Raw genomic sequence first — 44,913 nt, 5'->3', positions numbered from 1 at the left:
GAATGAAATATATCATAAAGAGACATTGGTAACCCAGTATTTTCTGGAGACGCTTCAATCGTCTTAGCTCCGAGATCGCGGGTGGTGGTGCAATTCATGGAAAAGCATCCACCGCCTGCAAAACGACATATTTTTTGTCATTGCCTTATTGATAAAGATATCCATAGTGTGATACACTCATCCCTACTTATTAAATTAGTTTAATAAGTAGGGATGAGAGGTGAATCCATGCACGAAGGAACGAATAGACCCAAAGCCGTACAAACGATGATTTTGCGAAAGATCCGAACAGCTCTGCTGAAAGCTGGCAGTTCGACCAAAGCGGAATTAAGTCGGCAGTTAGGGATCAGCTTCCCGACGGTCGGAAAGTTTCTGTCCCTCATGGAAAAAGAAGGAGAGATCTTTCAGGCCGGTCTGGATGAATCCAGCGGAGGCCGCAGGGCGTTAAGGTATGCCTACAATCCGGAGCATATGCTGGGATTGGCCCTGTTTCTGGAAAGAAAGGAAACGGGATACACGGTTGTTAACAGCTTGGGCGAAGTGAAAGAGCGGGGGAACACTCCAGGTGTCCTGAATGCCGGGATAGAGAGCCTTGACCTGCACATTCAAAGCTTTCTGGACCGGTACCCCCGGATTGGGGTGATCTCCATCGGCATTCCCGGAGCGGTCGATGGCACCGGCAAAATCATCCATATCCCCGATTATCCACAATTCCACTACTTTGACCTCAAACAATACTGTGAATCGCGTTACTCCATCCCGGCCGTAGTGGAGAACGATATGAATGCGGCTGTGCTCGGTTACTACGACCGGATGACCGCTAGGGACAGGTCTTCGCTGGTCTATCTCTATTTCGGCCAGAACGGGCCTGGCGCAGGCATCCTCGTTAACGGCGAAATCGTCCGGGGTAAAAGCTGCTTCTCCGGCGAGGTGTCTTTCGTCCCGCAGTATGACAACCGTAACTTTGGGCAGGCACTCGGCCGAGGAGAGGAAGCCAATAACGGCGTCAGCGCGGCGGTTGATCCGGCGGCCCGTCTTGTCGCCTCGCTGGCCGCTATCCTCAATCCGGACGGGGTCATCTTCAACCGGGAAGAGGTGAGCGGCGACATGCTGAAGGCGATTGCTTCGGCAAGCGCGGCCTACATTCCGGCGGAGCATCTGCCAGAGCTTAAGGCGAGCGATTGGCGCCAGGATTATCTCTATGGGCTGCAGCGTCTCGGGCTTGATCTGCTGATCAGTGAGACTGCGCCGTACTTGGAAATTAGGGAATAGGAGAACGACATATGGCTACTTTCTTTTTAATTATTATTTATCTGGCTTTTATCAGTCTGGGGCTGCCGGATTCCCTGTTGGGTGCATCCTGGCCGGTTATGCAAAAGGATCTGGGAGCGCCGCTCGATATGGCCGGCTGGCTGTTCATGCTCATAGCGTCGGGCACGATTGTCTCCAGCCTCGCAAGCGGGCGCGTCATCTCCCGGTTCGGAACGGGCAAGGTGACGCTTGTAAGCTGCCTCATGACCGCCGTCGCCCTGTTGGGCTACGCGGAATCGGCATCGGTTATCTGGATGGTGCTGTTCGCCATACCGCTCGGTCTTGGAGCAGGCTCTGTAGATGCGGGCCTCAATAATTATGTAGCTGCCCATTACAAGGCCCATCATATGAGCTGGCTGCACTGCTTCTGGGGTGTCGGAGCAACCCTTGGCCCCATTATTATGGCCCGCTTCATTGACGGGAGCGGTTCCTGGAGAAACGGCTATCTGACGATTTCCGCCATCCAGTTCGGGCTGGTGCTGATTCTGTTCTTCTCGTTGCCTCTTTGGAACAAGGTTGCGGGAATTCGAACGGCCGAGAACGGTATGGCGGAAGAAGGGGCGTCCAATGGGCCGGTGGAGAATGCGGCTGGCGCTTCCGCTTCCGCCAAGCCGCTGCGCATCCGGGGCGTGAAGCAGGGCCTGCTGTCCTTTCTGCTGTACTGCGGCGTGGAGGCAACGCTGGGACTGTGGGGAAGCAGCTATCTGGTGCATGTCAAAGAAGTATCGGCCGCATTCGCGGCGCAGGGCGTGTCGCTCTACTATGCAGGCATTACGGTCGGCCGGTTCATCTCCGGCTTCATTACCTTCCGGGTGAGCAACCGGAAGCTCATCCGCACGGGACAGATTACCGCGCTCACCGGCGCCGTTCTGCTATGTCTGCCTCTGCCCGGCGGCTGGGCGGTCGCGGGCTTCATGATCGTGGGCCTGGGGCTTGCGCCGATATATCCCTGCATGCTGCACGAGACGCCGGTACGTTTCGGAAGGGAGAACTCGCAGACCATTATGGGCTACCAGATGGCTGTGGCGTATGTAGGAAGCACCCTGCTGCCGCCTCTGCTCGGCTTCCTGGCTTCCTTCTCGTCGCTCGGTGTGTTCCCGGTGTATCTGGGATTGATGGCCACAGCGATGCTTCTGTTCTCGGAGCGGCTGAACCGTATCCTTATGGTGCGGACCGGCGGCGGAGAAATCGGCGGGCAGAGCAAGGTTCAATAAGCCGCAGGCTTCTCCGGTTCATTACAACATCCAAACCTGGTTAAGCGGAGAGCTTGACGAGGCTCTGATCTTTCCCGGCAACGCCAGTTGGACCCCGAGCGGTAGCGGTGCATGTCTTAAGGCAATGCCTGTAGCTGTTCGCACAGATGTGTATTTTGTTTGCCGTTCGCACAAATGGTATCTTTTAACCGTTCGTGTTGGGGTGCCCCCTTGGCAGCCCGTTTGTTAGCTCAAACAGAGGTTGCCTTTTTTCACTACAACTATTATCATTATTGATAATGATAATAGTTTAAGTTCAAGTTGAGGTGATAACCATGAGCGAATCCAGAGCCGATCTGCTGCTTCATCCCGTACGCATGCGGATCGTCCAGGCGCTGCTGAACGGAAGAAGACGCACGACACGCCAGCTCGTCGCGGAACTGGAGGACATTCCCCAGGCGACGATGTACCGGCAGCTGAACAAGCTGTTGAAGGCCGGTATGCTGCAGGTGGCGGAGGAGATCAAAGTCAGAGGCGCGGTGGAGAAAGTGTACTATCTGGCTGCGGGAGCCGAGGATGCCACCCCTTCGGATACGACGGAGCGGGCTGCAGGCGAGCATATGGCCTTGTTCCAGAAATTCATATCCTCTCTTGTCGGCGACTTTAGCGCCTACCTGAAGCAGGAACAATACGACCTGGCCCGGGACGGCGTATCCATGCGTCAGGCCCAGCTATATCTAACGGATGAAGAATACGCGCAGCTGCTGTCGGAAATCAGGGGAGCCATGCAGAAATACGCCGGGAACGAGGGAGATGGCGGCCGTAGACAGCGAGTCATTTCGACAGTCGTTATTCCGAGACCGATACTGGGCCAAAGACTCGGCCCTGGAGAGGATGAGAATCATGGAGAATAAAGAGCAGGTATGGAACGGCAACATGCCGGAAATCACCACTGAGATCACCACCGAAATCACCGTGCCCGGAGGCAATGATCCGTTCGAGGGCTTAACCGGCCGGACCGTGAAATTCCTTCCGGTCTACCTGCTGGTGCCGATCCTGTTCGGCCTGGCTTTCGATCTCGCGGGCTATCCAATGAACTGGAGCGCCTTCGGTCTTGGCGCGCTGGGCTGGGCCGTCGCGCTCTTCCTGCGCGGGCCGATTGCAGCGCTTGTGCGCTCGCGGCCGGAGAAGCAGGCGAAGCTGATCGTCGTCAGCAGCTCCGGTCTGCTGGAGGAAGGCGTCCGGTTCGCGCTGCTCGCCTTCCTGGCAGCCTCCTTTCCGGAGGCGCTGTCGCTCGGCCAGGGCTGGGCCGCGGTTGAGGTGGTGTTCGTCATCGTCAACACCAGCCTGATCCTCTCGCTGGTGAAGCGTACGGATGAGAAGGCGATGCAGGCGAAGGAGATTTTGAAGGCGCAGGGCAACCTGCAGACCAGCCCGATGTGGGGCATTCTGGAGCGGATCTGGGCTTCCGCCTTCCACATCGGCGCGGCGCTGATCATCGCCCATACCCCGCCAGTCGCGCTGCTGATGATGCCGCTGCACAGCGCGCTGAATCTTGGCGCCGTCCGGTTATCGAGGACCTCCTCCGTTCCGGTGGTCAGCCTCTTCGTCGCAGCGGTCGGTCTCTTGACGCTGGCCCTGGGACTGCTCCTCTGGTAGAAGTATCCGGGTCCGGTTTGTACTTCAGGGCAGGGGAGGCCCAAGCTTTTTCAGGGGAATCTTCATACGCTAACATAAATTGAAAAGTGGAGATGAAGTCATGTCCCCTGCCCTGAAAGGACCCGCCATTGATGTGCTGATTCCGGCGATCGAGAAGGATCTGGCGACTCTGCCGCATGTGGTGGATGCGGTTCGTACCCATGTCCGGCATCCCATCCGCCGCATCCTGATCGTAGCTCCCCGCAAGCCCCGGATTCTTGAATTTTGCCGAAAAAAAGGCTGCGCCTTCGTTGATGAGAATACGGTGCTGCCTATTACCAAAAAGGATATTCATTACCGCTCCCGAACGTTCGAGCGCTCCGGCTGGCTGTTCCAGCAGCTGCTTAAGCTGGGCGGCGACAAGCTGTGTTCAAGCGATTATTTTCTCGTGATCGACGCGGATACGGTGCTGATCGCACCCCACCGGTTCCGCCATGGGGATCGGACTGTTTTTTACTGCCGGAATTGGAGCCAGCCTGAATACTTCAGAACCTACCGCAAGCTGATGGGCCGAAAGGCACCGTCCCCTTCCTCTTTCGTCACTCACTATATGCTGTTTGAATGCCGGCGTCTGGCCCGCATGAAGCGGGAAATCGAGGCCATCCACGGCGTTCCCTGGTACACCGCTATCATCCGCAGTATGAACCGCTCGAAGCCGTTCGCTTTTTCCGAATACGAAACATATGCCAATTATTTATACACGACCGATCCCGGTGGAATGCAGCTGAAAAAAGCACGCAACCGAAGCCTGCACACTCCCTTCTCGAAGCTTGCAGGCCCGGCAGTTGCCAGATATGCCCGATCGCATCGGTCGCTTTCCTTTCACCAGCGCAAGGCTTACAGCCGGAAGACGGGAGCGAAGTGAGGCGGATGCCGGAACCGGCAGCAAGGGACTTGAAAGCCCGCTACCCGGGGCCGGTCCCCGTCATACGGAAGGAAGGAGTGGATGATTATGCAGGTGGTGCTTCTGTCCGGGGGATCGGGCAAAAGGCTGTGGCCGCTGTCGAATGAAGTCCGGTCCAAGGCGTTCCTGCGCCTGCTTCCGGCGGCATCGGGCGGTCTGGAATCCATGATCGAGCGGGTCTGCAGCGGGCTGGCGGCGGCCGGTCTGCTCAGCTCCTGCTGTGTTGTGACCCATCGTACTCAAGTGGAGATTACGCGCAGGTCTATCGGAGAGAGCATCCCCGTGCTGGCAGAGCCGCATAAAAGAGGGACGTTCACGGCCATTTCACTGGCCGCCGCCTACCTGCGGGAGACGCGCGGCATCGACCCGGAGGAAGTCGTGACGATCCTTCCGGTCGATTCCTATGTGGAACCGGCTTTTTTCAGCCTGATCGCGCGCTTCCCGCAGGTGTTGGCCGAGTCCGGGGCGGATGTCGCGCTGATCGGTGCGGCGCCGAGGTCTCCGTCCACACAGTTCGGCTATATTGTGCCCCGTCCGCGGCCGGAGGGCGTTCCTGAGCCGGAAGCAGGGGAGACGGAGAAATATTTCGAGGTGGCCCGGTTTGCGGAGAAGCCTGATGAGGCTGGGGCAAAGACGTTCATCGGCGAAGGCGCGCTGTGGAATTGCGGTGTGTTCTCCTGCAAGCTCGGTTATTTGCTGTCGCAGGCGCAGGCTGGGGGACTGCACACGGACTACCGGGAGCTGCTGGACTGCTACGGACAACTGTCCGAGCGGAGCTTTGATGTCGAGGTGATCGAACGGTCGCAGCGGGCCGTAGTCATTCCGTACGAAGGGCTCTGGGAGGATATCGGAAGCTGGGATGCGCTGACTCCCCATCTGGGGAAGCAGGTAACGGGAGCAGGCACGCTCTCTCCTGATTCGGAAGGCTCATTCCTGATCAATGAGCTGTCCTGCCCGATTCATGTGATAGGCGTTAAGGATACCGTCGTGGCGGCCGGACCGGACGGCATTCTCGTTGCGGGCAAAGACCGGGCCAAAGAGATCAAGAATGCCCTGACAGGCGAGCCGAAGAAGCCGATGGTCGAGGAGCGGCGATGGGGCATTTCGCGGGTGCTTGATTGGAGCCGGATCGGGGAGCAGGGGGAGACAATTGTCTCCAAGGTCACCCTGCTGCCGGGAGGGCATTCGAGTTATCATCTTCACCGGCATACCCGGGAGATGTGGACGGTGCTGTCCGGCTCGGGGGAATACCGGCTGGAGAGCGGGCCCCGTCCCATGCGTGCGGGCGACGTGATTGCTGTGCCTCCGGGAGCCGGACATGCGTTGAAGGCGGGAGCGGAGGCTCTGGAGCTCATTGTCACGGAGATCCGGGAGGCCGGCGCCCCCGCAGAGGATATTGTGCGGATCACCTACGACTGGACAGCTCCTGCCGATTAGACAAAGCGCCGCGATGCGCTTTTATAGTAAGGATACAATCGGACAGAGGAGTAGAGAACCATGGGGAAAGCGACAATCGGGGATGTGCACAGCAACGTAGAATAGCGGCGGCCCGTACTTCCGCCGCCGCTCCAGAGTCAAGTTGCCCCGGCCCGAGACAGCCTGGGCGGCTTGTTGTGTGTTCGGCTTCGTCCCGAACGCCGAACGGGTAGAACCTGAGCCCCCCTGCGCAGGGGGGCTTTTCGTACTGTCAGGCCAACCAGAAACTTCTAATTTCTGGTTGGCCTATTTCGGGTTAAGCAGACTCATGCTTTCTGCGAGCGCAGCTTCCGCCATCCGGGTATGCTGCTTTCCCCCTTTTTACAAGCTTGCTGCCCACCTCCTGCATTTCCGCCGCCCGCCTCCTGCATTCATAATCCCCGTCTCAGGTCTGTTTCGAAAACAGGTAGGGTTCGTGGTACAATGTGTGTTACGTAAGACCGCCGGGCTATTATCCCGGCCGATTTCGGTCTTATGTCCGGCATTATCATTCGGAAAAGGTACTGAAGGCAGGGGGCAATCAATGAAATCCAGAAATTTGGCTACGATATCGCTGGCGGTCATGGCGATCGGGTTCCTGATCACGCTGTTCCTCCCCGACAATACGGCGGTGGAGCTGCTGCGCGGCGGCTTCGAGGCAGGGCTCGTCGGCGGCATCGCCGACTGGTTCGCAGTGACGGCGCTGTTCCGCCATCCGCTCGGACTGAAGATTCCGCATACATCTCTGCTGCTGAAGAACCGGGACAAAATCATCCAGTCGCTGATCTCGGCCATGGAGAACGAGCTGCTGAATAAAGAGAGCATTGAGAATAAGCTGCGCAGCATCCGGTTCCTGTCGCTGGCCTCCGCGATGCTGACACGGTTTCTCGGCCGGAAGAAGGCGAGAATGGAAATTCTGGAGCGGGCGGCTGAGCTGGCCGGCCGGATTCCCGTGGAGAAGGCGCTGCCGTACCTTCAGTCGGCGCTGGCCGACTATGTGGGCAGAGCCGATCTCAAGGACATCGCCGACAAGGCCGTGATGCGGCTGCTGCAGGACGGCAAGGACATAGAGGCGCTGGATTACGGGCTCACGCAGGCTGATGCGTGGATCGCGCGGCCTGAGACGCAGACAATGCTGGGCCGCCTCGCAGCCTCCAAGCTGTCCGAGGTGAAGCTCGGCGGGCTGAAGGGCATGGCCTTCCAGGCTTTCGTCGGCTTCGTCGACGAGGACATGCTCGGCGATCTGCTGCAGAACATGCTGCGATCCGCCATCCGCGACGTGCAGGCCGAGGACAGCGCCTACCGGGAAGGGATTGTCCGCGAGATCCGGGTAGCGCTGTTCCAGCTTGTGAACGATGAGGAGAAGATGAAATCGCTGGGCGATTGGGCTGTCCGCGCTCTTCAGGCAGAGGAGACAGGCGCGTTTCTGCTTGCCCGGATGGAGGAAATCCGCGCCATGGGCATCCGGCTGCTGGAGGAAGATCGGGCGGCTGGCGGGCGGAAGCTGTTCGCCGCCTATGCCATGCTGCTCCGGCGGGTAGCCGGCGAGCGGGAGTGGATAGACGAATACGAAGGAAGAATCCGCTCTTCGCTGATTGGCTTTGTGGGCGCGAACCATTACCGCCTCGGCGTGCTGGTGAAGGAGAATCTCGACAAGATGGACGATGCGAGTCTCGTCGCCATGCTGGAGGAGAAGGTCGGAAAGGACCTGCAGTGGATTCGCGTCAACGGCGCTGTGTGCGGCTTTATCGTGGGACTGGTGCTCACCGTCATCGGGCTGCTGTTCTAATCGCCGCATGAATCAGGCGAAGACGGCATAGAAAAGGGCGGCTCCTCCGAAGCTTTCAGTAGCTTTCGGGGAGCCGCCCTCTTTTTATATTTATATTTATCGGCAAACATCCGTTGTCCCACGGAGATCCGGCAGGATATTCATCCTTGGGAGAGAAACGGCGTTTGCCCTGCTGCCGACATCGCCAACGCCCATGCGGAATTGGGGTCCGTCAGGGTTCCGCCAGGCACTCCGCCACCTGATGATTACAGTTCTTTTTTGCCTGTGCTTATTGTATACGCTTCCAGAACCGGGAGGACAAAGATCTTTCCATCGCCGAAGGAGCCGTTATCGCCTGTTCTGGCGGTCCGCTTCACGATATCGACAACCTCTTCCTTGTCGTCCTCATGAATGACCATCATCAGCATCTTCTTGGAGATCTGATTGTAATGGTTCGTGCCCACCTGGATGCCTTTCTGCTTGCCGCGCCCCAATATATCCATTTTACTGATGGATGGGAAGCCTGCGAGCAGCAGTTCCTCCATCACTTCATCCGCTTTCTCCGGTCTTACAACGATTTCGAGCATTAACATAACAATCCACCCTTTCTGGACATGAAGAATATGCAGGGTGTTGCCGACTCAGGCGCTGTATGGTTGTTCGTAATGGCAACGCTTACAAATCGATTATACATCGTATTAGACTAGATATAAGCGAATAAAGTCACAGCATTTCTGAAAGCGTATGGCTGATCTGATGAGACCGGTATGGCAGGCTGTCCCGGCTTCCGGATGAGGCGTCGTTCTCCTTGCGCGCAGGGGAATGCTCCCGGGCGCGGCAGAGCCCGGCATAGAGCATCTCCAGCCTGGACGCCGTGCGCTCCCAGTCGAACGTCTGAAGGGCGGTACGCCGACCTTCAAGCCCCATGGCGGCGGCGGTCTTCGGAGTGCGCGCAAGACTCTCGATCGCCCGGGCGAAGGCGGAGGCTTCCCGGAAGCGGTCCACGAGAAGGCCGGTCCGGCCGTGCTCGATGACTTCCCCGATGCCTCCAATCCGGGAAGCGACGACCGGAAGGCCAGCTGCCATAGCCTCTACATTGACGAGGCCGAACGACTCATGCCGCTGCGAGGGGCAGACGAAGCAGTCGGCGGCCTGATAGAGCTGGTGAATATCGCTGTGGGGAATGCCGCCGGCAAAAGTCACGGGCAGGCGCAGCCGCTTCGCCAGCCTTCTCAGCTTGCGCTCATAGGATGGGTCTCCCGATCCGGCAATGAGCAGCTGGACAGACCGGCGTCTGTTCAGGAGCGCCGCCGCCCGGATCAGGACGGCCGCCCCCTTGCGGGGAATCAGCCTGCCCGTGAAGAGAATCGTGAAGCGGCGGGGCAGCCGCATTTCCCGGCGCATCTGCTGGCGCTGCTGCGGGGAGAGCGGCGCGAAGCGGGCGAGGTCGGCCCCCAGCGGCACGACCCGAAGCGGCGGGAGCAGACTGGGGAAGCGGCGCAGCAGGCGGTCTGCCAGGGACCGGCTGTTGACGGCGATCAGATCGGCGAAGCCAAGGCTTCTTCGCACCTTCGCTTCCTGCGGAACGAACGTCAGCGAGTGCAGGAACAGGACGACCGGTGTGCGGGGCAGGGCTTGTTTGACGGTGGCCGCGACATGCGGCCGGTTGTCGACCTGGACAAGCCCGAAGTTCCCGCTCCGAAGGATGTTCAGCGTCTCGGCGAGATAGAGGCCGGGCATATCGGCGGGCAGGCGGAGCAGCCTTACGCCCTCCCGCTTCTCCTGGTGGGAGAGCCCCGGGCAGCGGCGGCTGATGACGGTGACGTCATGGCGGGCCGCAAGCCGCCTGGCCGTCTCCCATATGCAAATTTCCACGGACCCGCTGCCCGGAAGCGGAAATCTGGCCGGCGCGATCATGCAAATCTTCACAGCTATCCCTCCATTCCGCTTCGGATGCCAATTCTTCTGCATGATATGCCGCCGGTCCCGCAAAGGATACCCAACTTTAGGGCGCCAGAGGCGTATAACCAATGCCAAAGCCGGTGCTAACGCATAGCTTACCTTGGGGAAAAATTTTGGCAGGAGCACAAGGAGTGTGGCAGAGGGGAATGAAAGCGAAATCCACGTTAACGAGCAAATGGATCAAGACGAAGGTTCTGCTGCGAAGCCCGGAGATCGCGGCGGTGATTCCGGAGACGGTCAAGCTTACCCGGGACAGCGCCAAGCGGATGCTGGACAAATACGGCATGGTTTATGTGAAGCCTGAAGTCGGAACTTACGGCAGCGGAGTTATGCGGGTGGAGCGGCGGGTCGAATCCTGGGGAGTCACGTACCAGTATCAGCAAGGAACAAAGGCCCGGACCTTCAGCACCTATGAAGCTTTTTACCGGTCGCTCAAGGCGGCGACCCGGGGCCGGCGTTATTTGATTCAGAAAGGAATCAATCTGCTGAAGGCGGACGGCCGCCGTTTCGACATCCGCGTTATGGTACAGTTCAGCCCCAAGGGCAAATGGGAGACGACGGGGCTTATCGGCAGGGTCGCGGCCAAAGGGAAGATCGTGACCAACTATCATGCCGGAGGCAAGCCGACAGCGGTCGGGAAGCTTCTCTCCCCGCATATGAGCGCCGCCCAGCAGGCGACGGTGCTGAAGCGGTTGCGGCGGCTGGGAGAGGACATCGGTCGCAATCTTCATCGGCAGTATCCGGGCTTCAAGCAGATTGGTGTCGATATCGGGCTGGATCATACACTGACACCCTGGATCATTGAGGTCAACACCAATCCCGACCCGTATATCTTTAACCAGCTCTCCGACAAATCGATGTACCGGAAAGTGATGGCTTACCGGCGGGCGCAGCAAGGAAAGTCGGCTGGTTCCCGCAAGCTTGGCACGAAACGCAGAAAGTGATAAAAATCATTAATAACTTGATTTTTATGTTTAGACCTGCACAATAAAGGGTAAATACAAAAAAATTGCGCGTAAACCGGAAATATAACGGCGGAGGATTTTGCTGTGCGAAATCCATACGCCGTTTGGCTTGTGATTCATGGAGCTGTGTCATCCGCAGTATTCATCCAGGGCCGATGCCGGTGCGCAGATTGCCTCTGCAGTTGATTTCCTTAAGAAAGGGTGGGGAGTTTGAGCGATTCTATGACGCTGTCGGTAGCTATTTGTACCCGAAACCGGCATGAGGACCTGCGCATATGCCTGAGTTCAATTTTTAGACAGCGGGATATGGAAGGTTCGCCGGTTGAAATTATGATTGTCGACGACGGCGATACGGAAGAGTCTTGGCTGGACGAGATCAGGCGGGAACTTCCCTCCGGCATGGAGCTGGTCTACTACCGGAAGAAACGGGAAGAGGCGGGGCTGTTAAGATCCCGGATTTTTGCAGTGGAGAATGCCCGTTATGAAACACTCCTGTTCCTGGATGACGATGTGGAGCTGGATGAAGGTTACCTGTCCGGTCTTCTGAGGACCTTTAAGCAGTATCCGGACGTCGTCGCTATTGGCGGAGTCGACCAGAAGTTCTCTTGTTCCCGGAAAGGAAGACTGTTGATGCTGGCCAGCGGCCGTAGCCGTCTGGCGCCCGGCAAGCTGTCGTACAGCGGATTTGCCTCTGCGATGAATCTGTGGAACCGTCAGAAGAAGGTGTTCCGGACGGAATTCCTTCACGGCTGCAATATGTGCTTTAAGAAGGCTTCGCTTCGCGACGTGCAGCTGGTGGATTGGCTGAACGGTTACAGCCTGGGCGAGGATTTGTATCTGTCGTATCTGGCCGGTCTTCATGGTCCGATGATTGTGAACCCGGATCTGAAGCTGCTGCATCATGGCTCGCCGGCTTCCCGGGACAAGGAAGAGATCGTAGCCTATACCAAAGTCATCAATCATTATGAGCTGCTGAGGCTCCGCACCCGCATCACGCCCTTCCGCTACGCCATGCTGCTGTGGACGATCGGATTCCTCTATATGGAGACTGTTCTGCAGCGTCGGAAAGAAGCAAGCAGCGGCTATCGGAGAGGCATACGGGATCTTAAGGGCGTTCAGGGTCGGAGAGGCTCTCTTGGCGTCTGATCATAAAATCATCATACCGAAGATCGTTAAGCACCCGGAGTCCTGGCGGCAGCCACGAATCCGGGTGCTTCCGCTGTCAACAGCCGCCGGGATCTCCGCTCCTTTCCTTTGCGCCTGTATACGACTGAATCATGTCCTGATCTGCTTCAACCTGCATAGTCTTGCTCTGGATAAATGACCGAATCACGGGTTGCAAGAGAAAGGAGTCCTGATAAATGGACCACTTGGCGGATAAAGATTCGATATATGAACGCGCTTTGATGAAAGCTCCGATCGGGATGGCGCTCTTCATCGAAGAGGGAGAGCGGCTGAAAGCGAACGAAGCGTTCCGCCGTCTTCTGGAATGCCCGGAGGTTCCGGGGGAGAGCCGCTTCGCCGAGCTTCCCCGGTATGCGGAAATCCGGGCGTATCTCCCTTCTCCGGACAGCGTATACGAAAGGAATCTTCCGCTGCTCTGCGGCAAGGAGCGCAGCCGTGTGCTGTCTCTCCGATACATGTGGGCCGAACCGGGCAATCCCGGAGCCGGTATCCTGCTGTATGCCCAGGATATCAGCGGCTGGCTGGCAGATGAGCAGGCGGCGGTCGACAGCCGGGACCTGTACCAGCTTATTACCAAGAGTCCGAAGAACATTGTCTCTATCAGCACGCCCGATGGCACCCTTACCTTCGTGTCGCCCTCATGCAAGCCGCTGATGGGCTTTGAGCCGGAAGAGTTGGTCGGCACGAGCCGGCTCAGCTATTATTTTCCCGAAGATATTGAAGAGATGAATGCACTGTCCCGGGAAGAGATGGGCCGAAGCACGCGCATCAGGCGGGTGCGCCATAAGAACGGCCATTTTGTCTGGTTTGAGATTTCCTTTCAGAACATCGCCGGACCGGATGGCAGGCTGTCCCGGGTACTGAGCATTGCGAGCAGCGTGAATGAACGCATGGAGAGCGAGTTCGCGCTTGCGGTCGCGCAGAAGGTGGCCAAGGTCGGTTCCTGGATGTGGGATATGAACAAGCAGAAGCTGCAGTTCTCAGAGGCGGCTCGCCGTCTGTACGGCTACTCCCTGCCCGGGGGCGACATGACCTATGGTGAATTCAGGCAGTATGTCGATCCGGAGGATCTTCCCGAGCTGGATCGAAGAGCCGGCGAAGCGTTTAGTCAGGGTATTGCAGGGGAGGTCTCCTTCCGCCTGCTGCTATCGGCCGGCCGTATGATCTACGTGCACCTGCAGTGGGAACCCATTCCCGGCCCCGGCGGGCAGCCCGGCCGGCTGGTAGGCATGATGCAGGATATTTCCGAGCGGATGGAGATCGAGCGCCAGCTTAGGCAGAGCGAGCGGAACAATCGGTTGACTCTGGAGAACTCCCTGGATTTGATTGTCCGTACAGACCCGTCGGGAAACACCATTCTGTACTGTTCGCCGGCCAGCCGGACGCTGCTTGGCTACGAGCCTGAGGAAATGGTGGGGATGAACGCCTATGCCTATCTTCATCCCGACGATCTGCTGAGGGTGAAGCAGGCTGAGGAGAATACTCCGCATTCCGGTGTCAATCCTCCCATCACCTACCGGAACCGATGCAAGGACGGAGGGTATGTCTGGTTTGAGACGAACAGCCGCTATATCACAGGAGAGGACGGCTCTGTGGAGATTCTCGCCGTCTCCCGGGACATTACCGAGCGAAAGCATTTCGAATCGATGATTCAGGAGAGCGAGCAGCGCTACAAGTCCTTGTTCGAATATAACCCTTCCGCCGTGTACTCGATGAATCTGGAGGGCGATTATTTAACGGCCAATGCCAATCTGGAGGCTCTGACCGGTTATGCGCAGGGTGAGTTGATCGGCATGTATTTCGGCCCCATTATTGCGGAAAAAGACATCAATAAGACGCTCTATCACTTCAATCTTGCGGCACAGGGCTATCCTCAAAACTACGACCTGACCATCATTCATAAAGACGGCCGCGAGATTGAAATCAATACCACGAATATCCCGATGATCGTGGGCGGCCGGGTCGTAGGCGTCTACGGCATTTCACGGGACATCACGGAACGCACCCGCTATGTGGAGCAGATCGAGAAGCTTGGCAACGAATACACGCTAATTCTGAATGCGGTCTCCGAAGGCATTTTCGGCCTTGACCGCGAAGGCAAGGTGACGTTCATTAACCCGGCCGGGGCGTATATGCTTGATTTTGAGTACGACGATATTCTCGGGCTCTCCTACCGGGATATCATCCACCAGACCGCGCTGGACGGCACCTCGTATTTGCCTGAGGAGGCTCCGCTATTAAAGGCGATCGGAAGAGGCGTCTCCCATCAGGGGAAGGAAGCTGTGCTGTGGCGAAGAGACGGCACGAGCTTTCTGGCCTCTTACCAGCTGACGCCGCTGTTTGACAAGGGCGAGTATGTGGGCGCAGTCATTGTCTTCCGCGACATTACGGACGAGCGGGAAATTCTCCAGGCGAAGGAATCGGCGGAGAAGGCGGACCAGGCCAAGTCGGAGTTCCTGGCGATCATGAGCCATGAGCTGCGCACGCCGATGAACGGCATCATGGGCATGACCGAGCTGCTGTCGCAGACGGGACTGAACGAGGAGCAGCGCGCTTATGTGGATATTATCGGAGACAGCAGCGACTCGCTGCTGAATATCCTGAATGAAGTGCTGGATTTCAGCAAGATCGAAGCCGGCAAGATGGCTATCGCCCGGGAGCCTTTCGCTCCGGGAGAGGTGCTGGAGAGCGTGATCGAGCTCTTCCGGGCCAAAGCCAAGGAGAAGAATCTCGACTTCTCCGGAAGCATGGGGCCGGGGGTTCCTGAGGTGATCGTAGGGGATGCCGCCCGGCTGCGGCAGATTCTGGTGAACCTGATCAGCAACGCGGTGAAGTTCACGGAAATCGGGTCGATCCTGATCGATATCGGTGCGGAGTACGGAGGCTCGCCAGGCCAATATGCGCTGACGGTGCATGTCCGGGATACTGGAATCGGGATCGCGCCGGAGAAGGCGCCGCTCCTGTTCCAGTCGTTCTCCCAGCTGCATCCGTCCATCAACCGCAAGTACGGCGGAACGGGCCTCGGGCTTGCCATATGCAGGAAGCTCGTCGAACTTATGGGCGGCATGATCGGTGTGGAGAGCGTCCCGGAACAGGGCTCTGATTTCTACTTCACCTTGCCGGTCGATACCCCGGAGTGGGAAGAAAATGGAGATCATGCGGAGAATGAGTATGACGACGCTTCCGCAGACCGGGAAGAGTCCGTTGGACAATTGCCCGGCAGGCCGAAGTTCGGGCCGCTCCGTATCCTGATTGCGGAGGATCAGCCCGTCAACCAGAAGCTGCTAAGTACCATGTTGCAGAAAAGAGGGTACGAGGCCGATCTCGCGGAGAACGGTGAGGAGACCATTCGTGCCGCCATGGAAGATCACTATGACGTGATCTTCATGGATGTCCAGATGCCGGTCATGAGCGGACTTACGGCGGCTGCCCGCCTTCGGGACATGCTGCCCGCGGACCGGCTGCCCTACATTGTGGCCGTCACGGCCTATGCCGGCAAGGAGGACCGGGAGCGTTGCATAGCTGTTGGCATGCGGGATTTCATCAGCAAGCCCTTTCTTTCCTCCGAGATTGAAAGGGTGCTTCGCGCCCGAATGGAAGCGATGACGAGATGACCGCCTTCCATAGCCGCAGACTTGCGGTAGAACCTTATACCCAGTGGGCTCCCGGTGTTCAATCCGCTTCCTCGGCCTGCGGTCCGGCGACGATGGCTGCAATCGCGGAGTACTGGGGCCGCCGCCTTGGGGTGTCCGGAAGGATCGGGCTGGAACATTTCGGTTCGAAAGTGAATCAAATGAACCATTTATACCGAAAATATGGAGGCCGACCCTGGGGAATGAGCGCGACTGCTCTTGCCAGGGGAATGAAGGCGTTTCTTCGAAGTTCGCTCGGGCAATCCCGGGCTATTGAGATCAGGCGTTTGAGCGATTTCGAGCAGTATAAAGCCGAGATTGACGCGGACCGGCCGGTTGCCGTCAAGTTCGATAAATGGTTGTCCTTCCGCTGGAGGGGGAATTATGACTTCGACTATCACTGGACAGTCGGGATCGGGTACGAGCTGACGGAACAGGGGCCGATGCTGCTTGTTCAGGATAACGGCCTAAGGTGCGGGGACGGCGTCTTTGACCCGAGCCGGGAGCGGAGGATCAGCTATACGCGGAACGCGGACGTGCTGTCCATGGTAGCTCTTCGGATCGAATAAGAGCCGATAGATGATGGTTTGAAAATAGAATGACACTTTTTGCAGAAAACGTAGGGGGAAGTTGGTTTGACAGCCAACTTCCCCCATTGTATAATCCCGGTTGAAAGTTGTAGAAACGTTTGCACTGGGGAAGGTGTGCCTCCTGAAGTGCTATGGGATAAAGGAGAGGTGTCTGGATTGTCGGTACAAAGAGAGATGGATGAACCGATTCGCTACGGCGATTCTGCGGTAACCGGCGGAGTTTCGGTCTTCGATGAACGTTTTGATGAGCTGTTCGGTTATGACGGAGAGGATTTGGGGCTGAGCTATGCCCCGGAGCAATCGTCTTTTCGATTGTGGGCCCCGACCTCGGAGCAGGCTGAGCTTGTTCTGTATGCATCCTGGCAGGGAGAACCCGAAAGGGTGATCTCCATGGACCGGGGGACCGGCGGTACGTGGACCGCAAGCGTAACGGGTGACCTGGAAGGCAAGTACTATACTTACCGTGTGATGATTGAAGGCCAGTGGAATGAAGCGGCGGACCCTTATGCCAGAGCTGTCGGCGTCAACGGCGACCGCGGCGCCATTCTGGATCTGCGGAAGACGGACCCGGAGGGATGGTCTGCCAGGATGCCGGCCTTTGGGGACCCGGTTGATGCCGTCATTTACGAGCTGCATGTGATGGATTATTCGATTCATCCTGAAAGCGGCATCCGGCACAAAGGTCTGTTCGCCGGACTTGCGGAGAACGGGACGCGGGGCCCGGGAGGGATTCTGACCGGACTCGATCATATCGCGGACCTGGGCGTTACTCATGTGCAGCTGCTGCCGGTGTATGATTACGCCACGGAAAGTGTGGATGAGACGAAGCTCGACCTCCCCCACTTCAATTGGGGATATGACCCGAAGAACTATAACGCTCCGGAGGGCTCCTATGCCACCGATCCTTATGAACCGGCGTCCCGAATCCGGGAGCTCAAGGAGCTGATCCAAAGTCTTCATGACCGTGGAGTGCGCGTTATTATGGATGTCGTTTACAATCATGTCTACGACGGCTACCGCGTCAATTTCACGAAGCTTGTACCCGGCTACTATTTGCGGTATAAGCCGGATGGCAGCCTCGCCAACGGCTCGGGCTGCGGCAATGACTGCGCCACCGAGCGGAAGATGATGTCCCGCTTCATTGCGGACTCCGTTCTGTACTGGGCGAAGGAGTACAAGTTCGACGGGTTCCGGTTCGACCTGATGGGGCTCATGGACGTGGATACGATCAATGAAATCCGGCGGCGGCTCTCGGCGGAGATCGATCCGTCCATCCTGATGATCGGCGAAGGCTGGGACCTAGACACGGAGCTTGCGCCGGAGCGCCAGGCGAGCCAGCATAACAGCGAAGCGATTCCGCTCATCGGCCAGTTTAACGACAGATTCCGCGATGTGGTGAAGGGCGACATCTTCCTGCATGACGTCAAAGGGTTTGTCAGCGGTGGACCCGTGCCCAAGCAAGAGGTGATGGCGGGCATCGCCGGGGGGATTCCCTATGCGCCGGGCATCCATCAGTTCGTGCAGGAGCCGCAGCAGAGCGTCAATTACGTGGAATGCCACGACAATCATACCCTCTGGGATAAGCTGGTGCTGTCGGCGGGGGAAGTTGAGGAGGCAGAGCTTCGCGCCATGCACCGGCTTGCGACGGCAATGATCCTGATGAGCCAGGGCATTCCGTTCCTGCATGCCGGCCAGGAATTTATGCGGACGAAGAACGGCGTGGAGAACAGCTATAAGAGTCCTGTCGAGATCAACCGGATCGACTGGGAGCGCTGTGCCGCGCTTCAGGATGAGGTCGCCTATGTCAAGAAGCTGATCGGGCTGCGCAAAGCTCATCCGGCGTTCCGCATGCGGAGCGCGGAAGAGATCCGCGCGAAGCTGGTCTTCGAGGCATCGCCAGCAGACGTCATCGCGTACACGCTTCGTGGTCATGCCGGAGGCGACCAGGCAGAGCATTTGCTGGTCATCTACAGCGCTGTGCCGGGCGAAGTGGCGCTTCCGATTCCGAAGCTCGGCTCGTGGCAGCCGCTGCTTGGCGCGGAGTCCATTTCCGCGCTGGAAGACGGCAAGATAACCGTCAGCGGCATCGGAATGACGGTGCTGGCCGTTCTCTGATTCCGGATTGGCAGCTGCGTTCCAGCTTCGTGGACATAGAGAGGCGGCCTGTCCGGCAGCCGGACTATTCCCGCTGCTAGACCATAAGCAAGCACTTCCGCCGCAGGCGGGAGTGCTTTTTTGACATGAAAATGGATGGCGGCGCGTTCGGAACTTTATTCGGGTACGCTTAAAAAAGTCCGGGTTTTTCCACTAAAAGGTACAGTATGCAGACATGAAGCAATAAAATATAATAGTTTAGATATTCATTTAAGGCATCTTTACCTAATTACATAAGAAAGGTTGTTGCCGTGCATGAGCTTGATTGAAGTAAGCGGTCTGAACAAGGTGTTCAGGCAGGCGGTTAAAGAGCCGGGACTGGCCGGCGCGGTGAAGCATCTGTTCACACAGCGATACGTTGACAAACATGCGGTGCAGGGAATCGATCTGACGATCTGGGAGGGAGAAACCGTAGCTTATGTCGGCCCCAACGGGGCGGGCAAGTCAACGACAATCAAGATGATGTGCGGCGTGCTTGTTCCGACCTCTGGCGAGATCAGGGTGGACGGATTAAATCCGTATAAGCAGCGGATGGCGAACGCACAGCGTATTGGAGCAGTATTCGGCCAGCGCACGCAGCTGTGGTGGGATATTCCGGTCCGGGAATCTCTGAATCTGCTAAAAGACATCTACCAGGTGCCCTCTGGCATCTTCAAACGAAATTTGGAAGCGTTCTCTGAACTGCTCGGAATGGATGAGTTTCTGCATTTGTCGGCACGCAAGCTGTCCCTTGGCCAGCGCATGCGCGCAGATCTCGCAGCCGCCCTGCTGCATGATCCCAAGATCGTCTATCTGGACGAACCGACGATTGGATTGGACGTATCGGTCAAAATGCGCATCCGGGCCTTCATCAAGCAAATGAACCGGGAGAAGGGCACGACGATGCTGCTGACGACTCATGATCTCGGCGATATCGAGGATCTGTGTGAACGGCTCGTGATTATAGATCACGGACGGATTATTTTTGACGGGAGACTGGCTGCGGTCAAGGACGCTTTTGCACGAGAACGGACGATCCATCTGGAGATGGGAGCGCCAATTGCGGAACCGGACAGGCTATTCACGGACTTGCCGGAGATCGGCATACAGCAGACCGGCGACTTGAACCTCGCAATCACCTTCGACCGGTTCCGGATCACGGCAAGCGAGATTGTGAAGCGGATTATCGGCGAGGGGGAAGTAATTGATTTTCATATCGACGAACCAGGCATCGAGCAGATTATCCGCAGGGTGTATGAGGGCAGCCTGGATTTGAAAGCGCATACGCCGGTGGCCGCGGCAAGGGAGGCATAGCTCTGACATGGCGCTGAAAAAGTATTGGTCGCTCGCCGTCTGCTCCATGCAGAATACGTTGTCCTACAGGCTGGCGTTTGTCCTCAGCTTCCTTGGAAACTTCGTGACGCTGGTTGCGATGTACTATTTGTGGCAGTCGATCTATGCCGGGCAGACAGAAATTGCCGGGTTTCAGTGGAACCAGATGAAGGCTTACCTGCTGGTCACCTTTTTCGTCAACTCCATGCTGTCGTACTACTCGGAATCGGGCATTACCGGCAAGGTTATCGATGGGACGGTCGCCATGGATCTCCTGAAGCCGCTCGACTTTCAAAAAGCCCGCCTGGCGGAGTCGCTGGGCTCCTGTGTGCTGGAAGGGCTGCTCAGTGCTGTGCTGACTGGCATTCTGGCGGTCACTGCGCTCGGCGTCCCACTTCCGCAAGGCGGAGTGACTGCTCTGCTGTTCACGGTGAGTCTGCTCTCTTCCATTCTCGTCAAATTCGGTATCGTCTACTGCGCCGCCCTTGTCTGCTTCTATACGACCAGCGGGATCGGCGTCATCTGGGCCCGGATGGCCGTGACGAACCTGCTGTCGGGGGCGCTGGTGCCGCTCGCCTTTTTTCCGGGCTGGCTCCGGTCCGTCGCTATGGTGCTGCCCTTTCAGGGCATCGTCAACACGCCGTCGACGATTTTTCTCGGCATGCATACTGCAAGCGAGGCTCTGGGTCTGATCGCGCTGCAGTGGTTCTGGATCGTGGCGCTTTGGCTGCTCGGCAAATGGATGTGGGGCTGGGCGGTTCGGCAAATCACCATACATGGAGGATAAAAGCTAGACATGGAGGATAAATGGCAGATATGAAGGATAGATGGCAGATGCGGGGGATAGAGATGGCGCGGCAAGCAACCGGATGGACCGTATCCGCGAAGGCTGCGACAAATTGCAAGGGCGTACAGTTGACGCCTGAGATTCGTTGCTTGGAGAGTGCGGGATTGATGGCATCTGAGACATATTGCAAGGAGGTGATACAAGGATGAACAAGACAGTGCCCGTACGAATGTCTCCAAGGCGTGTGCTGTTTCTGTATCGGCGGCTGTTCGTGCAGCAATTGAAGGCGATTCTGGAGTATTCCTCCGACTTCTACGTCATGATATTCTCGGCAGCCCTGACCCAGATCGTCGGCTTCCTGTTCCTGTGGGTGGTGTTCTCCCGGATTCCCGTCATTCAGGGCTGGACGATGTGGGAAGTGGCGTTCATGTACGCCGCGATTTATGTCTCCGAAGGCGTCGGATCGCTGTTCTTCGAGGGGACCTGGCGCATGCTGCGGCTGGTGAACATGGGAGAGCTGGACCGCTATCTCGTCCGGCCCATGCCGGTGGTGCTTCAAATCTTCTGCACGGGCATCGGAATGAACGGGATCGGAAACATCCTGATCGGCGGTTCGATCATCGCCATCTCGCTTGCGCATGTTGGGATTGACTGGAGCATCGGAACGGTTCTAACCGCACTGGTGATGCTTGTGCCAGCGATGACAATCCGTGTCGGCATCAACCTGGCGGCCAATTGCTCCGCGTTCTGGATCAAGGCGAGCGGCAATGCTTTTCCGATTATGGTGCATAACATGGGCGAATTCGCCAAATATCCGATTACGATCTTCTCCCTCGGGCTGCAGCTGTTCATTTCACTGGCGGTTCCATTCGCCTTCGTCAGCTTCTTCCCTGCCGCCGTTCTGTTCGGGAAGGAAGAGTGGGTCGGCTACGGCTGGCTGAGTCCACTTGTGGCGGTCTATGTTGTCTCCGTGGCGCTGCTTCTGCTGAGGACCGGACTGAAGCGGTATGAGAGCACAGGCAATTAGCCCTTCGGCGTCGGCAAGCTTAAACGTTGTCCAGCCTGACAAGACCCTGTTATCCGGCCGCAACCGCCCTAATGGACATGTTTTTAAAGATTCAAATTTGAAATTTGTGTGAGAATGCTAAAATGATGTTCTCAGTTTGGGGAAAAGGTGACATTGCTCACGTTCGGAACGTGAAAGCGGATGTTAATATGGATTCACTTCTTACTTACTTCTAATTTTAAATGTGGCGGACAACCATGAGCCGGGGCAGTAGACCGGCTGCAGCCTGCCGCTTCGCTGCTTTACTGCGTCATACAACAGACGCCCGGAGGGACTGAAGTCCTTGGTGTAAGCGGCATCTAGAAGGAATCGCGGCCGACGATGGCGGCCAATCTACCTAACACGGAGGATGACAGGGATGGGTAAAGCTACGGGATTTCTGGAATATGCGCGGGTAGCCCCCGGCGAATGCGACGCGCTTGAGCGTATCAAGAATTGGGATGAATTTTCGGTGCCGCTGAGCGAAGAGAAGCTGCGCGAGCAGAGCGCGCGCTGTATGGACTGCGGAACGCCGTTCTGCCATGTAGGGCGTATGCTGTCCGGTATGGCTGCGGGCTGTCCGATTCATAATTTGATTCCGGAATGGAATGATATGGTTTACAAGGGCAACTGGGAAGTGGCCCTGAAACGGCTGCACAAGACGAACAACTTTCCTGAATTCACCAGCCGAGTCTGCCCTGCGCCTTGCGAAGGCTCCTGCACCGTGGGCATGAACGGTCAGCCGGTTGCCATTCGCTCGATTGAGAAGGCGATTGTTGACAAGGGCTTTGAGATGGGCTGGATCAAGCCCGAGCCGCCGCTTGCCCGTACCGGCAAGAAGGTAGCTGTGGTCGGCTCCGGTCCGGCAGGTATGGCCTGCGCAGCGCAGCTCAACAAAGCGGGGCATTTCGTGACCGTGTATGAGCGGGCCGACCGGATCGGCGGGCTGCTGACATACGGCATCCCGAACATGAAGCTGGACAAGAAGAAAGTACAGCGGCGCGTCGATCTGCTTGCGGCAGAAGGCGTTGAGTTCATTACCGGAACCGAAGTTGGCAGAGACATTTCGGCAGATGAGCTGAAAGCCGGCTATGACGCAGTCGTTCTCTGCGGCGGATCGACCAAGGGACGCGATCTGCAGATTGAAGGCCGCGAGCTGTCCGGCGTCTATCAGGCGATGGAGTTCCTGACGCTGAACACGAAGAGCTTGCTTGACTCCGGTCTGAAGGACGGCGAGTATCTGTCCGCCGCCGGGAAGGATGTCGTCGTAATCGGCGGCGGCGACACTGGCACTGACTGTGTGGCCACTTCGCTGCGCCACGGCTGCAAGAGCGTGATCCAGCTGGAAATCATGCCTCAGGCTCCGCTTAACCGCCAGCCGAGCAACCCGTGGCCGGAATTCCCGAAGGTGCTGAAGGTTGACTACGGCCAGGTCGAGGCGAAGGCCGTGTACCATGAGGACCCGCGCCGGTATCTCGTATCGACGAAGGGCTTCGTCGGCGACGGGAACGGCCATGTGAAGGAGCTGCGCACGGTCCAGATCGAGTGGGCCCGCAATGAGGATGGCCGCATGATCCCGAGAGAGGTGCCGGGCAGCGAAGAAGTGATTCCGGCGCAGCTCGTGCTGTTGGCGCTGGGCTTCACCGGCCCGGAAGATACGGCAGCGGCACAGTTCGGCGTAGAACGCGATGAGCGCACGAACGTCAAGGCCGAATACGGCGTGCATACGACCAATGTCGAGGGCGTCTTCGCCGCCGGCGATATGCGCCGTGGTCAGAGCCTTGTAGTATGGGCAATCGGCGAAGGCCGTCAGGCCGCCCGCGAAGTTGACCGTTACTTGATGGGCTCGTCTAATCTGCCGTAAATCCCTATCATAGAGCCCGAACATGAGGCGCCCCAAGCGGGCGCCTTTTTGCCGGAAAATCTGCCCGGCAGCCGTCAACCCAGCAGGCCAGCTCTTTACCGTTCGCTGTCTTTGGCGGAGAGCGTGGAGACGACAGGCTCCCCGCAGAGCCTCCGGCCGCGCCTTCGATGGAACTCTCCGCCGCTGCCGGACGCCCTTGATGGAACTGCCCGCCCGGTCCAGCCGGAGGCCAGGAATAAGGCCGGGAAACGCCGCTGCCGGGGCACGTCCCCTTCGTCCGGTGGATTGGTGTATGATGGTATACGGATATTTATATGGGGCATCTACAGGATGCCGCCAGACGTTTATTTTTGACGAAAGGAATGATTTCGATGAAACTGATGTTCATCTCCGACATTCACGGATCGCTCCACTGGCTGAAGCTTGCGCTGGAGAAGGTTAATGAGGAAGCACCGGACGGGCTCGTATTCCTCGGTGATTTCATGTATCATGGCCCCCGCAATCCGCTTCCTGAAGGGTATGACCCTCAGGGTGTCGCGAAGGAGCTGAATGCCATCAAAGGACGGATTACAGCGGCTGTCCGGGGCAACTGCGACGCCGAGGTGGACCAGATGCTGCTGGCGTTCCCGATGATGGGTGACTACGCGCAGCTGTGGGCAGATGGAAGACGCATTTACGCCACCCACGGACACGGGTTCAGCATGGAGAACCTGCCGGAGCTGCAGCCGGGGGATATCTTTATCCAGGGCCATACCCATGTGCCGGTGGCGGACAAGAAGGATGGCATCTATGTGCTGAATCCGGGCTCGATCTCCCTGCCGAAGGAGAATTATCCGAATTCCTATGCGGTGCTGGAGGGCGGAAAATATACCGTTAAGAGCTTCTCGGGCGACACGATCAAGGAAATCGAGATCGTCTGATGCTCGGCTAGCATGCAAGGCGGTGTTAGGAAGTCAGGCAGCCAGACGGGTGATACGCAGAAAGAGCCGGCAGACGGCTTTCGGCGGGTCGCCCGTTTTTGAGTTGTTCGCAAGTGCAAGCTGCCCGCTTGTTCATGCGTTTCAATTTCCCGGTAACCGCATGGCGCGGCATGGGAGGCCATCAGGCCGGTTATCCCTGGTTTCGGTGCTGTTCCTTGGGCCTTGAGCTTACCCGGCCGGCCCGTGCCGGAGCTAAGCCGGGCCTGAGCCACATCTGAACCGGAGTTGAGCCGGAGCTGAACCGGGAGCTGACCCGGCCCTAAGTCCGTGTGATATTGCCCCGGAATTGAGTTTGAGTGCGGATTGATATTATTGTATGATGGGTGAGGAATGCGCAGGTGAGCGCGTTTCCTATCCTAATTGCAAGGCGGGCTAACTACATGAATCCTAACGATTTCTACTATAAAATGCCGCCCGAATGGGCGCCGCATGAGCGCACCTTCATTTCGTGGCCGGTACAAGATTCCATGTGCTATCCGGAGCAGCATGAATCCGTATGCCAGGGCTATGCCGAAATCATCCGGGCGATCGTCGAGTTCGAGCCGGTGACTGTCATTGTGAATCCGGGGGAGCAGGATCAAGTGATGCGCGTTGTGGGCCGACCGGGAGTTGCCTATGAGCCGATCAGTCACAGTGATGCCTGGATTCGCGACAACGGGCCGACCTTCCTGCTTAACCCGGACGGCCAGCTGGCCGGCGTGAACTGGAAGTTCAACGCCTGGGGCGGGAAGTATTCGCCGTGGGATCTGGACGATAAGGTTGCACCTCAGATCCTGGACTCGGTCAAGGCCACGCGCTTCGATGCGCCGCTGGTCATGGAAGGCGGCTCGTTCCATACGGACGGCGAAGGCACGCTGATTACGACCGAGGAATGCCTGCTGAATCCGAATCGCAATCCGGGACTCGGACGCGGCGATATCGAAGAGTATTTGCGCCAGTACACCGGCGTGGAGAAGATCATCTGGCTGAAGCAGGGCCTGAGCGGCGACGAGACGGACGGGCATGTCGACAATATCGCCTGCTTCGCGGCTCCCGGCAAGGTCATCCTGCAAGTATCGGACGACCCGCAGGATGAGAACTATGCCATCACGCAGGAGAATCTGCGGATTCTGGAGGAAGCGACAGATGCGCAGGGACGGAAGCTGGAGGTCGTCACCATCCAGCAGCCGCCGCGCGCTGATTATGAAGACAGCCGCCTGACGCTGAGCTATCTCAATTTCTATTTCGTCAACGGCGGCATCATCCTGCCGGTCTTCGGCGCACCGGAGACCGACGCGGCGGCGGAGCAGACGCTTACGCGCTTGTTCCCGGATCGCAAGATCAAGACGGTGAACGGACTCGCGGTTATCCGCGAGGGCGGCAATGTGCACTGCCTCACCCAGCAAATGCCGACATCAAGCGGCAATAGGGTGTAACGACGGCCGGAAGACGGCCGAATGATCATATGTACCCGATTCAGACAGCAAGGAGGCTGACCACTTGAGAAAAGTAACCGTAGCGGCGACGCAAATGAGCTGCTCCAGCAATATAGAAGAGAACATCGCGAAGGCTGACCGGCTCGTCCGGGAAGCGGCCGCGCAGGGTGCCCAGATCATCCTGCTGCAGGAGCTGTTCGAGACCCCGTACTTCTGCCAGAAGGAGAAGTCGGATTACTATGTATATGCGACGGAGCTGGAGCAGAACAAGGCTGTGAACCACTTCAAGGAAGTGGCGAAAGAGCTGAAGGTGGTTCTGCCGATCAGCTTCTACGAGAAGAAGAACTATGCCCGCTACAACTCCCTCGCCGTCATCGACGCGGACGGAACCGTGCTGGGCAAGTACCGCAAGAGCCATATCCCGGACGGCCCGGGCTATGAGGAGAAATTCTACTTCAACCCCGGCGATACCGGGTTCAAGGTATGGAACACGCGCTACGCCAAGATCGGCGTCGGCGTCTGCTGGGATCAGTGGTATCCCGAAGCGGCGCGCGTCATGGCGCTGATGGGCGCGGAGCTGTTGTTCTACCCGACGGCCATCGGCTCGGAGCCGCAGGACAGCGGCATTGATTCCAAGGACCATTGGCAGATGTGCATGCTCGGCCATGCCGCGTCCAACCTGATTCCCGTCGTGGCGTCCAACCGGATCGGCCGCGAAGAGGATGAGGATTCGAGCATCAGCTTCTATGGCTCCTCGTTCATTGCCGGACCGCAAGGCAACAAGGTGGCTGAAGCCGGACGTGAAGAGGAAGCCGTGCTCGTGGCCGACTTCGATCTGGATGCGCTGGAGACCGGCCGGATCGAATGGGGCATTTTCCGCGACCGGCGGCCGGAGCTGTACCGGCTGATCGCCTCTTATGACGGTGACCTCACCTTCTGATTAGCGCATACTTTAAGATAAATTCAAAGGCACTTTCGGGTCATTTGCCCGTGAGTGCCTTTTTTGCATGCGCCTCGATTTCCTGGTAAAAGGTAGGGCGGCCAAAGGACGTTGTCAGCAATTTCCCAGTGGCGGAGGCCCGGATCAGAATGTTACAAACTTCCGATAATATGTTATGTAACATGACATAATGGAGAAATGATAATTGTCATCTATGCTTTATTCTGTTAAAATCTCTGTATGTTAATAGATAAACTATTGGGGGGATTGAGAGATGAAGGGTACGAATAAATGGATCATGTCAGCTTTGATCGCAATTTTGGTGCTGGCATTGGCAGGCTGCGGATCGGATAACTCGAGTTCAGGCTCCGGCGGGGACGGTGAAGTGATTAAATTCGCGAGCGACGCTACGTACGCACCGATGGAGTATATGGACAAGGATACGATTAAGGGCTTTGACATCGACTTTATTGCCGCGGTTGCGGAAGAGGCCGGTATTAAATATGAAGTCACCAACACGGGCTGGGACACGATGCTGGAGAGCGTGAAGCAGGGTACGGAATACAAAGCCGGCCTGTCCTCCGTATCGATTACCGACGAACGCAAGCAGACCTACGATTTCTCGGTTCCCTATTTTGAATCAACGAACATGATTATGGTGAAGGAAGGCAGCGACATCAAGAGTGCGCTGGACCTGAAGGATAAGAAGGTCGCTGTGCAGACAGCTACCACCGCTGACGATCTCATGAGCGGCATTATGGGCGTTGGTAATACGAAACTGAAGCGATTCGACAGTAACGCGGTAGCCATGATGGAGCTGGATAATGGCGGAGCCGATGCGGTAGTAGCCGACATCGCGATTGTGCGGGAATATATCAAGAACAATCCAAAGATGAAGCTGGTGGGCATCCTGGACAAGGAGAACTTCGGCTCCGAGTATTATGGCATCCTGTACCCGAAGGGCAGCGACCTGAAGGCGAAGCTGGACCCGGCGATCAAGAAGATCATCGAGAACGGCAAGTACGAGGAAATCTACAAGAAATGGTTCGGCGAAGCTCCGGATCTGACCAACCTGAAGAACGCAGAGTAATCAGGAGCAATGACAAGCATGCGTAATGAATACTATTGCGCGTGCTTGTTTTTTTAGAAGAGAAGATTTATAGAGTACGAGATTATTAGATGAAGAGATACAAGAGAAGGGGAAGAACAAGATGGATTTCAGATTTAGCATCATCGGCGACTACCTGCCCTTATTTTTGCGAGGCACTCTGTATACGATTGGCTTCTCGATCGCGTCCATCATCATCGGCTCCATTCTGGGCCTCGGGATCGGCTTTGGTCGGATGCTGAAGAATCCGGTAGCCCGGTGGCCTTTTATCGCCTACATCAACTTCCTGCGCGGCACACCGCTGTATGTGCAGATTCTGATGGTGCATTTCGGCGTCGTTCCGTTCTTCTACGGCAGCACCAATGCCTTGATCTCGGGCGTCGTCGCACTATCCCTGAACTCGGCCGCCTACTCGGCGGAGATCTTCCGCGCGGGCATTCAGTCGATCGATCCCGGCCAGCGCGAGGCCGCACTGTCACTGGGGATGACGGGGCGGCAGACGATGCGGTTCGTCATTTTGCCTCAGGCTATCAAACGGATGGTTCCGGCTTTTGGCAACGAATTCATCGTCCTGGTCAAGGATTCCTCTCTGCTCGCGCTGATCGCGGCGCCGGAGATTATGTACTGGGGCAACACGATGAAGGGCCAGTATATGCGGATCTGGGAGCCGTATCTGACAGCGGCGGTCTTTTACTTCGTGCTGACTTATCTGCTTAACAAGCTGCTGGCTTATATCGAACGGAGGATGTAGAAAGTTATGGAACCGATTATTTCCGTCAAAAATCTTCATAAGGCGTACGGAAGCCATGTGGTGCTGAGCGATATCAGCGTCGATATCAAGACGAGCGAGGTTGTTGTCGTGATCGGGCCTTCGGGCTCGGGCAAATCCACCTTCCTGCGCTGTCTGAATCTGCTGGAGCAGCCGCAGGGAGGCGATATCCTCATTGAAGGCATCAATCTGATGGACAAGAAGACCAAAATCAACGAGGTCCGGACCGAGGTGGGGATGGTTTTTCAGCAGTTCAACCTGTTCCCGCACAAGAAGGTCATCGAGAATATTATGATGGCTCCCGTTCAGGTGCGGAAATGGACTGAGGAACGCGCCCGGCAAAAGGCTATGGAGCTGCTGCACAAGGTAGGTCTTGCCGACAAGGCGGAAGCTTATCCATCTTCGCTCTCCGGCGGGCAGTCCCAACGGGTGGCGATCGCCCGGGCGCTGGCGATGGAGCCGAAGATCATGCTCTTTGACGAACCGACCTCTGCGCTCGATCCTGAAATGGTCGGCGAGGTGCTTGCGGTCATGAAGGACCTGGCAGGCGAAGGAATGACGATGGTGGTCGTCACCCATGAAATGGGCTTCGCACGGGAGGTCGGCGACCGCGTTCTGTTCATGGAGCAGGGCGTAGTCGTCGAGCAGGGAACGCCTGCGGAGCTGTTCGGCAATCCGCAGCATATGCGGACGCAGGAATTCTTGTCAAAGGTGCTGTAAAACAGGAGCGAATCCCAGATATGCAGGTGGAAGGCGGCGGGCCGGGGAACCGCCGCCTTTCGGCGTCACAGCGGCGGGCTATATCTTTTTCTGTCAGAAATTGAAACATATGCGGGTTGTCCGCGTATGACCTTGTATACGTTTTTCACGCCGGCTATCCGGCGATACCCAAAGATGCTTTGAATGGAGGGCTAACGCTTGGCGGGAATCAATCTTGTAAAAGGTCAAAAAATCGATCTGACCAAGGGCAATGCCGGTCTGTCGAATGTTGTTGTAGGATTAGGGTGGGACCCTGCCGAAACCAAGGGGCTGTTCGGTTTCAAGAAGCAGGCGAACATCGACTGCGACGCTTCGGCCCTGCTGCTGAGTGCAGACGGGAAGTTAACCAAGAAATCCAACCTGGTCTGCTTCCATAACAAGCAGAGCGCCTGCAATTCCGTTGTTCATTCAGGCGACAACCTGACGGGCGAAGGGGACGGGGATGACGAGCAAATCCGGGTTAACCTCAGCGCGGTTCCGGCGGATGTCAGCAGCATTCTGGTTGTTGTGAATATTTATGATGCGGTCAACCGCAAGCAGGATTTCGGCATGGTCCGGTCAGCCTATATCCGGGTAGCGAACGCTTCAGGCGGTGCGGAGCTGGTCAAATACAATCTGACGGACAACTATTCAGGCTTCACGGCCCTGATCTGCGGGGAATTGTACCGCAACGGGTCGGAGTGGAAATTCGCCGCCATCGGCGAAGGAAGCCATGCGGCCCATATCAATCAGCTGGCCGAGCGATACGTGTAAGTCCAATCCCATATTTCCAGAGAAGAGAGGTATGTACAAATGGCAATCAACTTATCCAAAGGACAGAAGATCGATTTAACCAAAACGAATCCGGGTCTTTCCAAAATTACGGTTGGCCTCGGCTGGGACACGAACAAGTACGATGGAGGCAAGGACTTCGACCTTGATGTATCCGTATTTCTGGCCGATGCCAATGGCAAAGTGAACAAAGAAAGCAACTTTATTTTCTTCAACAACAAGCAGAATGAGAACGGCTCTGTGGTGCATACAGGCGACAACCGCACCGGCGAAGGCGAAGGCGACGATGAGCAGATTCAGATCGATCTGGCCAGCGTGCCTGCCGATGTCGAGAAGATTGCTTTTACCATCACCATCTATGAAGCGGAGCACCGCAACCAGAACTTCGGACAGGTCTCCCGCTCTTATGTGCGGATTGTAAACGATGTTAACAACGAAGAGTTGATCCGCTTCGATCTGGGCGAGGATTTCTCCATCGAAACGGGCGTTGTGGTGGGCGAGCTGTACCGGAATGCCGGTGAGTGGAAGTTCAGCGCCATCGGCAGCGGCTATAAGGACGGACTTGCCGGACTGACCCGGGATTACGGTCTGCAGTAAACGGTCAGCCGGATTGTTGAGATGCGGGTTGCCTTGACAATAGCGACATCAGGCATTGCCGGGTGCGAACCGCGAACGGTAGAAGCTGAGTTTCAGCTGATATAAAACTCATTGAAAGGGTGTTAGTTATGACGATCAGTCTCTCCAAGGGACAGCGAATCGACTTGACGAAGACCAACCCCGGTCTAACCCAGGTTGTGGTCGGTCTCGGCTGGGATACGAACAAATACAGCGGCGGGCATGATTTTGACCTCGATGCTTCCGCCTTCCTGCTCTACGAAGACGGCAAGGCCAAGAGCGCGGATGATTTCGTCTTCTACAACAACCAGACCGGCGGAGGAGGCTCCGTAGTGCATACGGGCGACAACCGTACAGGCGAAGGCGACGGGGACGACGAGCAGATCGTTGTCGATTTCAGCAAGGTACCGGCCCATATCCACCGTATCGGCATTACGGTCACGATCTACGATTACGAGTCCCGGGTGCAAAATTTCGGACAGGTCTCCAACGCCTTCGTTCGCGTCGTCGACGCCGTGACAAGCCGGGAGATTCTCCGGTACGATCTGGGCGAGGACTTCTCCACGGAGACGGCAGTTGTATTCTGCGAGTTTTACCGTAATGGCGCGGATTGGAAGTTCCAGGCTATCGGAAGCGGGTTCAGCGGCGGACTTGCCGCGCTGTGCAAAAACTACGGGCTGGACGCAAACTAAGCGGCCGGGCGGGATCGGAAGCGATCCCGCCCTTTTCAAACGGATATTGCTGTAGGTTTTAACCAGGCCCGGCATTTCCTGATGGATTGCGGGCTGTGCAAAGGTGGGGTTTATTCCATGGGCATTCAAGTGGTGAAAGGACAGAAAGTCGATGTCACAAAGGGAAATCCGGCACTCCGGAATCTGCGTGTGGAGCTCGGTTGGCAGCATGCCGCAGGGCAGGAAATTGACGCCTCCGCCTTCCTGCTGGGAAGCAGTGGAAAGGTGTCGAGCGATGAAGACCTGATCTTCTATAACAACCGAACTACGCCCTTTATCCGGTATGCCGATGAGGCGGGCTCGGTTCGTACCTTTGAGGTGAAGCTGGACCGGGTCCCCGGCGAAGTGTCCAGGATCGCGTTCACGCTTACCCTGTATGACAGAGATGGCCGGCGGCCGCAGTTCGGAGAGGTGCGGGGCATTTATCTCCGCATTCTGGAACTTGGGACAGGCGCCGAGGCGGTCCGCTGTGATCTTGAACATACCTTCTCCTCGGAAACGGCCATAGTGGCGGGAGAGTTATATAGATTGGGCGAGGAATGGAAGTTCGGCGCCATCGCTTCAGGCTTCAACGGCGGGCTGAAGGAGCTGTGCCGTCATTTCGGCGTCAACGCCGAAGATAGCCCGGCGCCGCCGGCTTCGGACGTACGGTCTGCGCCACCGATCCCGGAAATGCGGTCTGCGCCACCGGCTCGGGATTTACGGCCCGCACCGCCGGTTGCAGAGCCGCGTCCTGCGCCTCCAGCCGGGCAGGCAGAGCGGCGGGAACCGATGAAGTTCCCGCCTCCTCCAGGAGCACGGCGATCTCCCGGAGAGCCCGCAGGAGAGGAAGCATTGCGGCCGGCGGCGGAGAGTCCCCGGCAGCAGGAGCGCCCTGATGGCGCAGCCGGAGGCCCGCCCACATCAGGCCTCAATCTGCAAAAGATCGAGCTCAAGAAGAAGGGCGATCGGATTAACCTGAACAAGTCTGCCGGACTGGGAGAGATTCTGGTAAACTTGAACTGGAATATGCGCCGAAGCGGCGGCTTGTTGGGCCGGTCGAAGGGCGTGGACCTCGATCTGGCCTGTCTGTATGAGCTGAGCGACGGACGCAAGGGCGTCGTTCAGGCGCTCGGCCGCTCCTTCGGTTCCCTGCAGGGGGCGCCCTATGTGGCGCTTGACGGCGATGACCGGACCGGGGCGGTTGCGGGAGGCGAGAATCTGCGCATCAACGGCGCGAGAATTGCCGAAATCAGGCGGATATTGGTGTTCGCCTTCATTTACGAGGGCGCGACCAATTGGTCGGAAGCGGACGGGGTTGTCACCCTTCGTCAGAACGGCGGCCCGGACATCGTGGTCAGTCTGGACGAGCATGACAATCGCAAGGGAATGTGCGCCATCGCGCTCATTTCCAATGTCAACAATGAGACGTTCAGCATTGAAAGGCTTGTGCAGTATTACCGCGGACACCGTGAAATGGACGAAGCGCACCGCTGGGGGATGCGTTGGGTCTCAGGCAAAAAATAAAGATAAAGAAACCGGAGGCAGGCTAACATGGATTGGTTTTCTGATTTTTTTAGGAGCATAAGCGAGAATTACGGCCATTTCTTCTCCTGGCATGATGTGGTCGCAACGCTTTCGGACCCGGTAAGCTGGGGCATCATCGCCAGCCTGGTCCTGCTCGAAGGTCTGCTGTCGGCGGACAACGCGCTGGTGCTGGCCGTTATGGTTAAGCATCTGCCCAAGGAGCAGCAGCGTAAAGCGCTGTTCTACGGCATTTTGGGCGCCTATCTGTTCCGGTTTTTGGCAATCGGACTCGGTACGTATCTTATTAATTTCACCTTGGTCAAAGTGCTCGGCGCACTGTACCTCTTTTACATCGCTTATAAGGGGATCTTCAAGGGCGGCGGTGACGAAGCGGTAGAGAACAAAGGGTCTTCCTTCTGGAAAACGGTCCTGCTCGTCGAGCTGATGGACATCGCCTTCAGTATCGACAGTGTAATCGCAGCCTTCGGCGTGAGCAGCGAGGTCTGGGTGCTGTTCATGGGCGGCATACTGGGCGTACTCATGATGCGGGGCGTCGCTCAGGTCTTCCTGAAGCTGATCGAGAAATTCCCCGAGCTGGAGCAGACAGCCTTCCTGCTGATCGCCATTATCGCAGGCAAAATGCTGGCCGGCGCCTTCGGCTACGAAATGTCGCATGTCATCTTCTTCGCCATCATCATCTCGGTATTTGTCGGCACCATCTTGTACAGCGTGGGCCGCCGCAAAAGAGAAGAGAAGAAAGAAGTTCACCGCTAAACGGCACAAGCAGTGGTTCCTGCCGCCAGATTCCGAAATATGCACTCAATTATGTATGTACAACGGCAGCCGTCCCCGTAAGGACGGCGAAGCCGGTTTTAAGGCAATTTTCCAAACCGGGAGGGCTGTGAGATGAGGTATTTTGATTACTTGACGCCGGATTTGGAGGATTCACTGTTCTATTCCCGGCCTATGCATTTCAATCGCAGCACCGGTAAGGATCTGCTGGCACATGCTGTCGGCGCCGCCCTCTATATGCCCGCTACCCGGCCCCAGGCCGCCGAGGATATCTGGGAATTGAAGAAGAACGAAGGCCTGATCACTGCCATTCTTGATCTGGAGGACGCGGTCGGCGACCTTGAAGCGGAGGAGGCGGAAGAGCAGGCTATTCTTCATCTGACTCGTCTAGCCGAGCTTGTCGAGAGGGAGGAAGACCCCGCGGCCGATCTCCCGCTGCTGTTCATTCGGGTGCGCAATCCCCGGCAGCTTCGCAGGCTGATTCAGCGGCTGGATTCGCTGATTCTGCTGCTGACCGGCTTCGTCTTCCCGAAATTCACGGCCGAGGATGGCGGCGAATACCTGGAAGCCATCGCTGAATATAACCGTTCCCGCGTGACGGGAACTCTTCCGCTGTACGGCATGCCGATTCTCGAGAGCAGGGCGATTCTGTACCGGGAGAGCCGGCTGGACAGTCTGCTGTCGGTCCGGGAGCTGCTGTCGGCTTACCGGGAGCAGGTGCTGAACGTGCGAATCGGCGCAACCGATTTCTCCGGGGCCTTTGGCCTCAGACGCAGCGCCGGGATCAGCATCTACGAGCTGGCGCCGATCCGGGACTGCATCTCCGATATCATCAATCTGTTCGGACGGGCGGAGGACGGCTATGTCATTTCCGGACCTGTCTGGGAGTATTTCGCTTCCAGAGGAGGCCCTGGCCTCCGATTTCGGCCGGATGAACAACCTCTTGGAGGACTGCCGCCTCAAGGGCTGGCGGGAGCGCTTCGGCCGAACCGCCTGAATACGCTGAACGGGCTGATCCGGGAGACACTGCTCGACAAGGAGAACGGGATCGTCGGCAAGACGGTCATCCATCCCTCCCATCTGAAGCCGGTGCAAGCGCTGTATGCGGTCACACATGAAGAATACATCGACGCGCAGGGAATTATGGAGAGCACGGACGGATCGCTCGGCGTGTTCAAGAGCACGTATCTCAATAAAATGAATGAAATCAAGCCGCATCTGAACTGGGCCAAACGCATTTTAATACGATCTCAAATCTACGGGGTGTTGCATGAAGAACAGCATTTTTCCGGATTACTGCCCGAATACGCCTATGCACACGTTTAAGATTGTCGATCATCTGTCGGTGCAGGTCACCGAAACCGCCAATCCTTTCTCGCTTCCTGTATCCGCTCTCTTCTCCATGGCTGCCCGTATCAACAAAAAACGCAGCTTTCTGTTCGTCAGCAAGGTGCTTGGCAAGCATATTCCCGTTGACCCTTATACACCGCTGCTGACGGGAGCCGCGCTCGGACTGCTGCTGTACCGCCGGCAGTGGGACCGCTTGAAGGAGCTTGAAGAGGCCCGCATGCAGGGAAGCCTGTATGCGGCGGAGGCTGCCGCTGCCTCGGCTTGCGGGCAAGAGCAAGCGGGCGGGGGAGCCGGAGATGCCGGGTATACCGGGGATACAGTTGCCGGACTACCGGGAGCGGCAGCCGGCCACAGCCGCCCCGGCGCCACACTTGGCGAGGCGCAGGAGCGGCTGGCGGAAGCGGACCGGCTGCTGGAGACGGCGGTCCGGGGGTTGTCGCAGCCGCAGCTCGCGCGGGAGGCTTACACTGAGCTGGCCGGCGCGAAGCTCGTTCTGCCGGAGCCCGTGCTGTTCATCGGCTACGCGGAGACCGCGACTGCGCTTGGTCACAGCATGTTCCGACTGTTCCATGACGGCGCGTCCTACATACACACGACGCGCGAGGATATTCCGGAGCTCGTCTCGGCCATCTCCTTCGAGGAAGAGCATTCCCACGCGGTCGACCATCTGTGCTACGCTCTGGACCCGGAGCTATTGTCCGGCGGCGAGCCGGTAGTTCTGGTCGACGACGAAATCACGACCGGCAACACGGTCGTCAATACGATCCGGGACATGCAGTCCAAATTTCCAAGAAGCGACTATGTGGTGGCTTCGATTTTGGACTGGCGCACCGGGGCGAACCGGGAAGCTTACGCTGCCCTTGAGCAGGAGCTGGGAATTCGCATAACTTCCCTGTGCCTGCTGGAGGGAAGCATCGAAGTGAGCGGAGCGCCTCTGCTGGAGGCGTCGGTAGCACCGTCCGCCACATCATCCGCAGCACCCGCCGCAGCGGGCGAAAGTACTGATAGAGTGCCGGCTCCGGTTAACCTGTCCGTGCTGCAGGACGGTATGGACCGACTTCCCGTCTCTTCGCGTGATTCACTCGGCGAGGTCAATGCCGCGCCCTATATCCGCGGCTCGGGGCGGTTCGGCATCCGGTCCAGCGACAATGAGGAGCTGGACCTGGCGGCCGTCGCCGTCGCCAGTCGGCTTCAGGCGCTAAGGGAAGGAGCCCGCGCCCTGGTTCTGGGCACGGGGGAATTCATGTATTTGCCGATGCGGATCGCGGCCGCCATGGGCGAAGGGGTGTCGTACCAGTCGACGACGCGAAGCCCGATTTATCCGGTGGACAAGCCCGGGTACGGGGTAGCCAGCGCGGCGGCGTATCCATCGGCGGGCGATCCCGGGATCGCCAATTATTTGTACAACATCGCGCCGGATCAGTACGATGATATCTTCGTGCTGCTGGAACGGGAGGTGCCGCTCCCCCGCATCCAGCCCATGCTGGATGTGCTGGACAAGCTGGCCGGGCGCAGGGTTCATGTCATTATGCTGGACGGCGGCCCGGGGAAGGAGGATGTGTGATGAAGGGAACGGAGAGACTGGAATGGATGGAGAGAACCATCGCACCGCCGGTCCCGCTGGGAAGCTATCGCCCGGGGGATGTTACCTTTCTGCTGAAGGATCTCAGCGGAGCCGATTTGGAGCGCGGCACGTCGGAGCGTGAGAGCGCCATCCAATCAGGCGTGCATTACTCGGAAATGCTGCCGGTGGAATACCGGCCGACAGAGCCGTACATCCGCCTGTTTCATGCGACGCTGGATGAATCGGCGGCTCGTGTAGCGGAAGCTGCCGCTGCTGTTGCCGAGCTGATCTGGGCGCGAAAGGGCCCGGAGACGGTCCTGGTATCGCTGGCGAGAGCCGGCACGCCGATCGGCGTGCTGATCAAGCGTTATCTCCTTCAGGCCTATGGGGCCGATCTGCCCCATTACAGCATTTCGATTATCCGGGGCAAGGGAATCGACGAGAACGCGCTGCTCTATATGCTGCAGCGGCACGGATTAGAATCCCGGCTTCAATTCATAGACGGCTGGACCGGCAAAGGGGCGATCCGGCAAGTGCTGATTGAAGCTTGCCGGAGCTTTGAGGCCCGGTATGGCATCTCGCTGGATGACGATCTCGCGGTTCTGGCCGATCCCGGGCATTGCTCGGCTACGTTCGGAACGCGCGAGGATTATCTGATTCCGAGCGCCTGTCTGAATTCGACCGTCTCGGGCCTGATGAGCCGGACCGTGCTGCGGGATGATCTGATCGGACCCGGAGAGTTCCATGGAGCCAAATTCTACGCGGAGTGGTTGGAGGAGGATGTGTCGAATCTGTTCGTCGATAAGGTAGCCTCCTATTTCGACTCCGTCGCCGAGGCAGGGCGAAACAAGGCCGCCGCTATATTGGCATCGCCGCCGGAGGTGACCTGGCAGGGGCTGGCGGATATCGAGGCCATCCGGGAACGGTACGGCATCGCCGACATCAACCTCGTCAAGCCCGGTGTGGGCGAGACGACGCGCGTGCTGCTGCGCCGCGTGCCCTGGAAGATCCTCGTCGACCGGCCGGATAATCCGCATCTCCGCCATATCAGGCTGCTGGCGGAGGACCGGGGCGTCCCGATCGAAGTCTTCCCGGGACTGACCTATTCCTGCTGCGGCCTGATCAAGCCGCTGAAAGGAGATGCGCCATGATCTATGCCAGCGATCTTGACCGCACGCTGATCTACTCCCCGGCGGCGCTTGGCGTGCCGGAGAACACGCCGGGACTTCTCCCGGCGGAATCGGACGGCGGACGGATCTTGTCCTATATATCCGCAGCCGCGCTGGAGGCGCTGGCCGGTCTGCCGCCGGAGGTGGTCTTCGTCCCGGTGACGACGCGCACCGTGGCCCAGTACCGGCGCATCGAACTGTTCCGGGATCTTGTAGTCCCGGAATACGCCGTGACGAGCAACGGCGGCACCATCCTGGTGAACGGCGCCGTCGACGAGGAATGGCGGGTCGGCATGGAGGCGAAGGTGCAGGCCGGGTCCGCCTCTGCAGCGGAGGCCAGAACGATCGTCCTGGAAGCGCTGCGGCAGGAATGGATCGCCAGCGAGCGCTGGTGCGACGAATTCTTCTTCACTTTTGTAGTGCACCGCGACCTCATTCCGGCGGAGACGGCGCTGACGCTGTCGGACAGGCTGCGGGGCCTCGGCTGGCGGGTGTCGCTGCAGGGCCGCAAGCTGTATGCCGTTCCGGCCGCCGTCAGCAAGAGCGAGGCGGTGCTGCATATCAGCCGCCGGCTGGGCAGGCGCGTGATGGCGGCCTCCGGCGATTCGCTGCTGGACCGGAGTCTGCTCGACATCGCCGACTGCGCCATTGTGCCGCCGCATGGCGAAATCTACGCCCAAGCCGCGCAGTTGGCTAATGCGGACGGCGCGAGTGGCGCAGGAGGGACGGTAGACGCGGGCAGCACAAGAGACGCAGACAGCGCAAAAGGCATAGACAGCGCAAGAGGCATAGGTAGCGCAAGAGGTACAGGCAGCGCAAAAGACGCTGTCAGCACCCCGGGCGCTGGGGGCACAGGCGGTGCCCACCCCGGCGGCTACCGGTTTACAAGCCGGTCCGGCGTGTTCGCCGCCGATGAAATTCTGTCGCTGGTCCGGGAGTTCCATGAACGCCAGCCGGCCGCCGAGAGGGGAGCGGATGCTTCATGAAGCCCGTCCGCGTCTATTTTAACCGCTGGTTCTCGGTCGCCTATCACTATATGAATCTGATTCGCGAGAATCCGGACGGCGTGCCGTTCACGATTTATGCAACCCATCCCGATATTAATCATATGTCGCTTCAGGGGGCCGATGTTGCCGAGACGGAGCCTGAACTTACGGGACTGGCCTACATGGAATTCTGCCTGGAATTCTGCCGCAGGCACGCCATTGACGTGTTCATCCCCCGGCTGCACATGCTTGAGATTTCGCGGCATATCGCGCGGTTTGATGAGATCGGAACCAAGGTGCTGGTCTGCCGGGATGCGGAGCTGCTGGAGAGTGTCATGCTCAAGGCCAGCTTCTACGAGCGCGTGCGGGCGACCGGCATTATGCCGGTTCCCGAGTACCGGATTGTCCGCAGCGCGGAAGCATTCGGCGAAGCCTGCCGGGAGCTCGGGGACATGGGCTATCGCGTCTGCTTCAAGCCCAATGATTCCGAGGGCGGCCTCGGGTTTCGGATCATCGACAACCAGCGGGATCACCTGTCGGAGCTGTTTGGCTACGTGAAGCCCTGCATCTCCATGGAGGAGGTGCAGACGATTCTGGCGAAGGCGCCCTCCTTCCCCGATCTGATGGTGATGGAGCTTCTGGAAGGGGACGAATACAGCATTGACTGCCTGTCTGACGGAGAGGGGCGTCTGCTTGCAGCGGTTCCGCGCCGGAAGGCGGGCGGACGCCTGCGTCTGCTGGAACGGCATACCGGCTTTCTGGAGCTGGCGGCCCGGGTGGCGGAAACCTTCCGCTTTCCCTACAACTTTAATATCCAAATGAAGTATAACCAAGAGACGGCGAAACTGCTGGAGATCAATCCCAGAATGTCAGGCGGGCTGCATCTTTCCTGTCTGTCCGGCATCAATTTCCCCTATTTGGCGGTAAAAAGCGCGCTCGGCGGCGAAGTCCCGGCGATGGAGCTGAAAGCCGATATCCTGGCGACCCATATCGAGCAGCCGGTGATTGTCCAGCGGCAGGAGCACCGGCTGCCGGAGCGATTCAATTGACAGGAGCGCGCGGAAAATGTTACTTTTCTTCCAAAGAAGACAGGCTATAGATCCCCGGGGAAAGATGGCCTAAGAGGTGACTACGATGAAATCTCAAGCAAAAGTATTGGTATATGCAGGCGTTGGCTACGCCGCGGCCGTGCTGACGAGCTCCATTCTGCCGGAAATGCTGTCCCTGCTGCTTCCCATTGGCGGGGCGGCGTTCGGGCTGATGGGCGGCGGACGCCGGCAGAGCAATCTGCCGGAAGAAGTGCTGCCGGCCGGCCAGGAGACTGCCTCGCTGCCGTCCCGGCCAGGAGCCGGCGGCGCCGGGGGCAGAGGCGGCCTTCCGGGCGCCGGCGGGCGTCCCGGTGCCCCGGATGGCGCAGGCGCAGCAGGCCCCCGCGGGCAGGCGGACGCATCCCAGGCGAGCGCCTCCGGCTCCCATGCGGCGCATCCCGCAGGGGAGCCCGGAAGCGGAGCAGCGGGCCGCGGCGGCGGAGGAATCAGCACCGAATTCCTTCCCGTGGTCGAGTACCTCGGCATTCTGGAGGATATGATCATCTCCGAGGGCCAAAAGGACACGCTCGACAATGAAATCGTCGAGAAGTCGCTTGCCCTGTTCGCCCGCCTGCAGCGCGTCATTCCGCAGCTTCAGGAGCTGAACAGCGGCGAGATCAACCACACGATCCGCCGCCTCGTGCTGAAGGACCTGAATGGCGTGATTAACCCGTTCCTTAGACTCGGCGGCGAAGCCAAGACCCGGAACCGCCGGACGCTGCTGAATGGTCTTCGGGACATTGATTCCAAAATCACCGAGATTGCTTCATCAATCGAGCACAAGGATCTGATGGAGCTGCAGAACAAAGCGGAGCTGATTCACCAGCGCTACAACAGCGCCGAATTATAGGAGGGAAGAGCATGTCCACACCGCTGATTCCACTGAAGAAGGAAGACGAGGACAAGGTAGTTCAGGAAGCCTCGCAGTTGATTGAGAGGGTCGCGAAGACCGACACCGTCCAGTTGGACACGCTGATGGACGATATCGGCAAGCTGGGCGTCAAGACGCAGGAGAAGGCGGGACAGACGCTGAAGCTGCTGGACCGTCCGGTTAACGAGCTGATGAGCGGGAAGCGGACTGAAGTGTCGAACATGATCTTGAAGCTGCGGAACGAGTGCGAGGATCTGCAGCAGAGCAAGAATGTGAGCTTCTTCGGCAAAATGCTCCGCAAAAGCCCGCTCAAGAATTACGTCTACAAGTATCAGTCCGTCCGTACGAATATCGATGCCATCATCACCGGCCTCCGGGATGGCAGGGACACGCTGGAGGAGAGCATTGTCAACATGCGCCAGCTCAAGCGCACCTCCATGGATGAGATCTATAATCTCCAGACCAAAATCGCGTTCGGCAACCGGCTGAAGGATCTGTTCGATGCCGAAATCGCCAAGCCGGAGAACGAGTACCGCAAGACCTATCTGGAGAGAGGCCTGCGCAAGGTCGTAACGCGCATCCAGTCGATGACCGAAATGATCATGCTGTACAATCAGGCGATCGCCGCCACGGACATCATCAACGACAACAACGACAAGCTGATCGACTCCGTGAACAATGCGATCGACAAGACTTCGAATCTCATTACCGTCTCGGCCATGATTGCCATGTCGCTGGCAGACCAGGAGAATGTCATCTCCGCCGTCGAGGCGACCAACAAGACGATCGAGGACCAGTTCAAGGAGAACGCGCGGCTGCTGCGCACGACAACCGAGAAGACGACTGAGCTTCTGGCCAAGCCTTCCATGTCCATGGAAGCCGTCAATCAGGCGATCGGCGATCTGATGTCCGCCCTCGATACGTCTGAGCAGTCCAACCGCCGCATTATCGAGAGCTGTCAGGATTACACGACTAAAATGACCGCGATCAATACACAGCTCGGCAACCGTCTCGGACAGGGCGAGCAGAACCGCCCCCAGGCGCTGAACCAGGAAGCGGACAACGGGCTCGGCAGCTTTTTGAACTGACCGGCTCTAACTTCTGCGTCTAAATTGGGCACCCATCATAATCCTCCTCTCCCGTTCATACACTGCGACAAGGCGCGCGGCGATGCGGGGAGGAGGATTTTGCATTATGATCCTGGGCGGTCTGATCCTGGTGCTGATTGTGGTGGCCAGCAGCGAGAAGGCGGACGGGATTGCTTCACTGAACGACGAAGAGTGAGCGAACCGGCCGGGTAACGAACCTCCGTAGGATGATGATTCAAGCGATTTCTTACGGGTTATTGGGAATAATAAGTTAAAAATCCCATCCTTCGGAGGAACTATGGAACAAGAAGCGCTGCTTAAAGTCGAGCAACTTGCTCTAAAGAAGCAAAAGATCTACCGAAACAGTATTTTTCGCTATATCGCCCGCGCCATGCTGGCCAGTATGTTTATCGGATTCGGCGTTATCGTCGCGTTCAAGACGGGCAACTTCTTCTTCATGGAGCAGTCTCCGCTCACTTATCCAATGGCCGCCGTTACCTTCGGCGCCGCCATCATCCTGATCTCCTACGGGGGAGGGGATTTATTCACCGGCGACACGTTCTACTACACCTATACGGCCCTGCGCCGAAAAATGCGGTGGACCGATGTCGGGCGAATGTGGGTGCTGAGCTATGTCGGCAATATTCTTGGTGCGGGGGCCTTCGCACTGCTCATTTATCTGACAGGCTTGTTCGATGCTTCGAATGTGAACGGCTTCCTGCTGAGCGTTGTGGAACATAAAATGGAAGCCCCCGCTTTTGAGCTCTTCTGGCGGGCTATCCTTTGTAACTGGCTCGTCTGTCTGGCCTTCTTCGTCCCCATGTCCATGAAGACCGATGGGGCTAAAATGTTCGCCATGGTGCTGTTCGTCTTCTGCTTCTTCATTTCCGGCTACGAGCACAGCATCGCCAACATGTGTACCTTCGCCATCGCGCTTGTGCTGAATCATCCGGGCACGATCTCCTGGGGAGGCGTGTTTCATAATCTGATACCGGTTACCTTCGGCAACCTCATCGGCGGCGGCGTGCTGATGGGCGTCATGTATTATTATGTGAACAAGCCGTTCCTGGATACGGAGGATCATGCCTAAGCGGCGGACCATTCAGCCCCCTGGGACAAGCGATTTAATGATTGGATTTCTTGTGAAAAAGACCCTTGCTCGCCGCTTTGAGAAGCGGCAGGCGAGGGTCTTTTGCATTGTTGCGGCTGTGCAGGGACGAAGGGGAGGGGGCCGTTTGATCGAAATCGGCTGCCGGTTACCGGTTAACGTTCCGGCCAGGCCGGCATCCGGTAGCAGAGGGGCGCTTCTTCGCGGAGCGTGCCCTCTACTGGCCCGCCCTCCTTACGCCAATACTCGATGCCGCCAAGCATCTCCTTGACGGCGTATCCCTGGCGGGCAAGTCTTGCCGCCGCTTTGCTTGCCCCGTTGCAGGCGGGGCCCCAGCAGTACAGCACCAGCGTCTGGCCGCGTGGCAGCGATTCTTCATCGCCGGGGCGCAGCCGGCCGGAAGGAATGGATACCGCGCCGGGCAGATGCGCCTCCCCGAAGGAGCGGGCATCGCGAACATCGACCAGAATGAAGCCCGCGATGCCTTCGCGGAGATCATACGCGACATCGGCGACATCGGTCTCGAAGGCCTCCTTGGCGGCGAAGTGGGCCGCTGCTTCTACGGGGCCGGCGGCTGGAACGGCCAATACCTGGCTTTTGGGTCGTGCGTTCATGATGATGCCTCCTCATGATTCATCTTTTTGACGGAGCGTCTGTCCTCTTCGTTATTGTAGCTTGAAAGAGATATTGCCGTTATCTATAGTTATAGATAGCAATTATCGAAATAATTGATAATAGAGAGGGTAACGGTATGGAACTTACGTATTTGCGCACGTTCTGCGAGGTAGCGGAAAGCGGCAGCTACACACGGGCCGCGGAGAACCTCGGCTATGCCCAGTCCAGCATTACCGCCCAGATCGCCAAGCTGGAGGAGCTGTACGGCGCGAAGCTGCTGGAGCGCTCCGGCCGGGGGATGGCGCCGACCTTCGCCGGGCGGACGCTTCTCGGGTATGCCCGCCATATTCTCGCGCTGGCGGAGGAAGCCAAGGAAGCCGTCTCGGAAGGGCATTCCGGCGAGCTGACCGTAGGCTCGATCGAGACGCTGGCCGCCTATTTCCTGCCTCACCGGCTGCACCGCTACCGCAGCGCCTATCCCGGTATCCGGCTGCGCGTGGTCCCCGGCTCCGAGCCGGACATTATCGCTTCGGTCCGGAATAAGACAGCGGATTTCGGGCTGATCTTCGACAAGCCCTGTATGCTGGATGACCTGACCACGCTGACTCTGAGCCAGGAGGAGTTCTTCGTCGTCGTCCCTCCAGGGCATCATCTCGCGGGGCGGGAATCGGCGGATTTTGCCATGCTGGCCGGGGAGAAGCTGGTGCTCACCGAGGAGAGCTGCACGTACCGGAACCATCTGCTGCATGAGCTGAAGGAGCGGGGGATTTCGCCCCGGATCGAGCTGGAGCTTGGGAATCTGGAGGGAATCAAGCAGGCGGTCAGGCATGAATGGGGAATTGCTTATCTGCCGGGTTATACGAT

40 protein-coding genes (1 of these 40 running past the window's edge) are annotated in these 44,913 nt (G+C 57.9%); 36 read left to right on the top strand and 4 right to left on the bottom strand.

Annotation, left to right across the window (positions count from 1 at the left end; all coding sequences use genetic code 11):
* Window positions 1-228 precede the first annotated feature (228 nt).
* The 7 genes from KIH86_RS21765 to KIH86_RS21740 all read left to right on the top strand — a co-directional run bounded on the left by KIH86_RS21765 (window position 229) and on the right by KIH86_RS21740 (window position 8,350).
* A complete protein-coding gene (locus KIH86_RS21765; protein ID WP_223084471.1) occupies window positions 229-1,272 on the top strand; it encodes an ROK family transcriptional regulator in 1,044 nt (347 codons plus the stop codon).
* An 11-nt stretch (window positions 1,273-1,283) separates the two neighbouring features.
* A complete protein-coding gene (locus tag KIH86_RS21760; protein WP_223084470.1) occupies window positions 1,284-2,525 on the top strand; it encodes an MFS transporter in 1,242 nt (413 codons plus the stop codon).
* A gap of 314 nt (window positions 2,526-2,839) precedes the next feature.
* Window positions 2,840-3,418, top strand: coding sequence for a helix-turn-helix domain-containing protein (locus tag KIH86_RS29640; protein WP_223084469.1), 579 nt, complete (start codon window positions 2,840-2,842; stop codon window positions 3,416-3,418).
* Window positions 3,318-4,163 carry a YhfC family glutamic-type intramembrane protease gene (locus tag KIH86_RS29635; protein WP_322098668.1) on the top strand — a complete coding sequence of 282 codons (846 nt, stop codon included), beginning with the start codon at window positions 3,318-3,320 and terminating at the stop codon, window positions 4,161-4,163. The genes KIH86_RS29640 and KIH86_RS29635 overlap by 101 nt, the downstream gene beginning before the upstream one ends.
* A 100-nt stretch (window positions 4,164-4,263) precedes the next feature.
* Entirely contained in the window at window positions 4,264-5,067 is an 804-nt protein-coding gene (locus KIH86_RS21750; RefSeq protein WP_223084467.1) for a DUF6492 family protein, read from the top strand.
* Window positions 5,068-5,154: 87 nt separating this feature from the next.
* Window positions 5,155-6,543 (top strand): sugar phosphate nucleotidyltransferase, encoded by a 1,389-nt coding sequence (locus tag KIH86_RS21745; protein ID WP_223084466.1) that lies wholly within the window; start codon window positions 5,155-5,157, stop codon window positions 6,541-6,543.
* 562 nt (window positions 6,544-7,105) lie between these two features.
* Window positions 7,106-8,350: a DUF445 domain-containing protein gene (locus KIH86_RS21740; protein ID WP_223084465.1), complete on the top strand. Its 1,245-nt coding sequence runs from the start codon at window positions 7,106-7,108 to the stop codon at window positions 8,348-8,350.
* Between the two features lie 245 nt (window positions 8,351-8,595).
* On the opposite strand, the gene KIH86_RS21735 is transcribed toward KIH86_RS21740, so the two are convergent.
* Both KIH86_RS21735 and KIH86_RS21730 read right to left on the bottom strand, forming a co-directional pair.
* Window positions 8,596-8,922, bottom strand: a complete 327-nt coding sequence (locus KIH86_RS21735; RefSeq protein WP_223084464.1) for a P-II family nitrogen regulator — start codon at window positions 8,920-8,922, stop codon at window positions 8,596-8,598.
* A gap of 130 nt (window positions 8,923-9,052) precedes the next feature.
* Complete coding sequence (locus tag KIH86_RS21730; RefSeq protein ID WP_235775536.1) at window positions 9,053-10,300, bottom strand: glycosyltransferase family 4 protein; 1,248 nt, start codon at window positions 10,298-10,300, stop codon at window positions 9,053-9,055.
* Window positions 10,301-10,437: 137 nt separating this feature from the next.
* Here KIH86_RS21730 and KIH86_RS21725 point away from each other — a divergent pair, with 137 nt between their 5' ends.
* The 9 genes from KIH86_RS21725 to KIH86_RS21685 all read left to right on the top strand — a co-directional run bounded on the left by KIH86_RS21725 (window position 10,438) and on the right by KIH86_RS21685 (window position 23,824).
* Window positions 10,438-11,235 carry a YheC/YheD family protein gene (locus KIH86_RS21725; protein ID WP_223084462.1) on the top strand — a complete coding sequence of 266 codons (798 nt, stop codon included), beginning with the start codon at window positions 10,438-10,440 and terminating at the stop codon, window positions 11,233-11,235.
* Between the two features lie 231 nt (window positions 11,236-11,466).
* Window positions 11,467-12,402, top strand: coding sequence for a glycosyltransferase family 2 protein (locus KIH86_RS21720; protein WP_223084461.1), 936 nt, complete (start codon window positions 11,467-11,469; stop codon window positions 12,400-12,402).
* A gap of 215 nt (window positions 12,403-12,617) precedes the next feature.
* Window positions 12,618-16,055 (top strand): PAS domain-containing hybrid sensor histidine kinase/response regulator, encoded by a 3,438-nt coding sequence (locus KIH86_RS21715; RefSeq protein ID WP_223084460.1) that lies wholly within the window; start codon window positions 12,618-12,620, stop codon window positions 16,053-16,055.
* The gene (locus tag KIH86_RS21710; protein ID WP_223084459.1) at window positions 16,052-16,642 is read left to right on the top strand and encodes a C39 family peptidase; all 591 of its coding nucleotides are present in this window, start codon (window positions 16,052-16,054) and stop codon (window positions 16,640-16,642) included. The genes KIH86_RS21715 and KIH86_RS21710 overlap by 4 nt, the downstream gene beginning before the upstream one ends.
* 177 nt (window positions 16,643-16,819) lie before the next feature.
* Window positions 16,820-18,778: a type I pullulanase gene (gene pulA / locus KIH86_RS21705; protein WP_223084458.1), complete on the top strand. Its 1,959-nt coding sequence runs from the start codon at window positions 16,820-16,822 to the stop codon at window positions 18,776-18,778.
* A gap of 294 nt (window positions 18,779-19,072) precedes the next feature.
* The gene (locus tag KIH86_RS21700) at window positions 19,073-20,110 is read left to right on the top strand and encodes an ABC transporter ATP-binding protein (RefSeq protein ID WP_223084457.1); all 1,038 of its coding nucleotides are present in this window, start codon (window positions 19,073-19,075) and stop codon (window positions 20,108-20,110) included.
* Window positions 20,111-20,117: 7 nt separating this feature from the next.
* Window positions 20,118-20,915 carry an ABC transporter permease gene (locus KIH86_RS21695; RefSeq protein ID WP_223084456.1) on the top strand — a complete coding sequence of 266 codons (798 nt, stop codon included), beginning with the start codon at window positions 20,118-20,120 and terminating at the stop codon, window positions 20,913-20,915.
* A gap of 205 nt (window positions 20,916-21,120) precedes the next feature.
* Window positions 21,121-21,942 (top strand): ABC transporter permease, encoded by an 822-nt coding sequence (locus KIH86_RS21690; RefSeq protein ID WP_235775535.1) that lies wholly within the window; start codon window positions 21,121-21,123, stop codon window positions 21,940-21,942.
* A 397-nt stretch (window positions 21,943-22,339) separates the two neighbouring features.
* Entirely contained in the window at window positions 22,340-23,824 is a 1,485-nt protein-coding gene (locus KIH86_RS21685; RefSeq protein ID WP_223084455.1) for a glutamate synthase subunit beta, read from the top strand.
* A gap of 95 nt (window positions 23,825-23,919) precedes the next feature.
* On the opposite strand, the gene KIH86_RS21680 is transcribed toward KIH86_RS21685, so the two are convergent.
* On the bottom strand, window positions 23,920-24,147 hold the full coding sequence (locus KIH86_RS21680; protein WP_223084454.1) for a hypothetical protein: 228 nt from the start codon (window positions 24,145-24,147) through the stop codon (window positions 23,920-23,922).
* A 48-nt stretch (window positions 24,148-24,195) separates the two neighbouring features.
* On the opposite strand from KIH86_RS21680, the gene yfcE reads away from it, so the two are divergent.
* The 19 genes from yfcE to KIH86_RS21580 all read left to right on the top strand — a co-directional run bounded on the left by yfcE (window position 24,196) and on the right by KIH86_RS21580 (window position 43,416).
* Window positions 24,196-24,744, top strand: coding sequence for a phosphodiesterase (gene yfcE / locus KIH86_RS21675; RefSeq protein ID WP_223084453.1), 549 nt, complete (start codon window positions 24,196-24,198; stop codon window positions 24,742-24,744).
* Window positions 24,745-25,184: 440 nt separating this feature from the next.
* Complete coding sequence (locus KIH86_RS21670; protein ID WP_223084452.1) at window positions 25,185-26,219, top strand: agmatine deiminase family protein; 1,035 nt, start codon at window positions 25,185-25,187, stop codon at window positions 26,217-26,219.
* A gap of 64 nt (window positions 26,220-26,283) precedes the next feature.
* Window positions 26,284-27,159: an N-carbamoylputrescine amidase gene (gene aguB / locus KIH86_RS21665; protein WP_223084451.1), complete on the top strand. Its 876-nt coding sequence runs from the start codon at window positions 26,284-26,286 to the stop codon at window positions 27,157-27,159.
* A gap of 274 nt (window positions 27,160-27,433) precedes the next feature.
* On the top strand, window positions 27,434-28,249 hold the full coding sequence (locus tag KIH86_RS21660; protein WP_235775534.1) for a basic amino acid ABC transporter substrate-binding protein: 816 nt from the start codon (window positions 27,434-27,436) through the stop codon (window positions 28,247-28,249).
* A 121-nt stretch (window positions 28,250-28,370) separates the two neighbouring features.
* The gene (locus tag KIH86_RS21655; RefSeq protein ID WP_223084450.1) at window positions 28,371-29,018 is read left to right on the top strand and encodes an amino acid ABC transporter permease; all 648 of its coding nucleotides are present in this window, start codon (window positions 28,371-28,373) and stop codon (window positions 29,016-29,018) included.
* A 15-nt stretch (window positions 29,019-29,033) separates the two neighbouring features.
* Complete coding sequence (locus tag KIH86_RS21650) at window positions 29,034-29,756, top strand: amino acid ABC transporter ATP-binding protein (protein WP_223084568.1); 723 nt, start codon at window positions 29,034-29,036, stop codon at window positions 29,754-29,756.
* 198 nt (window positions 29,757-29,954) lie between these two features.
* Entirely contained in the window at window positions 29,955-30,548 is a 594-nt protein-coding gene (locus KIH86_RS21645) for a TerD family protein (protein WP_223084449.1), read from the top strand.
* Window positions 30,549-30,587: 39 nt separating this feature from the next.
* The gene (locus KIH86_RS21640; RefSeq protein WP_223084448.1) at window positions 30,588-31,163 is read left to right on the top strand and encodes a TerD family protein; all 576 of its coding nucleotides are present in this window, start codon (window positions 30,588-30,590) and stop codon (window positions 31,161-31,163) included.
* A 128-nt stretch (window positions 31,164-31,291) separates the two neighbouring features.
* Window positions 31,292-31,873: a TerD family protein gene (locus tag KIH86_RS21635; protein ID WP_223084447.1), complete on the top strand. Its 582-nt coding sequence runs from the start codon at window positions 31,292-31,294 to the stop codon at window positions 31,871-31,873.
* 117 nt (window positions 31,874-31,990) lie between these two features.
* A complete protein-coding gene (locus tag KIH86_RS21630; RefSeq protein WP_223084446.1) occupies window positions 31,991-33,418 on the top strand; it encodes a TerD family protein in 1,428 nt (475 codons plus the stop codon).
* A gap of 27 nt (window positions 33,419-33,445) precedes the next feature.
* Entirely contained in the window at window positions 33,446-34,192 is a 747-nt protein-coding gene (locus tag KIH86_RS21625; protein ID WP_223084445.1) for a TerC family protein, read from the top strand.
* Window positions 34,193-34,324: 132 nt separating this feature from the next.
* Window positions 34,325-35,536 (top strand): HpcH/HpaI aldolase/citrate lyase family protein, encoded by a 1,212-nt coding sequence (locus tag KIH86_RS21620; protein WP_235775533.1) that lies wholly within the window; start codon window positions 34,325-34,327, stop codon window positions 35,534-35,536.
* Window positions 35,481-37,124, top strand: coding sequence for a phosphoribosyltransferase family protein (locus KIH86_RS21610; RefSeq protein ID WP_407672331.1), 1,644 nt, complete (start codon window positions 35,481-35,483; stop codon window positions 37,122-37,124). The genes KIH86_RS21620 and KIH86_RS21610 overlap by 56 nt, the downstream gene beginning before the upstream one ends.
* The gene (locus KIH86_RS21605) at window positions 37,124-38,275 is read left to right on the top strand and encodes a cysteine protease StiP family protein (RefSeq protein WP_223084444.1); all 1,152 of its coding nucleotides are present in this window, start codon (window positions 37,124-37,126) and stop codon (window positions 38,273-38,275) included. Before KIH86_RS21610 ends, KIH86_RS21605 begins: the two co-directional genes overlap by 1 nt.
* Window positions 38,272-39,279 (top strand): HAD family hydrolase, encoded by a 1,008-nt coding sequence (locus tag KIH86_RS21600; RefSeq protein WP_223084443.1) that lies wholly within the window; start codon window positions 38,272-38,274, stop codon window positions 39,277-39,279. Before KIH86_RS21605 ends, KIH86_RS21600 begins: the two co-directional genes overlap by 4 nt.
* Window positions 39,276-40,328 (top strand): ATP-grasp domain-containing protein, encoded by a 1,053-nt coding sequence (locus KIH86_RS21595; RefSeq protein WP_223084442.1) that lies wholly within the window; start codon window positions 39,276-39,278, stop codon window positions 40,326-40,328. The genes KIH86_RS21600 and KIH86_RS21595 overlap by 4 nt, the downstream gene beginning before the upstream one ends.
* A gap of 85 nt (window positions 40,329-40,413) precedes the next feature.
* On the top strand, window positions 40,414-41,217 hold the full coding sequence (locus KIH86_RS21590) for a hypothetical protein (RefSeq protein WP_223084441.1): 804 nt from the start codon (window positions 40,414-40,416) through the stop codon (window positions 41,215-41,217).
* A gap of 11 nt (window positions 41,218-41,228) precedes the next feature.
* Window positions 41,229-42,326, top strand: a complete 1,098-nt coding sequence (locus tag KIH86_RS21585; protein ID WP_223084440.1) for a toxic anion resistance protein — start codon at window positions 41,229-41,231, stop codon at window positions 42,324-42,326.
* A 298-nt stretch (window positions 42,327-42,624) separates the two neighbouring features.
* Window positions 42,625-43,416, top strand: a complete 792-nt coding sequence (locus KIH86_RS21580; RefSeq protein WP_223084439.1) for a formate/nitrite transporter family protein — start codon at window positions 42,625-42,627, stop codon at window positions 43,414-43,416.
* Window positions 43,417-43,589: 173 nt separating this feature from the next.
* On the opposite strand, the gene KIH86_RS21575 is transcribed toward KIH86_RS21580, so the two are convergent.
* Window positions 43,590-44,048, bottom strand: a complete 459-nt coding sequence (locus KIH86_RS21575; protein ID WP_223084438.1) for a rhodanese-like domain-containing protein — start codon at window positions 44,046-44,048, stop codon at window positions 43,590-43,592.
* Between the two features lie 137 nt (window positions 44,049-44,185).
* Between KIH86_RS21575 and KIH86_RS21570 the strand changes: the two genes are divergently transcribed.
* A protein-coding gene (locus KIH86_RS21570) for a LysR family transcriptional regulator (RefSeq protein WP_223084437.1) crosses the window boundary here: on the top strand, window positions 44,186-44,913 show its 5' portion. It continues 157 nt past the right edge of the window; only the first 728 of its 885 coding nucleotides appear in the window; its start codon is at window positions 44,186-44,188; its stop codon lies beyond the right edge, outside the window.

Source organism: Paenibacillus sinensis, assembly GCF_019904155.1.
Lineage (GTDB): Bacteria > Bacillota > Bacilli > Paenibacillales > Paenibacillaceae > Paenibacillus_AQ > Paenibacillus_AQ sinensis.
This window is presented reverse-complemented; position numbering and strand designations above follow the sequence as displayed.

Excerpts from the sequence above, each read along its gene's own strand:
- KIH86_RS21760 (WP_223084470.1), top strand. The coding sequence starts at position 1,284 with ATGGCTACTTTCTTTTTAATTATTATTTATCTGGCTTTTATCAGTCTG.
- KIH86_RS29640 (WP_223084469.1), top strand. The coding sequence starts at position 2,840 with ATGAGCGAATCCAGAGCCGATCTGCTGCTTCATCCCGTACGCATGCGG.
- KIH86_RS21750 (WP_223084467.1), top strand. The coding sequence starts at position 4,264 with ATGTCCCCTGCCCTGAAAGGACCCGCCATTGATGTGCTGATTCCGGCG.
- KIH86_RS21620 (WP_235775533.1), top strand. The coding sequence starts at position 34,325 with ATGAGGTATTTTGATTACTTGACGCCGGATTTGGAGGATTCACTGTTC.
- KIH86_RS21715 (WP_223084460.1), top strand. The coding sequence starts at position 12,618 with ATGGACCACTTGGCGGATAAAGATTCGATATATGAACGCGCTTTGATG.
- KIH86_RS21610 (WP_407672331.1), top strand. The coding sequence starts at position 35,481 with ATGAAGAACAGCATTTTTCCGGATTACTGCCCGAATACGCCTATGCAC.
- KIH86_RS21685 (WP_223084455.1), top strand. The coding sequence starts at position 22,340 with ATGGGTAAAGCTACGGGATTTCTGGAATATGCGCGGGTAGCCCCCGGC.
- KIH86_RS21585 (WP_223084440.1), top strand. The coding sequence starts at position 41,229 with ATGTCCACACCGCTGATTCCACTGAAGAAGGAAGACGAGGACAAGGTA.
- KIH86_RS21670 (WP_223084452.1), top strand. The coding sequence starts at position 25,185 with ATGAATCCTAACGATTTCTACTATAAAATGCCGCCCGAATGGGCGCCG.
- KIH86_RS21710 (WP_223084459.1), top strand. The coding sequence starts at position 16,052 with ATGACCGCCTTCCATAGCCGCAGACTTGCGGTAGAACCTTATACCCAG.
- KIH86_RS21695 (WP_223084456.1), top strand. The coding sequence starts at position 20,118 with ATGGCGCTGAAAAAGTATTGGTCGCTCGCCGTCTGCTCCATGCAGAAT.
- KIH86_RS21660 (WP_235775534.1), top strand. The coding sequence starts at position 27,434 with ATGAAGGGTACGAATAAATGGATCATGTCAGCTTTGATCGCAATTTTG.
- KIH86_RS21680 (WP_223084454.1), bottom strand. The coding sequence starts at position 24,147 with ATGCCCCATATAAATATCCGTATACCATCATACACCAATCCACCGGAC.
- KIH86_RS21600 (WP_223084443.1), top strand. The coding sequence starts at position 38,272 with ATGATCTATGCCAGCGATCTTGACCGCACGCTGATCTACTCCCCGGCG.
- KIH86_RS21725 (WP_223084462.1), top strand. The coding sequence starts at position 10,438 with ATGAAAGCGAAATCCACGTTAACGAGCAAATGGATCAAGACGAAGGTT.
- KIH86_RS21735 (WP_223084464.1), bottom strand. The coding sequence starts at position 8,922 with ATGTTAATGCTCGAAATCGTTGTAAGACCGGAGAAAGCGGATGAAGTG.
- KIH86_RS21700 (WP_223084457.1), top strand. The coding sequence starts at position 19,073 with ATGAGCTTGATTGAAGTAAGCGGTCTGAACAAGGTGTTCAGGCAGGCG.
- KIH86_RS21625 (WP_223084445.1), top strand. The coding sequence starts at position 33,446 with ATGGATTGGTTTTCTGATTTTTTTAGGAGCATAAGCGAGAATTACGGC.
- KIH86_RS21730 (WP_235775536.1), bottom strand. The coding sequence starts at position 10,300 with ATGCAGAAGAATTGGCATCCGAAGCGGAATGGAGGGATAGCTGTGAAG.
- KIH86_RS21640 (WP_223084448.1), top strand. The coding sequence starts at position 30,588 with ATGGCAATCAACTTATCCAAAGGACAGAAGATCGATTTAACCAAAACG.
- KIH86_RS21630 (WP_223084446.1), top strand. The coding sequence starts at position 31,991 with ATGGGCATTCAAGTGGTGAAAGGACAGAAAGTCGATGTCACAAAGGGA.
- KIH86_RS21595 (WP_223084442.1), top strand. The coding sequence starts at position 39,276 with ATGAAGCCCGTCCGCGTCTATTTTAACCGCTGGTTCTCGGTCGCCTAT.
- KIH86_RS21575 (WP_223084438.1), bottom strand. The coding sequence starts at position 44,048 with ATGAACGCACGACCCAAAAGCCAGGTATTGGCCGTTCCAGCCGCCGGC.
- KIH86_RS21590 (WP_223084441.1), top strand. The coding sequence starts at position 40,414 with ATGAAATCTCAAGCAAAAGTATTGGTATATGCAGGCGTTGGCTACGCC.
- KIH86_RS21765 (WP_223084471.1), top strand. The coding sequence starts at position 229 with ATGCACGAAGGAACGAATAGACCCAAAGCCGTACAAACGATGATTTTG.
- KIH86_RS21740 (WP_223084465.1), top strand. The coding sequence starts at position 7,106 with ATGAAATCCAGAAATTTGGCTACGATATCGCTGGCGGTCATGGCGATC.
- KIH86_RS21635 (WP_223084447.1), top strand. The coding sequence starts at position 31,292 with ATGACGATCAGTCTCTCCAAGGGACAGCGAATCGACTTGACGAAGACC.
- KIH86_RS21605 (WP_223084444.1), top strand. The coding sequence starts at position 37,124 with ATGAAGGGAACGGAGAGACTGGAATGGATGGAGAGAACCATCGCACCG.
- KIH86_RS21580 (WP_223084439.1), top strand. The coding sequence starts at position 42,625 with ATGGAACAAGAAGCGCTGCTTAAAGTCGAGCAACTTGCTCTAAAGAAG.
- yfcE (WP_223084453.1), top strand. The coding sequence starts at position 24,196 with ATGAAACTGATGTTCATCTCCGACATTCACGGATCGCTCCACTGGCTG.
- KIH86_RS21690 (WP_235775535.1), top strand. The coding sequence starts at position 21,121 with ATGAACAAGACAGTGCCCGTACGAATGTCTCCAAGGCGTGTGCTGTTT.
- KIH86_RS21745 (WP_223084466.1), top strand. The coding sequence starts at position 5,155 with ATGCAGGTGGTGCTTCTGTCCGGGGGATCGGGCAAAAGGCTGTGGCCG.
- KIH86_RS29635 (WP_322098668.1), top strand. The coding sequence starts at position 3,318 with ATGGCGGCCGTAGACAGCGAGTCATTTCGACAGTCGTTATTCCGAGAC.
- KIH86_RS21655 (WP_223084450.1), top strand. The coding sequence starts at position 28,371 with ATGGATTTCAGATTTAGCATCATCGGCGACTACCTGCCCTTATTTTTG.